Raw genomic sequence first — 57,671 nt, forward strand, 5'->3', positions numbered from 1 at the left:
TGCTTGACCCAATTGCCAAGATAGGAGTGAGGGTAGAGATAGTCCTGTGCGTTGCCCAATTCTTTGCTTCCTGCGTAGTGGCCGTCTCGTAAGTGGCGTGGGATGGGCAGATTTCCATTCTTTCTGAGGTCGGCTAAAGCCTTGTCCATAGCCACATAGGCTGAGTTGGACTTGGGCGACAGAGCCAGATCAATAACAATATTGGCAATGAGGATACGGGCTTCAGGAAAGCCGATCCGCTGGGCTGCTTCCAGGGCTGTAACGGTATGGACTTGGGCGTCAGGATTTGCTAGGCCAATATCTTCGTAAGCGATAACGGTCAAGCGTCGAGCTAGGCTAGGCAAGTCTCCTGCCTCAACGAGGCGAGCTGCGTAGTGGAGGCTGGCATTGACATCGGAGCCACGGATGGACTTCTGCAGGGCAGAGAGGACATCGTAATGGCCGTCCCCGTCCTTATCCATGGTGATATAGCTCTTTTGCAGGCTGTTTTCCATGACATCGAGCGTGATGTGACGGATGCCCTTGCTATCTTCTGGGGTAGAGAGTACGGCTAGGTCCAGCGAGTTATAGGCGGAGCGCAGGTCTCCGTTGGTAGAGATAGCGATGAAGTCCAGAGCTTCCTTGTCTAGCTCCACTGGAAAATCAAATCCTCGTTCCTTATCTGTCAAGGCTAACTGAATAGCTGTCCGAATGTCGTCGTTGCTGAGGGGCTCAAGTTCAAATATCTGAACCCGGCTGCGAATAGCGGGTGTCACTGAGAAGAAAGGATTTTCCGTCGTCGCCCCAATCATAATAACCAGCCCACTTTCTAATAGTGGCAGCAGGAAATCTTGCTTGGTCTTGTCCAGACGGTGAATCTCGTCTAGCAGGAGCACCAGTCCGCCGGAAAATTTCGCTTCTTCAGCGATCTCTTGCAGGCGTTTCTTGCTATCTACGGTGGCGTTAAAGGTCCGAAAGGCAAACTTGGTTGTGCCGGCAATAGCCGAGGCGATGGAGGTTTTGCCGATGCCGGGTGGTCCATATAGAATCATCGAGGACAGGCGGTTGGCTTCAACCATGCGGCGGATGATTTTCCCGGGTCCGACCAGATGTTGCTGGCCGATGATCTGATCAATGCTGGTTGGCCGCATGCGCAGGGCGAGGTTTTCTGGCATAAGATTTCCTTTCTGCAAGTGTTTTTCTTGGCTTTTTGTGTTACTATTATAGATAGTAATATTTTATCACAATGAAAAGAGGAAATCATGGCTAAGTACGGTTTTTTAGAGATATTGGACGAGGAAATGGGGAAGAGCTTTCCTTTTGACTATGAGATAAACTGGGACAAGAAGAATCACGCAGTGGAAGTGGCCTTCCTCCTTGAGGTGCAAAATCCCGGCGGTATTGAGACGGTTGATGCTGAGGGTAATGCCTCGGCAGAGGATATTTACTTTGAGGAAGCTGTGCTTTTCTATAATCCGGTCAAGTCTCGTTTTGAGGCCGAGGACTATCTGGCTGCCCTGCCCTATGAGCCTAAAAAGGGGCTGTCACGGGAGTTTCTGGCTTATTTCGTGGATTTTCTAACCCAAACAGCTGAGTCTGGCCTTGATGCGCTCATGGATTTCTTAGCAGATCCAGAGGCAGCAGAGTTTGAGATAGCTTGGAATGCTGAGGCTTTTGAAAATGGCAGAGCAGATGTGATTGAGACGGAGTTTTACCCTTATCCGAGGTATTAGGAGGCGCTGATGGCAAATGCAAAAGGGCTAGATTTATTGCACAAGCAGATGGAGTTTTCTGGCTGCAAGATTGCCTTGCTCTGTGATGATAAGCTACTGACTATCTTGCGAGACGATATTTCAACCATTCCTTGGCCCAATATGTGGGAGTTGCCGGGCGGTGGCCGCGAGGGTGAGGAGACTCCTTTTGAATGTGTTCAACGAGAAGTTTTCGAAGAGCTTGGTTTGAAGCTTGAAGAAGCGGATATTCTCTGGGTTAAGAAATATCAAGGAATGCTTAATCCAGACAAAATTTCTATTTTTATGGTGGGAACTGTCACTCAGGAAGAATTTGCTAGCATTGTCTTTGGCGATGAGGGACAGGCTTATCAGATGATGGATGTGAGTCAGTTCTTATCAGATAAAAAGGTTATTCCGCAGCTGCAGGACAGGTTGAGCGATTATTTGGAGGTACAAGCATGATTCATATTGAACGGGCGGGAGCTGAGGATTTAGAAACCATTATTGCCATTCAGCGGTCGAGTTTTAAGGCCGTTTATGAGAAATATCAGGATCAATACGACCCCTATCTGGAGGAGCGAGAGCGGATTCGATGGAAACTGGTCGAGCGCCCAAATAGTTTTTATTATTTTGTCAGAGACGGCGAGAAGATTCTGGGCTTTATTCGCTTGAATACAAATGATGAACAGACAGCAGGTTGGATTGGAACAGTGGCGATTTTGCCAGAGTACCAGAATAAAGGATATGGCTCTGAGGGGCTTGGCCTGATAGAGGAGACATTCTTCACCATTAGGCAATGGGATTTGTGCACGGTTTTACAAGATAAAGGCATGGTGGCTTTTTATGAGAAAAATGGCTACCATCAGACCCATACTGAGCCTGAAAAAGAGGGCATGGATATGGTTTACATGACGAAGACAATGAAATAAACAAAGAAAGGATCGTTCAGTTAAATTTCTAAACTGAACCTGCCCTAAACACTGTGGCAAAAAGATAAAGTTCTCTTAGACGCAAACGTCGTCAGAGAATTTCCTATTTTGGCTTTGTGTTTTATGGGCTTGGTATCTTAATGATGGACACTTGGCAGGAATTAACGATTGAAGTGAAGCGTGAGGCGGAGGAAGCAGCCTCTAATATTCTGATTGAGCTGGGCAGTCAGGGTGTGGCTATCGATGACAGCGCAGATTATCTAGGGCAGGTTGACCAGTATGGCGAGCTTTTTCCAGAAGTGGAGCAGAGCGAGCGGGTCAAGATTACCGGCTACTACCCAGATTCTGTGGATATAGAGGCCATTGCGGCCCAGGCCAATGAGCGCCTGGCTGAGCTGGATGGTTTTGGCTTGGAGACAGGAGATATTCAGCTGACTCGGCAGGAGCTGGCTGAGGAAGACTGGGCGGACAATTGGAAGAAGTACTTTGAGCCGGCTCGCATTACTCATGATTTGACTATTGTGCCATCATGGACGGACTATGAAGCGACATCTGGTGAGAAGATCATCAAGCTGGATCCTGGCATGGCCTTTGGGACAGGTACTCACCCGACGACCAAGATGAGCCTCTTTGCTCTGGAGCAGGTCCTGCGAGGCGGAGAAACGGTGCTGGATGTAGGCACAGGAAGTGGCGTCCTCTCCATTGCCAGCTCTCTCTTAGGCGCTAAGGACATCTACGCTTATGATTTAGACGAAGTGGCGGTGCGGGTGGCGCAGGAAAATATTGAGCTCAACCCCGGTATGGAGAACATTCATGTAGCGCCAGGTGATCTTCTCCGAGGTGTGGAAATCAAGGCGGACGTCATTGTTGCCAACATCTTGGCCGATATTCTCATCCATCTGACAGAGGATGCCTATCGTCTGGTCAAGGATGAGGGCTATCTGATTATGAGTGGGATTATTTCTGAGAAGTGGGAAATGGTGCGCGAGTCAGCAGAAACGGCAGGATTTTTCTTGGAAACGCATATGATTCAGGGCGAATGGAATGCCTGTGTCTTTAAGAAAACGCAGGACATTTCAGGCGTGATAGGTGGTTAGATGCAGCAGTATTTTATAAAAGGAAGTCCTCAGTCCCCTCTGGTGGTCACGGATAAGGACACGGCCAAACATATGTTTTCAGTCATGCGGCTCAAAGAGGACGACCAAGTCACACTGGTCTTTGATGATGGCGTGAAACGGCTGGCCCGGGTATTGGACCCCAGTCAGCAGAGCTTGGAAATCTTGGAGGAGCTGGCGGACAATACTGAGTTGCCAATTCAAGTGACTATTGCTTCAGGCTTTCCTAAGGGTGATAAGTTGGAATTTATCACTCAAAAGGTAACGGAGCTAGGAGCCTGTGCTCTCTGGGCTTTTCCAGCGGACTGGTCGGTGGCTAAGTGGGATGGCAAAAAGCTAGCTAAAAAGAGCGAAAAGCTAGAGAAAATTGCTCAGGGAGCAGCAGAGCAGAGCAAGCGCAATCTGATTCCTGAGGTTCGGCTCTTTGATAAAAAGACAGACTTTCTGGCGGCCTTGGCAGACTTTGACCGCATCATCGTGGCCTATGAAGAATCGGCCAAAGAAGGAGAAGCTGCAGCTCTAGTCCGGGCTCTGTCAGGCTTGGCAGCCGGCACAAAAGTGCTTTTTATCTTTGGACCGGAGGGTGGTCTCTCGCCAGAGGAAATAGTCGCCTTTAGCCAAGCAGGGGCTGTCTCTGCCGGTCTAGGTCCACGTATCCTGCGGGCTGAAACAGCTCCCCTTTATGCCTTGACAGCAGTCAGTGTTATGCTTGAATTAGAAAAATGAAATCAGCAGACTTCTGCTGATTTCAGATTGAAGACAAAGTCCTTAGAAGACACTTTTCTAAGGGCTTTTCTTTTTGTAAAGTCGTATAATAGAGGTGAGAAGAATTGTGAGGTATTCTCTATGTTTCACAAAGAAAAACCTGATTATCATCGCTGCCAATATGGCTTCTATACGATCGACGAATTGGTCCCAGAGGATCACTTTCTTCGCCAAGTGGATTCAAAGCTTGATTTTGATTTTATCTATGACTTGGTAGAAGACACCTATAGTCCAGATAATGGTCGTCCTAGTCTCGATCCTGTCATGTTAGTCAAAATCCCTTTGATTCAATGTTTTTATGGCATTCGCTCCATGCGCCAAACCATTAAAGATATTGAAGTAAATGTAGCTTATCGTTGGTTTCTTGGACTAAGCTTGGATGACAAGGTCCCTCATTTTACCACCTATGGAAAGAATTACAGTCGTCGTTTTCAAGATAAAGAATTAATTTCAGAGATATTTTCGCGAGTGCTCCATCAAGCTTTATGTGCTGGCTTAATTGATCCTTCGGAACTATTTGTGGATGGTACTCACATCAAAGCGGCAGCTAACAGTCACAAATATCGTAAGAAAATGGTTGCCCAACAAGCTAAATTTATGAGTGAGCAATTGGAAGTTGAGATTGATTTAGATAGGAGGAAACATGAAAAAAAGTCCTTAAAGCCCGCAAAAGAAAGCGAGGCTAAAGAAAAGAAAATCTCAAGGACAGACCCAGAGAGTGGCTGGTTCCACAAGGGTCAACACAAGGAAGTATTTGCCTATTCTGCCCAGGTAGCTTGTGACAAGCATGGTTGGGCACTAGCTTATAGTGTTGAAGCAGGAAATGTACACGATAGTCAGGCTTTCCCTGCCCTTTTTTCAAAGATAGAAGCTTTCTCCCCACGCTACATTATTGCGGACTCAGGCTATAAGACCCCAGCTATTGCTCATTATTTATTAGAGCGAAACATCATCCCTGTCTTTCCCTATACCCGCCCCAAGGGTGTAAAAGGGAACTTAAGGCCCGGTGATTTTGTTTATGATGCCTTCTATGACTGTTACCTCTGCCCAGAGAACCAAGTGTTAACCTATCGCACGACGACCCGAGCAGGCTACCGTGAGTATAAGAGTGATCCAAAAGTATGTGTCGCCTGTCCCCTATCATCAGTTTGTACCCAGAGCCAGAATCAGCAGAAAGTCATCACAAGACATGTATGGAAAGATGACCTTGAATTTTGTGAAGAGATTCGCCACAAAAGAGGGATGAAGGAGCTTTATAAGAAGCGCAAGGAAACAATTGAGCGACTCTTTGGGACTGCTAAGGAATATCATAACTTGAGATACACCAGAGAGAAAGGAAAGTCCAAAATGGAAGATAAGGTTGGGCTTACTTTGGCGTGTTTGAATCTTAAAAAACTAGTAAAAATGAGGGTGGACAAGCCTTTTTATTTTGTTCAAATGACCATTATTCTATCAAAAGATGAAATATTAGCCTGACAAACAGAAAAAGACAAACACCATTTGGAATGTTTGTCTTCAATCTGAAATCAGCAGACTTCTGCTGATTTTTTCTTGTCTGTCGCTACTATATCTCTTTTTGTGGAAAACTGTTCTTGACATAAAAAATTTTTATGGCCAGCTTTAAAAAATACTATTGGACGGCTGAGAGGTGGAATGGTAAGATATTCTATATCAAGTTAAGGAGGGATCATCTATGTGCAGAACAATTGTTGGAGTGTCGGCTAATCTTTGTCCGGTGGATCAGGCGGGCAAAAACATTCATTCATCTGTATCCTGCAAATTTGCCGAAAGCATCAAGCTAGTCGGCGGTCTGCCTATGGTGATTCCTGTCGGGGATAAGAGTCTGGTCAAGGACTATATAGAAACCATTGATAAGCTCATTCTATCAGGTGGTCAAAACGTTCATCCACAGTTTTATGGGGAGGAAAAGGCCATCGATAGCGATGATTACAATCTGGCTCGCGATGAGTTTGAGCTGGCACTCTTAAAGGAAGCTATTCGTCAGGGTAAGCCAGTCTTGGCTATCTGCCGTGGTCTGCAGCTGGTCAATGTCGCTTTTGGTGGCACGCTTAATCAGCAGATTGACAATCATTGGCAGGGACTACCATTTGGGACTTCGCACTCCATTCGTACAGAGAAAGGCAGCGTTGTAGAGCGTTTGTTTGGTCAAGCCAGCCAGATTAATTCTGTCCATCGGCAAAGCATCAAGGACTTGGCGCCTAATTTCCGAGCAACCGCCTTTGACCCAAGGGATAATACCATCGAAGCGATTGAGGCTGTGGATGGCAGTCGTATCATCGGCCTTCAGTGGCATCCAGAGTTTTTGATCAACGAAGAAAAGGGCAATTTAGAGCTATTTCAATATCTTTTGCAAGAATTATAAAATCTAAAATTATTTTTAGCTAATTTTAAGATAAGCTTTATATAATATAACCATCAAATGAAGACCTCCTAACTTTATTTGATGAAATCCTAAAACTTTTCTTTTTCATAATAATCTCCCTATAAGAACCGCCCAATCGGCGGTTTTTTTTTACTGGAAAGGCTGAGAAATCTGGATTTTCATCAATTTGATTACTTTTATGTTATAATGAGTCACAGCAGGCCGAGCGAATCGGTCGGTAGATGGAGGAGCAGAGATGTCACGAGCAGAGCGAGTTATTTTAACAAATATGTGTATGGTTTACGATGGGGACCGCATTTTAGTGCAAAATAAAGTAAATGATGATTGGACGGGCCTCTGCTTTCCAGGTGGTCATGTTGAACATCGTGAGTCCTTTGTCAAATCAGTGATACGGGAAATCAAGGAAGAAACAGGCCTGACCATCTATGAGCCTCGCTTGTGTGGTGTCAAGCAGTTTTACACTGAAAAAGATGAGCGCTATATCGTTTTTCTTTACAAGACCAATCGTTTTGAGGGAGAACTGGTTTCATCCGAAGAAGGCGAGGTATTCTGGATTGACCGCAAAGACCTTGACCGCTATTCGCTGGCCGTGAGCTTTAAGGAAATGTATCAGGTTTTCACATCAGATTTGACGGAGCAGTTTACCTATCTAGAGGATGGAGAGGTCGTCAAAGGTTTATACTAAGGAGAACCGCCCAATCGGCGGTTCTTTTGCTTGTTTTTTGCGAATTTAGTATAATAGGAACAGTAAAAATAGAAAAGAGAACTGTATGAAAATTCGCGGATTCGAGCTGGTTTCCAGCTTTCCAAATGAAGATTTATTACCCAAGAGAGAGACGGCTCACGCAGCGGGCTATGACTTGAAAGTGGCAGAGCGCACCATCATTGCGCCGGGGGAGATTAAGCTGGTTCCGACGGGTGTCAAGGCTTATATGCAGCCAAGCGAGGTACTTTATCTCTATGACCGCTCGTCTAACCCTCGTAAAAAAGGTCTGGTCTTGATTAACTCCGTTGGGGTCATCGACGGCGACTACTATGGCAATCCTGGAAATGAAGGCCATATCTTTGCTCAGATGCAGAACATCACAGACCAAGAGGTTGTACTGGAAGTGGGTGACCGCATTGTGCAGGCTGTTTTCGCACCATTTTTGATGGCGGATGGGGATGAAGCCGACGGTGTGCGGATAGGCGGATTTGGCTCTACTGGGCATTGAGATGAAAAGGGAGTCCTTTTGAAGAAAAATTTGGAGAGAAAAAATGTCAGGATTATATTTTGAAGTGAAATCTCAGTTAAGGAAAGAATTTAACTTGTGGCACGATATTGTACTTAAATTATTTGAAGTTATTCTACTTTTATTGGTGATTAGTTTTGTTTTTACTCTCGCAACCTCTAATCAATATGTTTCAGGAAGAGATCTAGTTTACATAGGAATATATTTTTTTGTGCATCGTAGTTTCATGATATTTAGGAAAAATAAAATTATAAATACAGCTCTAAACTATGGACGAAATAGCACTTTAACAAAGGCAGATGTTGAAAAACTTTTAATTGAAATTCAAAAATCAATAAATCATAGCCGAGATTTGATAAAATGGGGAATGGGAATTTTTGCAACAGTTATGATCGCTTTTTTGTCCATTACTTCAACATTATTTTCAAAGATGGTGGATTTAGCTATGAAGAGTATTTCAGAGAAGGAGATGTCAGATTTTTTGGGAGAATTCTTCACTAATTCTACAGCATTAGATTATTTGAAATTCATATTTTTAATTTTGACAATAGTAGTCATGTTTTTATTAATTATCTATATTATATTAGATTTATTTACTTATGACAGAAGGTTTACATATGGAGTTTTAATTAATTTTCAGTATGATGCTTTTCAAAGCGAGATAATAGAGGGAAAAAGCAAATGGACATCGTTGAAAGAGGTGTTTTTCATAGATTATTTTTTTAAAAGGAGGAAATCTATCATCGCTAAGAAAAAGACGACCTTTGTCTGTCAAAATTGTGAATACCATTCGCCCAAATACCTAGGTCGCTGTCCCAACTGCGGCTCTTGGTCTTCTTTTGTTGAGGAAGTGGAGGCCGCAGAAGTCAAGCATGCCCGTGTTTCCTTGACAGGTGAAAAGACTCGGCCCATGAAGCTGGCTGAGGTCACTTCGATTGATGTCAATCGGACCAAGACGGAAATGGACGAATTCAATCGTGTGCTGGGTGGTGGCGTAGTGCCGGGCAGTCTGGTCCTGATTGGCGGAGATCCCGGTATCGGGAAGTCCACCCTGCTTCTGCAAGTATCCACCCAGCTTTCCCACCAGGGCACCGTCCTATATGTCAGTGGGGAGGAATCAGCTGAGCAGATTAAGTTGCGGGCGGAGCGTCTCGGTGATATTGACAGTGAATTTTATCTCTACGCCGAGACCAATATGCAAAACATCCGCACGGAGATTGAGAAAATCAAGCCAGATTTTCTGATTATTGACTCCATTCAGACAGTGATGTCGCCGGAGATTTCCAGTGTTCAAGGCTCTGTCTCTCAGGTTCGAGAGGTGACAGCTGAGCTCATGCAGCTGGCTAAGACCAATAATATTGCGACCTTTATCGTTGGTCACATGACCAAGGAAGGAACCTTAGCTGGTCCCCGAACGCTAGAGCACATGGTGGACACCGTGCTTTATTTTGAAGGCGAACGTCAGCACACGTTCCGTATCTTGAGAGCAGTCAAGAACCGCTTTGGCTCTACCAATGAGATTGGTATTTTTGAGATGCAGTCTGGCGGGCTAGTTGAGGTGCTCAATCCAAGCCAAGTCTTTCTAGAAGAGCGACTGGATGGCGCAACAGGTTCTTCTATCGTTGTGACCATGGAAGGAACGCGGCCGATTTTGGCAGAGGTGCAAGCTTTGGTGACACCGACCATGTTCGGCAATGCCAAGCGGACCACGACCGGCCTGGACTTTAACCGAGCCAGCCTCATTATGGCGGTTCTGGAAAAGAGGGCAGGCCTTCTCTTGCAAAATCAAGATGCTTACCTCAAGTCAGCTGGAGGTGTCAAGCTAGATGAGCCAGCGATTGATTTGGCGGTGGCGGTCGCCATTGCTTCCAGTTATAAGGATCTGCCGACCAATCCTCAAGAGTGCTTTATCGGTGAAATTGGCCTGACTGGTGAAATCCGCCGGGTCAACCGTATCGAGCAGCGCATCAACGAAGCAGCAAAACTAGGCTTCACCAAGATTTATGCTCCTAAAAACTCTTTGAGTGGCCTCAAAGTTCCAGACAATATCCAAGTCATCGGTGTGACAACGATTGGGGAAGTCTTGAAAAAAGTCTTTGCTGGATGATTGTCTTTGTTTTAGATTGCAAAAATATTTTATTATTGCTATAATTTTCTTAAAAAAACAAGGAGGGAACTCTTATGCAATTTTCCATGGATAGCAACATGCAATTTCCACTCGTTGACCTCTACCTCAATCAAGGGGAGACAGTCTTTATCCAGCGTGGCAGTATGGTCTATCACACCCCTAATGTGACCTTGAACACTCAGCTCAATGCTAACGGTTCAGGTTTGGGCCGCTTTGTCAAGGCAGTCGGCCGTTCCATGGTGTCGGGTGAAAGTACCTTCATCACCCAGGCTGTCGCCCAGTCCGATAACGGTTTTCTAGCATTAGCACCAGAAGTTCCCGGTCAAGTTATCCCTCTCTATCTGGGAGAAAAGCAGTACCGGCTCAATGACGGTGCCTTTCTGGCTCTGGATGGTACAGCTTACTATACGATGGAGCGCCAGTCTGTTGGCAAGGCAATATTTGGCGGTCAAGGTGGCCTCTTCGTCATGACGACTCAAGGGCAGGGTACTCTCTTGGCCAATGCCTATGGATCGATTAGGAAAATTGAACTAAATAACCAAGAAGTAACCATTGATAATGCTCATGTCGTAGCTTGGAGTCAGTCCTTGGATTATAATATCCATCTGGAAAATGGCTTCTGGCAGTCGATTGGAACGGGAGAAGGAGTTGTCAACACTTTCCGAGGTACCGGGGAAATCTATGTTCAAAGTCTCAATCTTCAAAGCTTTGCGGGCTCACTCAGTCGCTATATCGCAAAAGGTTCATAGAAAGGTGTGGATGAATTTCCGCACCTTTTTTGCATTTTTCTTTCATTTTTTCATAAAAAACGGACATTTTTGCTTTATCTAGATCTGAAAACTGACAAAACACCCAAAAGATGATAAGATGGTAGGAAATGGTTTGATTATCAAATAAATTCTAGTAAGGGGAAAGAATGTCCTATTTTGAAAACTTTATGAAGGCCAACCAAGCCTATGTGGACCTGCATGGAACCTCCCACCTGCCGATTAAGCCCAAGACCAAGGTAGCGATTGTGACTTGTATGGACTCCAGACTCCACGTGGCTCAGGCTCTGGGGCTGGCGCTGGGAGATGCTCATATCTTGCGCAACGCTGGCGGTCGGGTGACAGATGACATGATTCGCTCGCTGGTCATCTCTCAGCAGCAGATGGGCACGCGGGAAATTGTAGTCTTGCACCATACGGATTGCGGTGCACAGACTTTCAAAAATGAAGAATTTACTGTTTTTCTCAATCAAGAGCTGGGCGTTGATGTCAGCGGGCAGAATTTCCTTCCTTTTACAGATGTTAAGGAAAGTGTGCGGGAAGACGTGGAGCTTCTCCGCCAATCACCCCTAATCCCGGATGATGTGGAGATCTCAGGAGCGGTGTATGACGTTGCTACAGGGCGGATGACCGTCGTTCAGTGACTCTTAGGAAGCCAGTTTGTTTGTCGGTATTTCGGCATTGAAATTGGCTGCTTTTTTGTGTTAAAATAGAATACGATTTTAATTTAGTTAGGACAATAAGATGATTCTTTCCATTATTTCACAAGGTCTAGTCTGGGCCATTTTGGGTCTGGGGATTTTCATGACTTTTCGGATTTTGAATTTTCCAGATATGACGACGGAAGGTTCCTTTCCTCTAGGTGGAGCGGTAGCTGTCACCTTGATTACCAAGGGGGTGAACCCTTTCTTGGCGACGGCAGCTGCGGTGTTAGCGGGCTGTCTGGCAGGTTTGGCGACAGGCCTTCTCTATACCAAGGGCAAGATTCCGACCCTGCTGTCAGGAATTTTGGTCATGACCTCTTGCCATTCCATCATGCTTATGATCATGGGGCGGGCTAATCTAGGTCTGCTGGGAACTCGGCAGATTCAGGACTTTTTGCCCTTCTCTGGGGAAATCAATAATCTCCTGACAGGCTTGATTTTTGTCAGTCTGGTCATTGTCGCTCTGCTCTTTTTCCTAGATACCAAGCTAGGGCAGGCCTATATCGCGACTGGAGACAATCCTGATATGGCGCGTAGTTTCGGTATCAATACTGGCCGCATGGAATTGATGGGCATGATCTTGTCTAATGGTGTCATTGCCTTGTCTGGTGCTCTGATTGCCCAGCAGGAAGGCTATGCAGATGTGTCCCGTGGGATTGGGGTTATCGTCGTCGGCTTGGCGAGTCTGATTATCGGGGAAGTTCTCTTTAAGAGCCTGACCTTGGCAGAACGTCTGATTACAATTGTAGTTGGTGCGATTGCCTATCAGTTTCTGATTTGGGGTGTCATCGCTCTTGGTTTCAACACCAGCTATCTCCGTCTCTACAGTGCGGTTATCTTGGCGATCTGCCTCATGATTCCAACCTTGAAAAATACATTCTTTAAAGGAGCTAAGTTAAGCAAATGACAGCGATTGTAGAATTAAAAAATGCCAGCAAGCGGGTCAATAACGGCTTTGATGAAGAAAAGGTCATCCTAAACGATGTGTCGCTGGAGATTCATGAGCACGATTTTGTCACGATTTTGGGGGGCAATGGAGCAGGGAAGTCAACTCTTTTTAATGTGATTGCCGGTACGCTCTCTCTAAGCAGCGGTAGCATTTACATCTTGGGCGAAAATGTGACCAACTTTTCTCCTGAAAAGAGAGCTAAATATCTGTCGCGAGTCTTTCAAGATCCCAAGATGGGAACGGCTCCTCGGATGACAGTGGCGGAAAACCTGCTGATTGCCAAGTTTCGTGGCGAATCCCGTGGCCTAGTCCCGCGTCGACTGAATAGCTATCGACAAGAGTTTCAGGAGACCATTGATAAGATTGGCAATGGTTTGGAGAAACACTTGGATACGCCGATTGAGTTTCTATCAGGTGGTCAGAGACAGGCTTTGAGTCTGCTCATGGCGACCCTCAAGCGTCCGGAACTGCTTCTCTTGGACGAGCATACAGCAGCGCTGGATCCCAAGACCAGTGTGGCTCTCATGGAGTTGACTGACGACTTTGTCCGCAGAGACCAGCTGACGGCCCTCATGATTACCCATCACATGGAGGATGCTCTCAAATACGGCAACCGTCTGATTGTCATGAAGGAAGGGCAAATCATCCAAGATCTCAAGCCAGAAGAAAAAGCCAAGATGACCATAGCGGACTATTATGGCTTGTTTGAGTAAAGTTGCCCATTTTTTTGGAATGCTAAAAAAATGAATAAGCAGTAAATAATTATTAAACGGATATAACTCAGTCTTCACAGGGGTGTATCCGTTTTTCAAAAATTTGCTCAGATAAATGAATAAAAACCGCTAGATTGCGGTTTTTTGTTATCAAAATAGTCTAAATCACTCATCTAAGCGAATAAACATCATCGCGTTAAGCAGGGAGATGAGCGCGACTGTATTAATATTATTGGAATAGATCAGTCTCTTGTTCTCAATGGGTGGAATAATAAAATTAGAAATGATGATATCGTAAGGTGATTCTTTTAAAGAATCGATTGATAATTCTAATTTATTCCAAACTTCAAGTTCAAAATTATTACTGCAATAATAAGAAAGTGTCTCTGCTACTGATTTTGCATGATACTGATCAAAATTACTCATGACTAAAACCTTTAATTTAGGCTGATTTTGTAAAAGATTCAGCACTAAATGTTTGCTGTGAGTGATAAAGGTATAGGATAGATGGTTGACTTTCATTGAATTATTATCGATACCAAGAGTCTCTAGATAATGTTCAATTCCTTTTTTAATATCTGAAACAAATTGAGGGAAAATATTTTGAAAGTTCTTGATGGTATTCCCTTTTTGATCAAATAGGATAAACTCTGTAGATAGTTCCTGACGGTGCAGATGTGCTGTATTATGCAAATGCCAAATAAGATTGTCATTATTGTCTATTTTTAGATTATATTTGCTTTCTATCTGATTTTAAAATTATATTGTTTTTTTATAATTTTGTTAATGTGACTGATTATACGATAGAGTGAGGAAGAGCTTATATAAAACTCTTTACAAATACTCTCGGTTTCATATCCTTCGTTAAAGAAGATGAATTCTAAAATTGAAAAATGGGTTGAGTGCTTAAAAAAATGGTGATAGACCATTTCAATATCACTATCATCGGTATTAATGATACGTATGCCATTAGTGGACGAGTGAAAAATCAATTGAGGAAAAGAGGACTTAACATGGGATAACTCATCTTTTACTGAACGTTCTGTACAATTTAATAGTTCAGCCAGTTCAGAAATATGAAACCAGCGTTTGTTTTTAAATAGTAGTTCTAATAGTTCTAATTGCCTGTGGCTCTTTTTAGACAGTAATTCTCGCATTAAAATATTATCTTTCTTTATATAGTGTTTTTATTATCAGGAAATTATACCATATTTTTATACATTTAACCTCGTTTAACAACTCTAAAATATATCTAAAAATGCTTGTAAAAGCCTATAGAACAAGGAATTCTTATCTTTTTGTATCTATAGTACAGATAAACGGTAAGAAAACCAAGCTGAATTATTATGTTTCCAAGTTGGAAAATTATATAATTATATTAATCAAAAAATAATATAAAAATATTATTAAGACATTTTGATTCAGAAAAATTAGAAAGGAGAATCACTATGTTGTGGTCAATTATTATCGGTGGGCTTATTGGTCTGGTTGCTGGATCAATAACAAAAAAAGGCGGTTCTATGGGAATTGTCGCCAACGTTGTTGCAGGTTTAGTTGGTTCAGCTGTTGGTCAGTCTCTTTTAGGAACTTGGGGACCTAGTTTGGCTGGCATGGCTTTGATTCCTTCTATCATTGGTGCGGTTATTGTAGTTGCTGTTGTATCGTTTTTTGTAGGTAAAAAGGCATAAGAATTCTTTTTATATACAATTTAAATTTAAATTTGAATTATGAAAGGATTCAATATGTCAAAATCAAGAAAAATACTTTTTCTTATTCTCTGTATTTTAATCTTGACGATTTTGATTCCTGTTTTGCTAGATTTTCATAAAGTTAGCGGTTTAGGTCTTCAGTTATTTACCTGGAAGAATATTCCTTTTGTAGGGTACTTTCTTTCTAGATACGTTTTCTGGGGAACATTGGTTTTATCAAGCTTGATCTTGCTATTGATGTTGGTTATACTTTTTTATCCTAAGAGAACATTGGAAATTAAGTTAGCTGATGCAGATGGGAAACTGATGCTGAAAAATTCAGCAATTGAAGGATTTGTTCGTAGTCTGGTGACAGACCATGATTTTATTAAAGATCCTACAGTTTCCGTAAATAGCCGGAAAAACAAATGTATGGTTTCTGTTAAAGGAGCAATTGTTCCGTCAGAAAACATCATCAAAAGAAGTCAGTTGATTCAAGAAGAAATTGCTACTGGATTAACAGAATTCTTCGGTCTCAATCATGATGTCAAGCTTGAAATCTCTGTATCAGATTTCAAACCAAAATCGCAGGCTAAAAAAAATACTAGTCGTGTAAAGTAAGGAAGTACCAAAATGGAATGGTTTAAAAAATATCAATATCTAATCCTATCTGGATTAGCGGGCGGTGTTCTAGCCTGCTTTATCCTATCCTTTGGCTTCTTTAAGACACTATTTGTCTTGATTTGCGCTGCCATAGGAGCAGGAATCGGATATTATATACAACAAAAAAATATATTAAATAAATAATAAGGAGTTTCTTATGTCAAATACAAATAAAGATTTTAAAGATGTTGCTAAAAAGGAAGTTGCGCAAGCAACTCATGAAGTAAAAGGTGAATTGACTTACGAAGATAAAGTCATTCAAAAAATCATTGGTCTCTCTTTAGAGAAAGTTTCAGGTTTGCTAGCTGTTGATGGTGGCTTCTTCTCTAATTTAGCAGATAAATTGATTAATACTGATAACGTAACGAATGGTGTTAATGTTGAAGTTGGGAAAGAACAAGTGGCTGTTGACCTGAACGTGGTCGTGGAATATCAAAAGAATGTTCCAGCAGTATACGAAGAAATCAAGAATGTTGTTGTAGAAGAAATTTCTAAAATGACTGACCTAGAAGTTGTTGAAGTTAATGTCAATGTTGTTGATATTAAAACTAAAGAACAACATGAGGCTGACTCAGTTAGCCTTCAAGATCGAGTAACAGATGTTGCTGAATCAACAGGCGAATTCGCTTCAGAGCAATTCGAAAAAGCAAAATCTGGTCTTAGCGGTGGTTTTTCAGCCGTTCAAGAAAAAGTTGGTGAAGGTGTAGAAGCTGTTAAAGATGCTGCTTCATCAAATGAAAATACTCGCGTACATTAATTAAAAACAAAAAGAAATAAAGGAGGACATAGTTATGTCAACAGAAGAAAAATTCAACCAAGCTAAAGGTGCTGTTAAAGAAGGACTAGGCAAATTAACTGGTGATAAAAAAACAGAAAAAGAAGGAGCAGCTGAAAAAGTTGTTTCTAAAGTCAAAGAAGTTGCTGAAGATGCAAAAGATGCAGTTGAAGGCGCTATTGAAGGTGTTAAAAATATGCTTCATAAAGACGACGAGAAATAAGGTTATGCTGTATTATATATAGTAGCTGGTAGAAATCAACTATAGTCTAAAGGAGACCTCATCTTAGGGTCTCCTTTACTTTTTTATGTTCATTCTTTTTAGTTAAATTTTTTCAAACTCCATAGTGTAAACGCTTGCAATCTTTTGGTAGAAGGAGTATAATATAAGTGAAGATAGGGAAAGGAAAAACTTAATTTCGCATTCGATTTGGTTTGCTGATATATTTATTTGTAACATATAAGTCGTTGCTTTACTGGACTATTGGTTAGATCATTGGGTAGGCCTGCTTAGCCTATCTGATTATGACAGTGGGATAGAAAGTAGAAGCTTTTAGATGGTTTTCAGTCTTCGAGATGTTAACCGATAGTTGCTTTGTGATTAATATTTCTAATGCTAAGATAAAAGAAAATCATTAGCGCTTAAAGGAATTAAAAATTTAATAATCAACAATCATTGTTAGTCAGTTCCGAATGGAATAAACTGATTGCTCCCATATCAGCAAGGTGAATCAGACCTCTAGCCGAGTCACGCTAGAGGTCATTTTGATGGATTCAGGCAGTTGTTGGAGGACTCCGGCTTTACTTATAGTAAGGACTAAGAAAGCAGTTTTAAAAAGCGATGAGGTAGGGATTGAGCGCTTGCTGGAGAAGAAAATGTCCCCAAAGCTCTTTTGGCTTTTTTTAGTTTATCTATCTGAAAAGTGATATAATATAGTTAGCAAACACAAGGAGAAATGCAATGAAATCAGCAGTTTATCTCAAGGCTGGTCAAGTTGGATTAGCAGAAATAGATCATCCGCAAATTCTAGATCCAGATGATGCCATTATCCGTATTGTTCGGACCTGTGTCTGTGGTTCTGATCTATGGAGTTATCGAAATGAGCAGGTGAAGCCTGGGCGCATGAACAGTGGACATGAGGCGATCGGGATTGTCGAGGAAGTCGGTGATGCAGTAACGACTGTGAAAGCAGGCGATTTTGTCATTGCTCCATTTACCCATGGATGCGGGGACTGCGACGCTTGCCGAGCAGGATATGACGGGACTTGTGACCGGCATGTTGGCAATAACTGGTCAGATGGGGTGCAAGCGGAGTATATGCGCTTTGAGTATGCCAACTGGGCTTTGGTGAAGATTCTGGGTCAGCCGTCAGATTATTCAGAGGGGATGCTTAAGTCCTTCTTGGCGTTGGCTGATGTCATGCCGACAGGCTACCATGCGGCGCGTGTGGCAGATGTCAAACCAGGCGACAAGGTAGTTGTCATCGGAGATGGCGCTGTTGGACAATGTGCTGTTATCGCGGCTAAGATGCGGGGAGCTTCCCAAATCGTCCTCATGAGCCGTCACGAAGACCGACAAAAGATGGCGCTTGAATCAGGAGCAACAGCAGTGGTCGCTGAGCGTGGAGAAGAAGGCATTGCCAAGGTGCGCGAAATCCTCGGCGGCGGTGCTGACGCTGCGCTTGAATGTGTCGGAACAGAAGCAGCTGTTGACCAAGCGCTTGGTGTCCTTCACAACGGCGGCCGATTAGGCTTTGTTGGTGTTCCCCACTATAATAATCGTGCCCTTGGTTCCACCTTTGCTCAAAACATCACAGTGGCAGGTGGTGCAGCCTCTGTCACCACCTATGACAAGCAAATTTTGCTGAAAGCAGTCCTTGATGGTGACATCAATCCAGGCCGTGTCTTTACTTCCAGCTATAAACTGGAAGAGATTGACCAAGCCTATAAAGATATGGATGAGCGGAAGACCATTAAGTCCTTGATTGTCTTTGACTAAGATTTGTCAAGAGTATCATGCTAGGGGATGTTAAAGCCACTCAAGGGAATTTGGAATTCTGATATATCAGTAAAACGATTTACAAGGATTAGGACAGGATTTTCAGTCTTCCACAAATTATAGAAGAAAGAGTGGCTTTTTAGGAAGTCGAAAAGGAGGCGTTGCTAGCGTCTTCTTTTTTTGCTATAGTGGAGCTAGAGAAGAGATTGACTAGGAAGAAATGAGGAATAGCGAGACTTATGAAAAAATTGGAAGAGATTGCGGATTTTGGTCCCTTGCCTTCGGCAGCCCAGCTGGCTTATCATCGAGATGAATTGGCAGCTTTTATCCATTTTGGCATCAATACGTTTTACGAGCAGGAATGGGGAAATGGTCAAGAAGATCCCAAGCGTTTCAATCCGACTAAACTAGATACAGACCAGTGGATCAGGGTTTTGAAAGAAACAGGCTTTAAACGGGTCATTGTCGTGGTCAAGCATCATGATGGCTTTGTTCTTTATCCGAGTCGTTATACAGACTATACGGTAGCTGCCAGTCCGTGGAGAGATGGCAAGGGTGACCTCTTGGCTGAGATTTCCCGCTCAGCCAGTCAGTATGATATGGATTTGGGGCTTTATCTGTCGCCTTGGGATGCCCACAGTCCGCTCTATCATGTAGATACTCAAAAAGCCTACAATGAGTACTATCAGCAGCAATTAGAAGAAATCTTGAGCAATCCGCTTTATGGTAATAAAGGAAAATTTATCGAAATCTGGATGGATGGGGCGCGTGGAGAAGGTGCGCAAAAGCTTTCCTATGAGTTTGACGCTTGGTTTGAAACCATTCGTCGCTATCAAAAGGACGCTGTCATTTTTTCAACCGAGGCGACTGAATTGCGTTGGATTGGCAATGAAAGTGGCCGAGCTGGCGATCCCTTGTGGCAGAAGATTCGACCGGAAAAGTTGAGTGAGCAGACACCGTCTGTCTATCTTTGCCATGGCGATCCAGAAGGGACGCACTATTCTGTTGGGGAAGCAGATGTGTCCCTGCGTTCAGGCTGGTTTTATCATGAAAATCAGCAACCCAAGTCCTTGACGGATTTGCTGGATATTTATCTGGCTTCGGTGGGGCGGGGGACACCGCTTCTGCTCAATGTGCCTCCGACCAAGGAGGGCTTGTTGGCGGAAGTTGACGTCCAGCGCCTGCAGGAATTTCATCAGGTTATCTCTAGCCTTTACGATGAAGACTTGGCTGCGGAGGCTGAAGTCACAGGTGGCAGTGAAAGGATAGGCTATCCAGCAAGTAATCTGACGGACGGTAAAAGGGATAGCTTCTGGGCTCCGAATGCGGAGGAAACTTCCTATGTCTTGGAGATTGACCTCGGCCGCAGTTGCACTTTTAATCTGTTAGAAATCAGAGAACCGATTGCCAAAGGGCAACGGGTCGCAGGTTTTATCCTAGAAGTGAAGAAAGAGGATGGCTGGACTGTATTTGCCCGTGGTCAGACGATTGGCTATAAGCGTCTGCTTTTGGGCGAAATGGTCGAGGCTCGTTACTTGCGCTTGATTCTGACGGATTTCCAAGCCTTGCCACTATTGAGTAAGCTGGCCGTGTACAGGACACCAGCGATTATGGAGGAAGAGAAGAGACCTTCTGGTTTGGAACTCTCACAAGCAGCGGACACAGTAATCGGGGGCCAATTGACTCAGATTAGTCTACGTCGTTTAGATGGACTGGAGCAAGCGGAGCAGATCCGACTAGTTACGGAGCCTGGCACAGGAACGCACGGAACGGCTTATGAGGACCAAATCTGGGATGTAAGCTTTGCTTCGGGCGAGAGCGACAAAGAGCTGACCTTATCAACCTTGGCTTTCACAGGTCAGCAAGAATTGAATTTTTACCTTTGTGCCAGCCGAGAGGATGGTCGTCAAAGCAGACTCAAGATTGAGGTCAAGGGGAGTTAGAATGAGAAAAGAGAGTGGGACAGAAATCGGTAATTGGTTAGAATTCGATTTCGTGGTCCCACCTCCGCACAGTTGAGTAGGGCTGTAAAAGCTGATGAAATCAGCGTAGTAGAGCCCGCTCAACCACTGCGTCTTGCTCGATAATCCAAAGACAATTGAGAGGCTAGGACTTTTGTCCCAGCCTCTTTTGCTGTTTTTATGATTGTGTAGAAGATGAATTTGGCAACCAAGACAGGTAGAAATCCAGCCTGTCAGAAGCCAGTAAGTCCTCATGGGAAATTCGCTGCCGGCTTCGTCCGTCTAAGTCTGCCTTTTTCACAAACTGGTAGTGGGGGTAGTTATCGTGGGCGTAAATATCAAGCCATTTTTGACTTTGAGGTAGGTAGAGGCGCAGATGGTTAAAGAGAGGAATACCTAAGTCATAGTGAGGCTTGCCAGGGCAAGTAGGGTAGAGGCCCAAGACGCTCCAGATATACCAAGCAGAAAGACTGCCATTGTCTTCGTCGCCAGGGAAAGCCTGCCAATCAGGCTGAAAAGCCTCTTCTCTCAAGCTTTTGATTAGGAGGCTAGTGTATTCTGGCTTGGCACTATAGCGGAAAAGATAAGGGATATGGAAACTGGGCTGATTGGAAATGGCTAGCTGGCCAAAGTGGGCATTCGCCATCTCGCTCATTTCGTGAATTTCGTAGCCGTAGCCTGTGACATCAAAATAGGGCTGGTCCTGACAGAGCCTAGTCAGATAATCGGTAAAGGCTGTCTCACCGCCCATGAGCTCTTTCAAGCCTTCGATATCGTGGAAGACGCTGAGCGTATTTTGAATAGCAGAGCATTCGGCATAATCTCGCCCCCAGCTGTAAGGAGAAAAGTCGGCTCGGAATTGTCCTTGTCGGTCTTTGGCTCGCATATAGCCCGTTTCTGAGTCAAAAAGGTTTTGGTAATGGCGTGCCTGCTGGCCGTATCGCTGGGCTACTTGTTTCTCTTGGAGTTTGCTGGCTAGGCTGGCAATGCAAAAGTCGCTATAGCTATAGTCCAGCGTGTGGCTGACGCTTTCATGATAATCTGTTGGCAGGTAGCCCAAGGCTTGGTAGTCGCTAGCCCCGTGTCGGCCGTAACGTTTGGAAGGATCTTCTTTCTCCGCTGTGTCTAGCATAGCTTGGAACAATTCCTGTTCTAGGTCAGGAATGAGATCTTTCGCAGCGCCATCCGCAATCACACCGTCAATCAAGGTTCCTGGCATCATGCCCCGTTCATCGGGAGCCAGCCACTTGGGTAGATAGCCCGTTTCTTTGTAGAAATTCAGAAATCCTTCTAGAAAGTCGTGATAGGTGTCGGGTGCGATAAGAGCTAGCAGCGGAAAATTGGTGCGAAAACCATCCCAAAATCCAATATTAGTAAAGAATTTACCAGGCTGGACAGTTTGATGGGTAAAGTCCCAATGAATTTCTTTTCCTTCAGGAGTGATTTCATAAAAGGTCTGAGGAAAGAGGAAAAGGCGGTAAAGAGTCTGGTCGAACATGCGGCGGTCAACTTTTCCCTGCTCCACAACATCAAATCGGTGGAGATAGCTTTCCCAGGCTTGCTTGGTCTGCTCTTTCACCGCATCAAAGTCAGCTTGGGGCAGATTTGTCACAGCTTGCTCTTCCGAGATAAAGGAAGTGGCTAGAGCGAATTGCAGTTGTCCCTGCTCAAAGTCTAGCACCAAGTCCTCACCAAGTGCATGATTGACCTGAATGGGCTGGTCAAAGCGTAGGCAGACATGCATGGTCAGAGCTTGCTTGGCTGGATTGGTTTCTTCTTTCAAACTGCCTATAAGTGTGTAGGCATCCAGCATACGGAAATGGGTCTGAGCCTCGCTGTGCAGGATAAGACTGATGTGCTGGGCCAACTGGCTTGTGAGGCGGAAGCAGGCTCCATAAGTAGTCGGAGTCAGTTCCGTCCTGACTTGATAGCGGTTGGAGTGAACTTTTAAATAATGTGGCTGAAAAATACTCTCGTCTGGTCGATACGACGACTGGCGGTGATAGATATCAGGCTTGCTGATCTTTTCGGTGACAGGCGTGAGCAAGAGCCAAGAGAAATCCCCAATCCAAGGACTGGGCTGGTGGGTCAGACGAATGCCTTGAAAAATGGGCAAGTCTGGTTGAAAGAACCAAGAGCTATCTGTATGGCTGCTCTGAGGGACGAAGTAGTTCATACCAAACGGTTCCCCTGTATAGGGCAGGGTATTGCCGTGGGAAAAGCTATGGGAATTGTCCGTTCCATAGCGGGTATCAATCGTTTCTAGTATTGTTTTCATGGAAATTCTCCTTCAATCCAGCTTGCTTTGTCTTGATTATAACATGAATCAGGAAGCAGCGGACAAGGCAAAAATATATGATCGAAAGGCCTTTAGTTTGTGTATATATTTTAAAAACTGTTTAGCCTATACTAGAGAATGTAAACGAGTATGAAAAAGGAGAATGAATATGGTTTATTCTAAAGAAATTGTTGGGAAATGGTTGGAGTCTATTGCCCAGTTAGCCCAGGATCATCCGACTTGGGTCTCTGTTTTTGAGCGTTGCTATACGGATACCTTGGACAACACGGTCGAAATATTGGAAGATGGGTCTACTTTTGTCTTGACAGGCGATATTCCAGCCATGTGGCTACGGGATTCGACTGCTCAGCTCAAGCCCTACCTCTTTGTGGCCAAGCAAGATCCAAAAATCCGTCAAACGATTGCTGGCTTGGTCAAACGTCAGATGACGCTGATTCTCAAAGATCCTTATGCTAATGCCTTTAATATCGCTGACAACTGGAAAGGTCACCATGAAACAGACCACACAGACTTGTCTGGTTGGATTTGGGAACGCAAGTACGAAGTGGATTCTCTCTGCTATCCTCTGCAACTGGCTTATCTCTTGTGGAAAGAAACTGGGGAAACGAGTCATCTAGACGCTACCTTTATTGCTGGAGTTAGAGAAATTCTACGAGTTTGGACGATCGAGCAGGAGCACAACCAGTCTTCTTATCGCTTTGTCCGTGATACGGATCGCAAGGAAGATACCTTGGTCAATGATGGGAAAGGCCCTGACTTTGCAGTGACAGGCATGACTTGGTCGGCCTTCCGTCCAAGTGATGATGCTTGTATATACAGCTATCTGGTACCGTCCAATATGTTTGCAACAGTTGTCTTGGGCTATGTGGCAGAAATTTTTGAAAAATTGAACTTAGAGGGTGCTGAGGAGATCGTTCCGCATGCGCAGCGCCTGCAAAAGGAAATCAAGGAAGGAATTGAAAACCACGCCTACACCCAAAATGCTAAAGGTGAAAAGATTTACGCTTTTGAGGTAGACGGTTTGGGAAATGCCAGCATTATGGACGATCCGAATGTACCAAGCCTTTTGGCAGCGCCTTATCTAGGCTTTTGCTCAATTGACGACGAAGTCTACCAAGCGACACGCCGCACCATTCTAGGCCCAGAAAATCCTTACTATTATGAGGGTAAATATGCTGCGGGACTTGGTAGCTCACATACCTTCTACCGCTATATCTGGCCGATTGCCCTAGCCATTCAAGGATTAACCACGCACGATAAGGAAGAAAAACGTCGGATTCTGGACTTGCTCGTAGCCTGCGATGGTGGCACAGGTGTCATGCACGAAAGCTTCCATGTGGACGACCCGACTAAGTATTCTCGTGAATGGTTCAGCTGGGCCAACATGATGTTCTGCGAACTGGTATTAGATTATTATGATTTAAAAATTGAGGTATAGAATTAACAAATAGAGGAACAAAAATGGAAAATATTACTGTACATATCATTTCTCACAGCCACTGGGATCGCGAATGGTATCTCCCCTTTGAATCCCACCGTATGCAGCTGGTCGAGCTTTTTGACAATCTCTTTGATTTGTTTGAAAATGATCCAGATTTCAAGAGCTTCCACCTAGACGGGCAAACCATTGTCTTGGATGATTATCTGGAAATCCGTCCGGAAAATCGCGATAAACTGCAGCGCTATATTGATGAAGGCAAGCTGAAAATCGGTCCTTTCTATATCTTGCAGGATGATTATTTGATTTCAAGCGAAGCCAATGTCCGCAACACCTTGATCGGTCAGCAGGAGTGCAAGAAATGGGGCAAGTCCACTCAGATTGGTTATTTCCCTGATACTTTTGGAAATATGGGACAAGCGCCTCAGCTCTTGCAGCAATCTGGCATTCATGTAGCAGCTTTCGGCCGAGGAGTGAAGCCAATCGGATTTGACAACCAAGTCTTAGAGGACGAGCAGTTCACTTCTCAGTACTCTGAAATGTACTGGCAAGGTGCTGATGGCAGTAAAGTCCTAGGCATCCTCTTTGCCAACTGGTACAGCAATGGGAATGAAATCCCAGTCGACCCTGTGGAAGCGAAGATTTTTTGGGAGCAAAAATTAGCAGATGTGAAGAGCTATGCCTCTACCAATCAATGGCTGATGATGAATGGCTGCGACCACCAGCCAGTTCAGCGTGACCTCAGCCAAGCCATCCGAGTAGCCAATGAGCTTTATCCAGAAATCAACTTTGTCCACAGTTCTTTTGATGACTATATGCAGGCTGTGGAAGCGGCCCTGCCTGAGGAAGTGTCAACAGTTCAAGGCGAATTGACCAGCCAAGAAACGGATGGTTGGTACACTTTGGCCAATACTTCTTCGGCTCGTATCTATCTGAAGCAGGCTTTCCAAGAAAACAGCAACTTGCTAGAGCAGGTGGTTGAGCCGCTGACTGTTATCACAGGCGGTCACAATCACAAAGACCAGCTGACTTATGCTTGGAAGACCCTCTTGCAAAACGCTCCGCACGATAGTATTTGCGGCTGCAGTGTCGATGAAGTTCACCGCGAAATGGAAATCCGCTTCGCCAAGGTCAATCAAGTGGGCGAATTTGTCAAAGGTAACTTGCTGGGAGAATGGAAGCAAAAGCTGGATAGCCGCCAATCTGAGAGCGACCTGCTCTTCACCGTTATCAATACTGGCCTCCATGACAAGGTAGATACCGTTTCTGTGGATGTGACCTTTGCGACCTGTGATTTCAAGGAAGCTCATCCGACAGAAGCCTATCGGAGAATGGCAGAATTGACAATTCCAGACTTGATTGTGAAGGATTTGGATGGCCGCTATGTTGAAGCTAAAATCGAAGATTTGGGAGCTAATTTCCAATATGATCTTCCAAAAGACCGCTTCCGTCAGGCTTATATCGCTCGTCAGTTGCGCGTGACATTGCCGATTCATCTAGCACCTCTGGCTTGGAAAACATTCCAATTGCTTCCTGGTGCAAAAGAAGAGCATGAAGGGCTCTACCGCAATGGCGTGATTGACACTCCATTTGTGACTATCAGCTTTGATGAAGACTTGACCGTCTACGATAAGACGACCCATGAAGCCTATGAAGACTTCCTCCGCTTTGAAGATCGGGGCGATATTGGAAATGAATATATCTATTTCCAGCCAAAAAATACAGAGCCGATCTATGCCAAACTGGCTGGCGTTAAGGTGTTGGAAAACAATGCCCGCTATGCCAAGGTGGAATTAAGCCATGAATTGACCTTGCCAGTAAGCGCAGACGAACTACTGGATCAGGAGCAAAAGGGCATCGTTGAGTTTATGACGCGCTCAGCAGGCCGTTCGTCAGAATTGACAACTATGATCTTGACAACTGAGTTGACAGTCTTTGCGGATAGTCCACAATTGCGCTTTAAGACTCGCTTTACCAATACTGCTAAGGATCACCGCATCCGTGTTCTCTTCAGAACTCACAACAGCAGTAAAACCAATGATTCAGACAGCATTTACGAAGTAGTTAGCCGTAACAACCAACCGGCTGCCTCATGGGAAAATCCAGAAAATCCACAGCACCAACAAGCCTTCGTTAGCCTTTATGATGACCAAAAAGCAGTCACAGTAGCCAATAAAGGTCTAAATGAATACGAGATTTTAGGTGATGACACGATTGCTGTAACGATTCTGCGGGCAACTGGTGAGCTGGGCGACTGGGGCTACTTCCCAACGCCAGAAGCGCAGTGTCTGCGTGACTTCCAAGTCGAGTACACGGTGGAATGCCACCAACCGCAAGAGCGATTTGCCGCTTACCGTCGGGCCAAAGCCTTCCAAACACCGTTGACAGCTCTGCAAATTTCCAAACAAGAAGGAAGTGTTGCAGCGACTGGACAAGCCTTGGACCACCCTGCTCTGAACTTAGCAGAAATCTGCCCGACAGCCCTTAAAGTGGCGGAAGACGAGTCAGGTATTGTACTTCGCTACTACAATATGACCCAAGAAGAGCAAGAAGTGACAACTGCTTCCCAAACCCTAGTCAACCTTTTGGAAGAAGTGCTTCCAGAAAAGGATGGAATCTTAGGACCACAGGAAATTCGCACAGAGCTTTTGAAAAACGATTAAAAAGAGGAGGCTAGGGCAATGGACTAAATACTTGAACATTTAGTTCCTTGCCCTATCGCCTTTCAAGAACTAGAAAACAGAGAAAGGAGAAAAAATGCTTATTGCAACAATTGACATAGGCGGTACAGGTATCAAGTTTGCGGCTATGTCCAAAGAAGGAGAGATACTGGAAAAGCAAGACATTGCTACGCCAGACAATTTAGATGACTTTATGGCTTGGCTGGATTCTTGTATTTCCAAGCGGGATTACCAAGGCATTGCCATGAGTGTGCCTGGGGCGGTTGACCGAGAGACAGGAGTCATTGATGGGATTAGCGCTGTTCCTTATATTCACGGTTTTTCCTGGTATGATAAGCTGGCTTCTTATGGTTTGCCAGTCCATCTAGAAAATGATGCCAACTGTGTTGGTTTGAGTGAACTTCTGGCTCATCCCGAGCTGGAAAATGCAGCCTGTGTGGTTATCGGTACTGGGATTGGCGGAGCTATGATTATCAATGGCAAGCTTCATCGTGGTCTCCACAGTTTGGGTGGGGAGTTTGGCTATATGACAATCCTAGCACCTGCTGAAAAACTCAACAACTGGTCGCAACTGGCCTCAACTGGCAACATGGTAGCTTACGTAGCCGAAAAATCAGGGCAGGCAGACTGGGATGGTCGCAAGATTTACCAAGAGGCTGCGGCAGGAAATGTCCTTTGCCAAGAAGCCATCGAGCGGATGAACCGTAATCTTGCACAAGGTTTACTCAATATCCAGTATCTCATAGATCCGGATGTGATAAGTCTGGGTGGCTCTATCAGCCAAAATCCTGATTTTATCCAAGGTGTCCGCTCAGCGATTGCTTATTATGTTGAACGTTATGAAGAGTATTCGGTGGCACCAGAAATTTTAGCGTGTACCTACAAGGGGGAGGCTAATCTTTATGGCGCTTTAGTAAACTGGTTACAGGAGGAAGGCCAATGGCCACATTTGTAGGATTATCAAGCAAGCAAGAAAAGGCTCTTGCTCGCTTAGAAAAATATTTGAACTTGGGGGAGATTGAAGTCAGTCTTGTTCCTAGCTCAGCCGTCTCAATCAAGGTGGAAGGCCGTCAGGGATGTTATCAAGTCAGCTATCATAAGCCTCATCAGCTCTATCGAGCTTTAGCCCTCTTATCTGCTGCCCTTAAAGAAGGGCAGGATGAGGTGGAGATTGAGGAAGAGGTGGCCTATGAGGATTTGGCCTATATGGCTGACTGTTCCCGCAATGCCGTCTTGAACCTAAGCTCAGCTAAGAAGATGATTGAGGTCTTGGCCTTGATGGGGTATTCTACCTTTGAACTCTACATGGAAGATACCTATGAGATAGAAGACCAGCCCTATTTTGGCTATTTCAGAGGCCGGTACACTGTTGCAGAATTGCAAGAGATTGAGGCTTATGCCGCAGATTTCGATATGGCCTTCGTGCCTTGCATTCAGACCTTGGCGCACCTATCAGCTTTTGTCAAATGGGGTGTCAAGGAAGTGCAGGAACTTCGAGATGTGGAGGATATCTTACTGATCGGAGAAGAAAAGGTCTACGAGCTTATCGAAGGCATGTTTAAGACAATGTCCCAGCTTCGTACACGTAAGATAAATATCGGGATGGACGAAGCCCACTTGGTTGGCCTCGGACGTTATTTGATTCAGCATGGGTTCCAAAACCGTAGCCTCCTCATGTGCCAACACCTTGAGCGTGTACTAAATATCGCAGATAAGTACGGTTTCCATTGTCAGATGTGGAGCGATATGTTCTTCAAGCTCATGTCAGCAGATGGCCAGTACGACCGTGATGTGGAAATCCCAGAGGAAACCCGCGTATATTTGGATCGACTCAAAGACCGTGTGACCTTGGTTTACTGGGATTACTATCAAGATAGCGAGGAAAAATACAACCGTAACTTCCAAAATCATCATAAAATCAGTCAGGACATTGCCTTTGCTGGCGGTGCTTGGAAGTGGATTGGCTTTACACCGCACAATCATTTCAGTCGCTTGGTAGCTCTCGAAGCCAATAAAGCCTGCCGCCAAAATCATGTCAAGGAAGTGATTGTGACTGGCTGGGGGGATAATGGAGGAGAAACCTCACAATTCTCAATCCTTCCTGCCCTGCAGATTTGGGCAGAACTAGCCTATCGAAATGATTTAGATAAATTAGCCGAGCATTTCTTGGTGAGCACAGGCCTTGCCTTTGATGATTTTATGAAGGTAGACTTGGCCAATCTATTGCCAGGCTTGCCAGAAAACCTCAGCGGTATCAATCCAAATCGTTATATTCTCTATCAGGATATTCTCTGTCCTTTGCTGGAACGCCATATCCGACCTGAAGAAGACAAGCAGCATTTTGAAGCTGCCGCTCAGTCCTTGCAAGAAGTCAGCCGCAAAGCTGGTGAATATAGCTATCTCTTTGAGACTCAGGCTCAGTTGAATGCGCTCTTGGCCTTGAAAATTGCCGTCACATCTGGCATTCAAGAAGCCTATGGCGCAGGAGACAAGGAGCGCTTGGCAGAACTAGCTGAAAAAGACTTGCCTTTGCTCTATCAAAAAGTGGAAGACTTTGCCGAGCAATTCAGTCGCCAATGGCAGCTAGAAAACAAGATTTTCGGTTTAGATACTATTGATATCCGCTTTGGAGGCTTGCTCAAGCGGATCAAACGGGCGCAGGAACGCCTACAGCAATACACGACTGGTCAGCTTGATTCTGTAGAAGAATTAGAGCAAGAAATCTTGCCTTTCAATGACTTTTATGGAGACAAGAACTTTGCAGCCACAACAGCCAACCAATGGCATACTATCGCCACAGCGTCAACGATTTACACAACGTAATTATTTTGTTTGATCATAGTTTTCATGCCTCTGTTCTATTTTTTATCTGTATATTAGATAAATAATTTGTATAGTTTTTTCTATAATTAGGAGTTTAAATGAGAATAGAAAAAGGCATATAATAGAAACATGAAAACGATATCAAAACAATAGAAAGGGAGATTTGAATGAATAAGGTTATCAAAACACTGAAAGAAAACTTTATTTTCTTGCTCATGGTCTTACCAGGAGTTGTTTGGTTTGTTTTGTTCTTCTATATACCAGTTTTAGGAAACGTCGTTGCATTTAAGAATTTTAAACTAAGTGGTGAAGGATTCATCCATAGCCTTATGAGCAGTGAATGGGTAGGATTCAATAACTTCAAGTTCTTGTTTAATTCCAAGGATGCCTATACGATTACACGAAATACCATTCTTTATAATGGTGGTTTCATCATTTTAGGATTGATTTTCTCTGTCGGAATTGCCATTATCTTTAGCGAACTTCGTTCGAAAAAGATGGTAAAGATTTATCAGACAACCATGTTGTTTCCGTATTTCCTTTCTTGGGTTATCATTAGTTTCTTCGTAGATGCTTTCTTGAACCCTGGCAAGGGCTTGCTGAACAATTTATTGCACAATCCGAATATCAACTTTTACACAGTGGTCTCCTTCTGGCCAGCCTTCATCCTTTTCATTGGTATCTGGAAGGGCTTAGGATACAGTAGTATTTTGTACTATGCAAGTATCATGGGAATTGATCCGACTTACTATGAGGCAGCAACGGTAGACGGTGCTACAAAATGGCAGCGCATCCGGAACATCACATTGCCATCTTTGGCTTCTCTTATCACAGTATTGACCATTCTAGCAGTCGGAAACATCTTCCGCGCGGACTTCGGCTTGTTCTATACTGTTCCGCATAATTCAGGATCACTCTTTAGCGTAACCAATGTCTTGGATACCTATGTCTATCGTGGATTGACCGGTACAGGTGATATCGGGATGGCTTCAGCTGCGGGTCTCTATCAATCAGTTGTGGGCTGTATCCTCGTTATCGTCAGCAATCTGATTGTCCGCAGAATTGATAAAGAATCTGCTCTCTTTTAGAAGGAGGAACTTATGAAATCCCCAAAAATTCAAAAAGAAAAAGTCGATAATGTGGGAATTCACTCCTTTAGCAAAAAAGCCGATTTTTTCTTTAACATCTTGATTGCCATCTTCTCGCTTTCCTGTGTGCTACCTTTCTTCTTTGTCATTATTATCTCTCTGACGGATGAAAGCAGTTTGGTTCATAATGGTTTTGCCTTTTGGCCGTCACAGTTTAGTCTAGCGGGCTATGAATTCTTATTTGGCTTGAAAGATCAGCTCTTGCAGTCACTCTTTGTGACAGTAGTGATTACGGTAATAGGTACTAGTTTGAATGTTTTCTTCACAACAACTTATGCCTACGCTATCTCACGTCGCAGCTTTAAATTTAAACGCTTCTTTACCTTGTTTGCAATGGCAAGTATGCTCTTCCAAGCAGGGATGATTCCAACTTACATCGTTATGACCAACTTGCTTGGTTTAGGAGATACAGTGTGGGCTTTGATTTTGCCGCTACTGCTTAGTCCTTTCAATATCATTCTGATGAGAACTTTCTTCAAGAGAACGATCCCAGAAGCGATTATTGAATCCGCTAAGATTGATGGTGCCAGCGAGACTCGGATTTTCTTCCAAATTTGCTTGCCACTATCTCTTCCAGGTATCGCTACAATCACACTCTTCACTGCCCTTGCTTATTGGAACGATTGGTTTAACGCGCTGCTCTACATTCGCAGTGACAACTTAGTTCCCCTTCAATATTTGCTGATGAAGATTCAGCAAAATATGGACTACTTGTCTAAGAGTGCGGGAGCGAGTGCTCAGCTTGCAGGCTTGACAGGATCTCTACCTAAAGAGTCTGGTCGTATGGCCATGGTCGTAATTGCAACCTTGCCAATCGCTTGCGTCTATCCATTCTTCCAACGTTACTTTGTTAAGGGATTGACTATCGGAGGCGTCAAAGAATAAGCTGCCCCTTTAGTCTCAGAGTTTTTGCTACTAAAAACTCACATCATTAAATTTGTATATAAAAAATTAAAAGGAGATTTTTCTATGAAAAATTGGAAAAAATATGCTCTAGCTTCTGCTAGCTTCTTGGCTTTCTCAGGCCTACTAGCAGGCTGCGGTAGTCTTACTGGTAACAACCAAAAGTCATCTAAAACGGATGATGGTAAGACAGTTATCAAAATGTACCAAATCGGTGACAAACCAGATAATTTGGACAAATTGCTCGAAAATGCTAACAAGATTATCGGCAAAGAAATCGATGCTAAGTTGGATATCGAATACATCGGTTGGGGTGACTACGAACAAAAAATGAACGTTATCACTTCATCAGGTGAAAACTACGATATCGCCTTTGCTCAAAACTATGTCATCAATGCCCAAAAAGGTGCTTATGCTGACTTGACTGAGCTTTACAAAAAGGAAGGTAAAAAACTTTACGATTCTCTAGACCCAGCTTACATCAAAGGAAACACTGTCAACGGTAAAATCTATGCTGTGCCAGTTAATGCCAATGTAACTTCTTCACAAAACTTTGCCTTCAACGGACCACTTCTTGAAAAATATGGTATTAGCGATATTTCAAATATCCATTCTTACCAAGATTTGGAACCAGTTTTGAAAGCTGCTAAAGAAAAAGATCCAAAAGTTGTTCCTTTCGCTATCGGTAAGAACTTCATCCCATCTGATAACTTTGATTATCCTGTAACTAACGGACTTCCTTTCGTTATTGACTTGGAAGGCGATACAACTAAGATTGTAAACCGTTATGAAGTTCCTCGTTTCTTGGATAGCCTCAGAACCATCCATAAGTACTATCAAGCTGGCTATATTCCAAAAGATGTAGCAACTAGCGATACTGCTTATCAATTGTCTGAAGATTCTTGGTTCGTTCGCGAAGAAACAGTAGGACCTGCTGACTACGGTAACAGCTTGCTTTCTCGTGTAGCAAACCGTAAGATCGAAATCAGCCAACTGACTAAGAACTACAAGAAGAGCCAAACTACTCAAGTAGCGAACTTCGTTATCTCAAACAACTCTAAGAACAAAGAAAAATCAATGGAATTGTTGACTTTGCTTAACACAAATCCTGAATTGCTGAACGGCCTTGTATATGGTCCAGAAGGCGAAAACTGGGAAAAAGTTGAAGGTAAAGAAAACCGCGTTCGTACTTTGAAAGCCTACAATGGTAATACCCACATGTCTGGCTGGAACACAGGTAACAACTGGATTCTTTACATCAATGAAAACGTAACAGATCAACAAATCGAAGATTCTAAGAAGATTCTTGCAGAAGCACAAGAGTCACCTGCTCTTGGATTTAACTTCAATGTAGACCCAGTTAAAGCAGAAGTATCTAGCATTACGAACACAATGAAAGAATACGACACTGCTATCAACACTGGTACAGTTGATCCTGATGTTGAAATTCCTAAGATGATGGACAAACTGAAATCTGAAGGAGCATACGATAAAGTATTGAAAGAAATGCAAAAACAATACGACGAATTCCTTGCTTCTAAGAAATAAGCAACATGATGAATCCTCCTCGTCTCGTTTTGGGGAGGATTTTTCTTTTTTGGAGTGATAGGAATTTTTGTAAACGGTTAAAATGTGTTATAATTTTACAATGTATGGAATTTGACCAGCAGAAAGGAAGAACGATGGGAAAATTAGTTGAGTGGATTTTTCAACGAGTTTATATGGCTATGCTTGCATCCGCAATTTTTTGGGTATTGGCTCTGTGTGGAGGTCTTGTTTTTGGACTTGCTCCAGCGGGGTGTGTGCTCATGACTTTGTTTCAGCAATATCGCTATGACTATAAAAAATATCACTGGAAAGAAGCATGGGATCTGTTTAAAGAAAATTTCCTTGCTACAAACAAAGTATTTTTCACTTTGCTTGTAGTGCAGGCTCTTTTATCTTATGGGATTTATCTCCTTATCCAGCTTCCTCACCAAACTATTTTCTACCTTTTATTGACGATAGCAAATCTGCTCTTTTTGCTTTTGGCACCAGCAGTATACGCAGTCTATCTGAAATTGCAGGTCTTTTTTGAGTTTTCTTATAAAAATAGCTTGAAATTATCTTTGATTGGCGTTTTTCTCAATATTTCAGCCATGTTGAAACTCTTATTAGGGACAATTCTGCTATTGATTGCCAGCTACTTCATGCCGGCTTTACTCTTCTTTGCTTTTATTGGGCTTTGGCACTTTTTTGTTAGTGATGTTTTAGACCCAATTTACCAAACCATTCAGTCTAAGTTGATAACAGAAAAACCATGAAGAAATTTTGGCTCCATTCGTTACTAAAAGTTTATGCTGTCATTATGGTGGCTATTGTGGGATGTTTGGGTCTCATTTTGTCTTATTCTGATTGGCACAGTCGTTATAAGGAAACTGAGCAGATTGCGCAGCAAGCAGTGACTCGATTGGCTGACGAAGTGGATTATTATAACCGCCGAGCGAATCAACTGGCTCAAAGTTTGGTTGAAAATCGAGCAAAATTGGACGGTGTTTATAACTACTTTATCATGAGTCCCTCTGAGTACGCTAGTTGGCGCCTATCTGCGGATGTACCTACTTATGTTCAAGTATCCCTCCACCAAAATATCAATGATATTTATGTTGAAAATGAATTTGTTACAGGTATTGATATTGCTTTAAATGATTACAAAACTGTTTTTGTTTCCACAAGGCAAGCGAGAGGTGGCAAACAGCTTCCTGCTGAGGAATTTAGACCTGCGCGCGATGCCTTTCCCATCGCGATTTATGATAAGGCAGTCGATCAAGTCATCGGAACGATTTACATTCGGATTGATGGGGAAGTCTTCAACAAGGTTGTCGATAATACGCGGGGCGATGTCCCACTCGCTCTCAGTGTCATTTCGCCTTACAAAAAAGAAATTCTTGCATTTGGTGATACAAAAGGAATTGGCCAAAATGATTGGATCAAAAAAGAAACTATCTACAATTACACTGTCCAGACAGCAGTTCCTGCGCATTATGTGATAGAGAAGACGATTTTCAGCACAGGTTTGATCATTTTTTCTGGTTTGATTTTGGTTGGAGTTTTATATGCTGCTTTGCAGAGGATTTTTCTCAATTACCAAAGGCAGGTTGTTGATATTGTGGATACGCTCCATCTCATCACAGATGGTGATAATCAGAAACGTATTGCGACAGAGACCAAGGAGCAGGAGTTGCTTCTGATTGCGACAACGACCAATACCATGTTGGACAGTCTGGACAAGAGTATTCGGGATATTTATCGTTTGGAGATTAGCCAAAAAGATGCCAATATGAGAGCCTTGCAGGCGCAAATCAATCCTCATTTTATGTATAATACCTTGGAATTTATCAGGATGTATGCGGTCATGCAGCATCAGGAAGAATTGGCAGATATTATCTACGAATTTAGCAGTCTTCTGAGAAATAATATCTCAGATGAATCCAGAAGTAGTTTGAAAAATGAATTGGAATTCTGCCGGAAATATAGCTATCTTTGCATGGTTCGGCATCCCAAATCAGTGGCCTATGGTTTCAAAATTGAAGAAGGCTTAGAAGGAATGATGATTCCCAAGTTCAGTATTCAGCCACTGATTGAAAATTACTTTGCCCATGGTATCGACTATCGCAGGCAGGACAATGTCATCAGTGTCAAGGCTCAAAAGATAGACGGTGCTGTAAGGCTGATGATCCAAGACAATGGTCGAGGCATCCCTGCTGAACGTCTGACTGAGATTCAAGAGATTCTAGCTAGTCGAGAGCTTATGGATGCCCAGAACCGAGAGCAGCGGACATCCATTGGTATTCGGAATATTCATGAACGCTTCTTGCTCTTTTTTGGTGACCGCTACAGTATCCAACTGAAATCTCAAACGGATCAGGGAGTAACCTATATTATAGAAATTAAGGATGAATAGAAAAAAGATGTACAGAGTATTACTAGTCGATGATGAATACATGATCACAGAAGGCTTGAAAGTGCTGATTCCTTTTGAAAAGTGGAAGATGCAGGTCGTAGCTACGGCAAATGATGCAGAGACGGCCCTCGCCTATATTAAGAACAATCCTGTTGATTTGGTCATCACCGATGTCAATATGCCAGGGATGAATGGCTTGCAGATGATTGAGCAGATGAAAAATTCCCTGCCTAATGCAGCTTTTATCATCCTTTCAGGTTACCAAGAATTCGAATATGTCAAAACGGCCCTCAATTTGCAGGTGGCAGATTATCTGGTGAAGCCAGTCGATAAGGTCGAACTGGCAGCAATCCTAGAAAAATTGGAAAAGGAATTTGACCGTTCTTCCAATAATCAACTAGAGCTGATTTTTAAAGAAGAGACAAGTGAAGATGAGATAGCTACTTATCTCAAATCCTTCGATAATGTCTGGCTGGGAGCAGCTGCTCAAGAAAAAGGGCTAGTTTCGGTTCCTTATAGTATTTTAGGACAGACTGGCTATTTGTTTTTGTCTTCGCAAAAGGAAGAAGCGCTCTATCTGGAAGAATTCACAGTTCCTTATAAACAAGGCCTGCAGGCTTTCAAGCTCAATCTAGAAAAAACTCTTTTTTATGGAACGGTTAGCTTGCAAGAAACCAATCCGCTCTTTAGCTACTATGAGCCTATGTATCGCGTGATTATCCAAGGAAATATTAGTCAGATTTTGGACGAATTGGACTTGCTCAAGGATATCGTGCTGCAAAATACGCCTGAAGTTTCAATTACCAAGCAGTTGTTCATTCAGTTTATCATGGATGTTTACCATCTGTTTCAGCATTTGAAACCAGACGATATGACAAGCATTATCAAAAAGATTGAAAGCACGAATACCTTTGAAGATTTGTTGGATTATCTGAAGGCTCAGCTCTCAGATTTGTTCGCCCAGTATCGAATGAATGAGAATGTTGCTAACGTCTTGGAAGTGATTGGTCGTGATTATCAAAAAGATTTATCCCTAAAAGATATCAGCAAGGAACTCTATATCAATCCAGTTTATTTGGGCCAGCTGATCAAGCGTGAGACGAATTCTACTTTTGCAGAGTTGCTAAATAAGCAGCGCATCAAGGCAGCCCAGCAGCTCCTGCTCGCAAAAAATGACAGTATAGAAGATGTTTGTTATGCAGTTGGATATAGCAATGTTGGTTATTTCTATAAAGTCTTTCGAAAGTTATGTGGCAAATCTCCTAAGGCCTATCGGAAGCAAGTCGACTGATGAAATCAATGAAGCGACCACCTCTCCATTTCTTTTTTATCGAATGCTAAAAAAAGTAGAAAAAAAGATATAGAAGAGTCAGTGTGAGGGCCTGCTATTCGTGATATAATCAAGCAGAAAGAACTTACAATATGGTAAAGGAGTTAGGAGAAGCTTATGGTTGAATTAAATCTGAAAAATATTTATAAGAAGTATCCCAATAGTGAGCACTATTCTGTTGAAGACTTTAATTTGGACATTAAGGACAAGGAATTTATCGTTTTCGTTGGTCCGTCAGGATGTGGGAAATCCACAACGCTACGTATGATTGCGGGTCTTGAGGATATCACAGAAGGAACAGCGTCGATTGACGGTAAAGTTGTCAATGACGTGGCGCCGAAAGACCGTGATATTGCTATGGTCTTCCAGAACTATGCCCTCTACCCACACATGACAGTCTACGACAACATGGCTTTCGGGCTTAAACTGCGCAAGTACAGCAAGGAAGATATCGACAAACGGGTGAAAGAAGCAGCTGAAATCCTTGGTTTGAAAGAATTCTTGGATCGCAAGCCAGCGGACTTGTCAGGTGGTCAACGTCAGCGTGTTGCTATGGGCCGGGCTATCGTGCGTGATGCAAAGGTTTTCCTAATGGACGAGCCTCTGTCAAACTTGGATGCGAAGCTGCGGGTGTCCATGCGTGCTGAGATTGCCAAAATCCACCGCCGTATCGGAGCAACAACCATTTACGTTACCCACGACCAGACAGAAGCGATGACACTTGCAGACCGGATTGTTATCATGTCAGCAACCAAGAACCCTGCTGGAACTGGAACCATTGGTCGAGTGGAACAAATCGGTAGTCCACAGGAAGTTTACAGAAATCCAGTCAACAAGTTTGTGGCAGGCTTCATTGGCAGCCCAGCGATGAACTTTATCACTGTGACACTTGAGGGGAATGAAATCGTTGCCGATGGCTTGCGTTTGACAGTGCCAGAAGGAACGCTGAAAGTTCTGCGTGAGAAGGGTTATGACGGCAAGAAATTGATCTTCGGTATTCGTCCAGAAGACATCAATACAGAACCTGCCTTCTTAGAGACCTTCCCAGATTCTGTGGTTCATGCGACCATCTCTGTCTCTGAGCTTTTGGGGTCTGAGTCTCACCTTTACTGTCAAGTTGGTGACAGCGAGTTTATCGCGCGGGTAGATGCTCGTGACTATTCAGAAACAGGTGCTGGAATTGACCTTGGCTTTGATCTAAACAAGGCGCATTTCTTTGATTTCGAAACAGAGAAAACTGTTTATTAATCAGTAAAAATGATGAAGAGGCTGGGACAAGAGTCCTAGCCTCTCAATTGTCTTTGGATTGTCGAGCAAGACGCAGTGGTTGAGTGGGCTCTACTACGCTGATTTCATCAGCTTTTACAGCCCTACTCAACTGTGCGGAGGTGGGACGACGAAATCGAATTCTAACGAATTACCGATTTCTGTCCCACTCTCTTTTTGAATGAACCTTTAGTCTTCCAAATCAAAAATGTCTTTAATCAGTGGAGAAATTTGAATAGACTGTTGCTTTCTTTTTGAAGAAGGTCTTTATATAATGAAATGTAAAGATAAATCGAGAGGTAAATAAAATATGATTCAATTTCCAAAAGGTTTCGTCTGGGGATCTTCTACATCGGGTCCGCAAACAGAAGGTCGGATTTCAGGAGATGGAAAGGGAGACAACCTTTGGGACTATTGGTTTAGTCAAGAACCCCATCGTTTCTATAACGAAATTGGTCCTGACAAGGCATCTACTTTTTATGAAAATTGGGAGCAAGATATCGACCTTTTAGTCGAAACAGGCCACACGGCCTTTCGGACCTCTATCCAATGGTCACGGATTTTTCCAGATGGTCGTGGTCCGGTCAATCAAGTCGGTGTTGACTTCTACCGCAAGGTCTTTGAAAGAATCAAGTCCAAGGGCATTCGCTTGATTGTCAATCTGTATCATTTTGACCTGCCCTTTGCCTTGCAGGAAGCGCAAGAAGGCTGGGAGAGCTTAGATACAGTCGATGCTTATGTAGACTATGCCCGTTTCTGCTTTGAAAGCTACGGTGACTTGGTGGATCAGTGGGTGACTTTTAACGAGCCTATCGTACCAGTTGAGTTTGGCTATTTCTACGATGGACATTATCCTAATAAAGTGGACGCTAAGGCTGCGGTCAAGGTGGCTTATCATACCCAGCTAGCTAGTTCTTTAGCAGTGAAAGCCTGCCATGAGGTTGGAGCAGACTACAAAATCGGCATTATCCTAAATCTGACACCTGCATATCCGCGCAGCCAGCATCCGGCGGACTTGAAGGCAGCTCGCATTGCCGAGCTTTTCCAGGCCAAGTCTTTCTTGGATCCATCTGTTTTGGGGCATTATCCAGCAGAGCTGGTCGATCTTTTGCGTGAGCACGATCTTTTACCAGCTACGACTGAGGAGCAGTTGCAAGTGATTCGGGAAAATACGGTCGACTTTTTGGGTGTCAATTACTATCAGCCTCTGCGGGTTGCAGCGCCTAAGTATTTGAAGCATCCAGAGTCACCGCTTCTGCCAGATCATTTCTATGAGCCTTATGTTATGCTTGGCCGCAAGATTAATCCTCACCGTGGCTGGGAAATTTATGAACAAGGAATCTACGATATTGCACAAAACATCAAGGAAAACTATGGCAATATTGAGTGGATGTTGACGGAAAATGGCATGGGCGTCGAGGGTGAGGAGAAATTCCGTGAAAATGGCATGATCCAAGACGATTACCGGATAGACTTTGTTAAAGGCCATCTGCGCCAGCTCCATCGTGCCATCCAGGACGGGGCCAGCTGTACAGGCTACCTCATGTGGACCTTTATCGACTGTTGGTCTTGGCTCAATAGCTATAAGAACCGTTATGGCTTGATTGAGCTCAATCTAGAAACCCAAGAACGGACTATCAAAAAATCAGGGCACTGGTTCAAAGAATTAAGCCAGAACAATGGCTTTGAATAAGTCTCTTTATCCATTCAGCCTATAGAAGATAGGGCGGCTTCCCAACTAAGCTTCTGATCGATTTCAGAAGATCAGCTTAGGGTATCCCGCTCGGATAATAGAATTTAGTCTCAGACTAGGTTCTATTATTTTTTATCTTGTGAGTAGATCTAGCTCCTAAAAGCTGTTTTCTAAAATGAAACTGGGAGGATGCCTTTCTTCGCATGTTACATCAGGAAGAAAGAAGTGACCAGAGACTTGCTGTATCAAACTACTATTCTTGATTTGCCGTTCATTCTATAGGTTTCCTTTGTTTTGAAAAAAGCGTGAAAAAATGCTATAATGACTAAGATGTGCAAACTTTGTTTGCAAAACTGTAATTCGACTTGGCTTGCCAAGGACCGTTAGTATTAAAATCAAGGAATCTTTGATAAATGAGATTCTAAATCGATAGGAGTAAAAATGAGTAAAAGCACGATTAAGCTGATTACTTTGGGTGGCGTTCGTGAGAATGGGAAAAATCTCTACGTCGCCGAAGTGGATGATTCCATTTTTGTATTGGATGCTGGGCTCAAATACCCAGAAAATGAGCAGCTGGGAGTAGATGTCGTCATTCCCAACATGGATTATTTGTTTGAAAACAAAGACCGAATTGCAGGTGTCTTTCTGACCCACGGTCATGCGGATGCCATCGGTGCACTGCCTTATCTTTTGACAGAAGCCCAGGTACCGGTTTTTGGTTCGGAGTTGACGATTGAGCTAGCCAAGCTCTTTGTCAAAAACAATGACGCTGTGAAGAAATTCAATGATTTTCATGTTATCGATGAAAATACCGAGATTGAATTTGGCGAAACGGTTGTCTCTTTCTTCCGGACGACTCACTCGATTCCAGAGAGTCTGGGAATCGTTGTCAAGACGCGTGAAGGCAATATTGTTTATACGGGAGATTTCAAGTTTGACCAATCTGCCAGCGAATCTTATGCGACAGATTTCGGCCGTTTGGCTGAGATCGGCCGTGAGGGCGTTTTAGCTTTGCTGAGTGATTCAGCCAACGCTGACAGCACTGTGCAAGTGGCTAGTGAGAGCGAGGTTGGCCGTGAGATTACGGACACGATTTCTGATTGGGATGGGCGTGTCATCGTGGCAGCGGTTGCCAGCAACCTGTCTCGGATCCAGCAGGTCTTTGAAGCTGCGGCAGAAACAGGTCGTCGTGTTGTTTTGACAGGCTTTGATATTGAAAATATCGTCCGTACGGCTATCCGCCTCAAGAAATTATCCTTGGCGGATGAGCGCCTGTTGATCAAGCCTAAGGAAATGTCTAAGTTTGAAGACCATGAGCTGATTATCCTGGAGACGGGTCGGATGGGCGAGCCCATTAACGGTCTGCGCAAGATGTCCATCGGTCGTCACCGTTATGTAGAAATCAAGGACGGAGATTTGGTTTATATCGTTACAACGCCATCTATTGCCAAGGAAGCAGTTGTAGCGCGTGTGGAAAACATGATTTACCAAGCTGGTGGCGTGGTTAAGCTGATTACTCAAAACTTGCGTGTATCTGGCCATGCCAATGCGCGTGACTTGCAGCTCATGCTCAATTTATTGCAACCCAAGTACCTCTTCCCGATTCAGGGAGAATACCGCGGACTGGATGCCCATGCTAAGGCAGCCATGGAAGTCGGGATTTTACCAGAAAATATCTTGATACCGAAGCGTGGTAGCGTCATGTCCTACGAAAATGGCGACTTTGTGCCAGCTGGAGCAGTGTCAGCAGGCGATGTCATGATTGATGGAAATGCCATCGGCGATGTGGGCAATATCGTCCTACGTGACCGTAAGGTTCTGTCTGAAGACGGTATCTTTATCGTGGCGCTCACGGTCAATCGTAAGGAGAAGAAAATCATTTCCAAAGCCAAGGTTCATACTCGTGGATTTGTCTATGTCAAGAAGAGTCGTGACATCCTGCGGGAGAGCACTGACCTGATCAATAAGACAGTGGAAGACTATCTGGCTCAGGATAACTTTGACTGGGGTGAGCTCAAGGGAGCGGTTCGTGATAGTTTGGCCAAGTTCCTCTTTGAGCAAACCAAACGCCGGCCGGCTATTCTTCCGGTTGTCATGGAGGTTCGCTAGATTATTCGTGGGAACAGCTTTCCTAGTATTTTGCAGAGAGAAAGTCGAATATCGGCTTTTTCTTATCTTTTAGCGGTAGCAGAACAGGCTTTGCTTTCGGAGTGTGGCTGGCTGTGCTGCATGGTCAAGAACAGTAGTTTTTACAAGAGGAGAAAAAAGATGGCAGTGATGCAGATAGAGTATTATTCAGAAGCCTTGGAGATGGAGTGGGGAGTCAATGTCCTCTATCCAGATGCGTCGCGCGTGGACAAGCCAGATGATAAGGATATTCCTGTTTTGTATCTGCTTCATGGTATGAACGGTAATCACAATAGCTGGCTCAAGCGCTCAAATATCGAACGTCTGGTTCGCTCGACTAACTTGATTGTTGTCATGCCGAATACCAGCAATGGCTGGTACACCGATACTCAATACGGATTTAACTATTACGAGGCTATCGCTGAAGAGCTGCCACGGGTACTCAAGCGCTTTTTCCCCAATATGTCTGACAAGCGGGAGAAGAATTTTATCGCTGGTCTTTCCATGGGCGGATACGGAGCCTTTAAGCTGGCTCTCAAGTCTAACCGTTTTTCATACGCGGCTAGTCTTTCAGGGGCTTTGAGCTTTCTTGATAGTCATCCAGACGATGTTGAAATAGCAACACCAGCCTATTGGCGAGGAGTTTTTGGAGACTATAAAGACTGGACCAGCAGCCCCCATTCGCTGGAGAGCATAGCCAAGCAATCTGATAAAAAGACTAAGCTTTGGGCATGGTGCGGTGAAGAGGATTTTCTCTACGAGGCCAATCAGGTGGCTGTAAAAAATCTGCAAGACTTGGGCTTGGATATTACTTACAGTCACAGTCCTGGTAAGCACGAATGGTACTACTGGGAAAAGCAATTGGAGAAGGTTTTAGCTTGGCTGCCGATTGATTTTGCCCTCGAAGAAAGACTGTCTTAAAAAATCATACGATTCAGCAGATTCTGGGTCGAGAATGTGATATAATAATAACGTTTGAATACGAAAGCAGGAGCGAGATATCCCTGCTATTCCCAAATAGGAGATCGAAAATTGACAAAAGATATTCGAGTGCGTTATGCACCAAGTCCAACTGGGCTTTTACACATTGGAAATGCGCGTACGGCGCTCTTTAACTACCTTTATGCTCGTCATCATGGCGGAACATTTATCATCCGTATCGAAGATACTGACCGCAAGCGCCATGTCGAAGATGGGGAGCGTTCACAGCTTGAAAACCTTCGTTGGTTGGGCATGGACTGGGATGAAAGTCCAGAAACTCATGAAAACTACCGCCAATCAGAGCGTTTGGAATTGTATCAGAAATACATCGACCAATTGCTAGCTGAAGGCAAGGCCTACAAATCTTACGTTACAGAAGAAGAGTTGGCTGCTGAGCGCGAGCGCCAAGAAGCAGCTGGCGAAACACCTCGCTACATCAATGAATACCTTGGCATGAGCGAAGAAGAAAAAGAAAAATACATCGCAGAACGCGAAGCAGCGGGCATCATTCCAACGGTTCGTCTGGCGGTCAATGAAGCGGGCATCTACAAGTGGACTGATATGGTCAAGGGCGATATCGAGTTTGAAGGTGGCAATATCGGTGGCGATTGGGTTATCCAAAAGAAAGACGGCTACCCAACTTACAACTTTGCCGTTGTCATCGATGACCACGACATGCAAATTTCCCATGTTATCCGTGGTGACGACCATATTGCCAATACACCAAAACAGCTTATGGTTTATGAAGCGCTTGGTTGGGAAGCACCAGAGTTTGGTCACATGACCCTGATTATCAACTCTGAGACTGGTAAAAAGTTGTCAAAACGCGATACCAACACTCTCCAGTTTATCGAAGACTACCGCAAAAAGGGCTACCTACCAGAAGCAGTCTTTAACTTTATCGCACTTCTTGGTTGGAATCCTGGTGGGGAAGACGAAATCTTCTCTCGTGAAGAACTCATCAAACTCTTCGATGAAAACCGCCTCAGCAAGTCTCCAGCTGCCTTTGACCAGAAAAAGATGGACTGGATGAGCAATGAGTATATCAAGAATGCGGATTTTGAGACAATTTTTGCTATGGCCAAACCATTCTTGGAAGAAGCAGGACGCTTGACCGACAAGGCTGAAAAAATGGTTGAACTCTACAAGCCACAAATGAAGTCAGCGGATGAAATCGTTCCATTGACAGACCTTTTCTTCTCAGATTTCCCAGAATTGACGGAAGCAGAGAAAGAAGTGATGGCCGGCGAAACAGTTCCAGTCGTTTTGGAAGCTTTCAAAGCAAAACTGGAAGCAATGACAGATGAAGAATTTGTGACAGAAAACATCTTCCCACAAATCAAAGCAGTCCAAAAAGAGACAGGTATCAAGGGCAAGAACCTCTTCATGCCAATTCGTATCGCTGTTTCTGGTGAAATGCACGGTCCAGAATTGCCAGATACCATCTATCTATTAGGCCGTGAAAAATCCATCCAGCATATCGACAATATGTTGAAAAAAATTCAATAAGATAAGCCAGCTTTCGAGCTGGTTTTTGCTTTCTAAAAAGCTGTATTTATGTTACAATAATGTTACAAGAACAGGAAAATATTGCGAGGTGCTAAAGATGAAAAAATGGATGATTCTCTTGGCTGGAACTCTGGTGGCATCGTCTGTGTTAGTGGCCTGCGGTCAAAAGAAAGAAAAACCGACTTCGCCTTCTAGCAGTTCCAAAGTTAGCTTGACCTCGACCAGCTCAGCTTCTTCCAAAAAGTCTGAGACGAGCAAAAGTTCGACAGAGCTGTCTACCGAAACAAGTAGTTCGGACACTTCTATTTCTGGCAGTCAGGAAAACAGTCAAGAGCCTTCGGAGCCAGCAACTAAGGAGTCTTCTGCTAAGTCAGAAAGCAAGGGGGAAAAAGAGCCTGCCGCAACCTCTAATTTAGACATGCAGGCCATTGCTTCTGGGGATTTTTCTAGCATGGCTGGTACTTGGAAAGATGCCAATGGTGTCACTTATACATTTGATGCCAAGGGACTGGTGTCAGATGTTGCCAAGTTGGAGCTGGTTTACGCTGGTCTGGATGAAAATGGAATTTATCGCACAAATATTCGTTGGCATAATCTTACAGGTGCTGCCCTGTCTATTATTCCAGCAGGGAAAAAGTTGCCAGCTGGAGAGACTGTTAGCGGGCAGGATCCGACTGATAGCAGTCGAGATCGCTTCATTATTGCCCAAGGTATCTCAGAGCACCCAGACGTTTTTTACCGTGTAAAATGAGAGTGGGACAGAAATCGGTAATTCGTTAGAATTCGATTTCGTCGTCCCACCTCCGCACAGTTGAGTAGGGCTATAAAAGCTGATGTAATCAGCGTAATAGAGTCCACTCAACCACTGCGTCTTGCTCGACAATCCAAATACAATTGAGAGGCTAGGACTTTTGTCCCAGACTCTTTTTTGGAGCTGTACTGCCGATCTCTTCTTTCCGAACAGCTTCTTTCATTCGGTAAAACTATTCAAAAAGAGGGTTCGTCTCGCACCTAGCCCTTATTGGCTTTTTGGGAAAATATGGTATAATAGAGTTAATTTTGGTGGATGGAGTTGAGTTTTGAGAAAAAACTATCGCGTCAAGAGCGAAAAAGATTTCAAGGCGATTTTTAAAGCTGGGCAGAATTTTGCCAATCGAAAGTTTGTCGTTTATAAATTAGAAAAAGAACAGCGCCATTTTCGAGTGGGGATTTCAGTCAGTAAAAAGCTGGGCAATGCAGTTGTCCGCAATAGTATCAAAAGAAAGATTCGTCATGTCTTGATTCAGCATCGGGCAGATTTGACCAAGGATGACTTTGTTGTTATTGCTCGCAAGGGAGTTGAAACTCTAGACTACCATCAAGTGGAACAAAATTTATTGCATGTCTTAAAAGTTGCAAAAATTTATCAGGAAGGATTTGTTTGTGAAAAAGAAGAGTAAGATAGGATTTCTTTTAGTGGCTTCGCTGCTCATTCTGACAGCTTGTGGCACCAGCGAAGTGACCGCTAATTCAAGTGATTTTTGGGAGAAATTAGTTTATTTCTTTGCGGAGATGATTCAATTCTTGTCCTTTAATGGAAGTACAGGGATCGGGATCATTCTCTTCACGTTGATTATTCGGACAGTCTTGTTGCCAGTCTTTCAATTTCAGACGACCTCATCTAGAAAGATGCAGGAAGTTCAGCCTCATATCAAGAAGCTTCAGGAAAAATATCCGGGCAAAGATATGGATAGCAGAGCAGCTTTGGCAGAGGAAACCAGCAAGCTTTATAAAGAAATGGGAGTCAATCCCTATGCTGCATTCCTTCCGCTCTTTATCCAAATGCCGGTGCTTGTGGCACTTTTCCAAGCTCTGACACGAGTTGAATTTCTAAAAACAGGTCACTTCCTCTGGCTCAATCTAGGTGCGACGGATCCGACCTTTATCCTACCTATTCTCGCTGCTCTCTTTACTTTCTTTAGCACTTGGCTATCCAATAAAGCCTTGCCAGAAAAAAATGGTGGAACAGCAGTGATGACCTACCTGATGCCAGTATTGATTTTCTTCTTTGCGGTGTATGCAGCCAGCGGGGTTGCTCTTTACTGGACAGTCTCCAACGCCTATCAAGTTGGTCAGACCTTGCTTTTGAGCAATCCTTTTAAGATCATTGCTGAACGTGAAGCGAAGGCAAAGGCGGAGCGCCAATTGGAAATGAAGAAAAAACGTGCCCTTCAAAAAGCACAGAAAAAGAAAAAGTAAAAAGGAGGACTCTTGCAGATGGTTATTTTTACAGGAGCAAGTGTTGAAGAAGCGATTCAAAATGGACTAAAAACGCTGGATATCCCACGAATGAGAGCACATATTACTGTTGTTTCGCGTGAAAAGAAAGGTTTTCTCGGTTTATTTGGCAAGAAACCTGCGCAGGTAGATGTGGAGCCGATTGCTGAAACGACTGTGGCCAAGGCCAACCAACAGGCGGTAAAAGGAGTTCCTGAGGAAATCAATGCACAAAACGAGCCGGTACAGAGTGTTAGTGAAGCAACAGTCGACTTAGGGCGAGTGGTGACAGCTATCAAAAAGGCCGAAGGCGAAGGTGAAGCTGTTTCAGAAAAAATCAAGGCTGAAATTCTTAAAAACGATAAAGACGCCAGTACCATTCTGGAAGAAACAGGTGCAATTGATTTCTTAAAGACCAGTCAAGCGGTTGATGAAGCACAGACTCAGAAAGACTCAGAGGAAGATAGCTCTTTAGCAGAAGTGGCACCTAGTCAGCAAGAGCCAGCTGAGTCGTCCTTCTTTGACTTGGGTATCCAGGTTGAGGATGATTGTGATATTGAAGAAGTTGTCGCAAGTGTGACCACATATGTGCAAAAGATTGTGGATGAAATGGATGTTGAAGCGACTCTTTCTAGTAGCCACAATCGCCGGACAATCAATATGCAAATCGATACGAATGAGCCAGGGCGCGTGATTGGTTACCACGGTAAAGTCTTGAAAGCCTTGCAGCTGTTGGCTCAGAATTATCTTTACAATCAATATTCTAAGAGTTTCTACATTTCTATCAATGTAAATGACTATGTGGAGCATCGGGCAGAAGTTTTGCAAAGCTATGCGCAAAAATTGGCTCAGCGTGCTCTGGAAGACCGTCGCAGCCAGCATACGGATCCTATGTCTAATAGTGAGCGTAAAATCATCCACCGGATTATCTCAAGAATTGATGGTGTGACAAGCTATTCAGAAGGCGATGAGCCTAACCGCTACGTTGTTGTAGATATTGATTCGGAATAAATCTTAACCAGCTGCTCAGCTGGTTTTTAGATACAGAAAGGAGAAAATTCTATGTCACTTTTTCCAGCTATTGAGTCATTTTTGACTGTTCAAGGAAGTAAATACATTTCACCAGATAAGGCAGGGGAACTGCGAGAGACAATGTTGGATTTGAAAGCTAGAGGTCAGGCTGCTCGGCAAGAGTTTGCGAACTTGGTCCGAGACTTTCAGGCAATCTATCCTAAGCTGAGTCTGGAGCGGACCAGCAATTGGCTGAATCAGGCTCAGATTTTACGCCCACATTTTTGGAATTATCTAAGAGGCTATGGGGAAATCACAGAGCCCATGTTCGCTCTACGCTTGTATGGAACTGCAGAAGATTTTGGAGTGTCGCTGGAGGTAAGCTTTATGGAGCGTAAGAAAGACGAGCACAGTCTCAGCAAGCAAAATCGGGTACTGAATCTGCCCATTCAACCGCCGGCTTACTATTTTCCCCAGATAGATGGTGTGAGTCAACGCTTCGAGGCTACTGAGGAAAATAGGCAGCATCTAAGCTAGCAGGTGGCTGCTGGGCTAGTCCGCAAGGTTTTGATCAAATATGATGTCAATCTTTCCGAGGCTAGAAGCAAGCAGCAAGTTTTATCGGAGCTTGAGCAGGCTATGACTGCCTTGATTCCCTTCTATGAAGCGACACGATTTGAATGATTTCGTTTCCAAAATGAAACAATTCGTCCAATACTATTGACAAACAAGAGAGAATCCGATAGAATAGTAAAGTATGTTTAGTAACTGATCACTTTATAGCCGGCTAAACGAATACAAAATCTATGAGGAGGTATTCATCATGAAACGTACTTATCAACCAAGTAAACTTCGTCGTGCGCGCAAACACGGATTCCGTAACCGTATGTCAACTAAAAACGGTCGTCGCGTATTGGCAGCTCGTCGTCGTAAAGGACGCAAAGTTTTGGCTGCATAATCCAAACGATTACCATAAAGAAACCAGTGGAGACTCGAGACCGCTGGTTTTTCTATTGTTCTTGATAAAATAGGCTTTTATGGTTTAAGGGTGGCTAGTAGAGTCCGTGCAGAATAGGAACTTTACATGAAATGGAAGGTAAACGGGCTAGTCTAGGTGGTTTCTAGGTGTATCTTATCTAGTTTGAATAAAAGAAAAGAGAGTGGGACAGAAATCGGTAATTCGTTAGAATTCGATTTCGTCGTCCCACCTCCGCACAGTTGAGTAGGGCTGTAAAAGCTGATGAAATCAGCGTAGTAGGGCCCACTCAACCACTGCGTCTTGCTCGACATTCCAAAGACAATTGAGAGGCTAGGACTTTTGTCCCAGCCTCTTTTTGAAAATTATATTGGCATGTAAGTATGCTCTCTATCAAGCGGCTAAGAGCAGAGGATAGAGATAGCAGAGCAGCGTGAAACTAATAAGGGCGTAGAAGATACCGATTCGGATCGCTTGGATGGGCTTGTAGAAGCGAATCAGGGTCAGAATACACCAGACCAGTAGAACGAGGATAAACCAAGCGGAGATCAGGCGCAATGGTGTTGGACCATAAAGATAGATATAGATGCCGAAGAGTTTCCAGCCAGCAAGCAAGGCCAGTAAAAAGGCGAAAATAAAGAGGATAGTGCTGGCTAAACGAGTGCCTTTTTGGTCCCAGAGAGGCTTTTGGGCCAGCAAATAAAAGGCGGCTAGGACAGCGAAATTTAGAAGTGATACACGAACAAGCTGCCAGAAGCCAGCAACAGCTACGGTTGAAGCGTTTTGTGGAGAAATGGTTTGGAGGCTAGTACCAGCATTAAGGAGTTCGCTTAATTCTCCTAAACCAACGAGGAAAAAGAGAGCGTAGGTCAAGCAGAGGCTGCCGATGATGATATAGGCTGTAAAAGCAGGGAACATTCGCAGTGGCTGAATTTTATTTTGGAAGCTTTGATAGGTAACTTTGATATCTTTTTGATTCAGTAAGCTGCCAACAATCAGACTGTAGAGATAGAGGCCAATAGGTAGGGCCAAGAAGAGGCGAAGAGCGATGGCATCTGTATCAAGATTTGAAAAGATCAAGTCAAAGAAAAGATGCAAGGCATCAGCTGTATCACTAAAGAAAAGAGCAAATCGATCAGAGACTTGACTGAGTTGTGACCAAACGAAGAAGACAAGCATACCAGCAATAAGAAGGCTACTTGCTATCATCGTACTTTGGAGTGCTTTTCTAGAAGAATCGCTGTCTTCAGTAGTTGTATCTGAAGCCTTATCACTCAGAGCAAAGACCTGAAGACCAGCGAAAAAGTTTCTAAAAGGTAGAATCACAAAGGCCTGAATGCTATCGTACCAAACCATGATCCCCAAGCGACCTTGATTGAGCCAACCCGTCCGCGATAGGATATAAAAAGAAAAGGAGATGTGGAGAGCCAAAGTTTGAAAAATTTCTAATTGTGGGTGAAAGCCCCAGATACTGAGTGCCAGTGCCTGAGTCAGACTGAGAATCAGGAAAAGCTTGGACTCGAGTCCAGTAGAGGCATCTTTTTCGATTTGAGGCAAGCTTTTCGGCGTTTTTCTTACTAACCACTCGGTCAAGCTAATCAGACCAATCGCAATAGGAAAAAAGTAAATGCTTTTGTTTCCGTCAATAGCAACTGTATAAAAGTAGGCTAAAAAATAGAGAATGAGAGAGCTGATTCTAAAATTCTTCAGTTCCTTTATGTTTAAAGCTGTGAAGATGCTTTTTCGTTCTTGGTCTTTTTCAAAAGGCAGGTAGGGTTGCCCCGTCATCTGTTCTTGTGATGGTGTTTCCATGTTTATTCCTCCTCGGTTTCATCTGTGATATATTCAAGAATATCGCCGGGTTGGCAGTCCAATTCCCGACAAAGGGCATTAAGTGTTGAAAAGCGTATTGCCTTGGCTCGGTTATTTTTCAAGATGGACAAGTTGGCAGGGGTGAGGTCAATCAATTCTGCTAAGCGTCCAGCACTAATCCGTTTTTGAGCCATGACAAGGTCTAAATTTATCTGAATCATAGTCCCTCCTAAATCGTGTAGTCTACTTCTTCTTGCAGCTCAATTGCCTTGCCAAAAGCGTTGCGGATAACCCGAATAATCAAGGTTAAAATGCAGCAAGAAACGGCTACGAGGAGCATGGGCATATAGACTGTCAAGCCCATAAAGAAAGAAATGAGGGCGACCATTCCAACTTCCCAGCCCAGATAGCGCATATACTGTACATTCTGTCTGATAAAGACCTGATTTTTCCCGATGCGGCTAAGGAGCCGATAGAGATGCACGATACAGGTCAGAGCTAGACAGCCTAAGACATAGCCTAGGAGCAACAATATCCAATAGCGACTTTCTCCCTGAAAGAAAGGTGAGGGAAATTCGATGACCAAGCTGACCACCCAAGGTCCGATGGCTATCAGGACAATGGAAGCAATAAATAAAATGCTGAGGCTGATTTTTGTAAGCACAATGCTTATATCTTCAGCTGTTTTTTGTCTTGTCTTTGACATGGATTCCTCCAAATAATTTCTATTTTTATTTACTATATCACAAAATATATCGATAATCAATAACAAAATATCGAAAAATAATAAAAAATTATCAAAAAACGGCAAAAATATTTTTAGTAGGTACTGAAAAATTGACAAATACCCGCTGGAATAGATGGAGAGAAAGTAAAGCTCCTGCCCCTTTAACTGACTTTTTTGGTATAATGAAAGGCAGGAAATACAAGGAAGTAAAGCATGAAAATTTTTGATACACACACGCATTTAAATGTGGAAGAATTTGCTGGGCGAGGGGCAGAGGAGCTCCAGATAGCTGCAGAAATGGGCGTTAGCAATATGAATGTTGTCGGTTTTGATCGGCCGACCATTGAGCGCGCCTTGGAGTTGGCTGACAGTTATGAGCAGATTTACGCTACGATTGGCTGGCATCCGACTGAGGCTGGGACTTATGATGAGGCGGTGGAAGCCTATCTGCTGGACAAGCTTGCTCATCCAAAAGTGGTGGCTCTGGGCGAGATTGGTCTGGATTATCACTGGATGACAGCCCCCAAGGAAGTGCAAGAGCGAGTATTTCGCCGACAAATCCAGCTGTCGAAAGAGTTAGACCTGCCCTTTGTCGTCCACACGCGCGATGCTTTAGAAGACACCTATGAGATTATCAAGAGTGAGGGAGTTGGTCCTCGGGGTGGCATCATGCACTCTTATTCAGGTTCTTTGGAAATGGCTGAGCGCTTTATCGAGCTGGGGATGATGATTTCCTTTTCTGGAGTCGTCACCTTTAAGAAAGCGACGGATATTCAGGAGGCTGCGCAGAACCTGCCTTTGGACAAAATCCTCGTCGAGACGGATGCGCCTTACTTGGCACCTGTTCCCAAGCGTGGTCGAGAAAACAAAACAGCCTATACCCGCTATGTGGTGGAGAAAATTGCTGAACTGCGTGGGCTGCCTGTCGAAGAAGTAGCGCAGGCGACCTATGAAAATGCAAAGAAGGTGTTTGGGCTTGACTGAGAAGATAAAAATCCCGCAAGTGGTCGTTGTGGAAGGACGTGATGACACAGCCAATCTCAAGCGCTATTTTGATCTTGAAACCTATGAAACTAGAGGTTCTGCCCTCAGCGATGCGGATATCGAGCGGATTCGTCGCCTGCAGGACTTGCATGGAGTCATTGTTTTTACTGATCCTGATTTCAATGGCGAGCGGATTCGCCGTCTGATTATGACGGAAATTCCCGCTGTCCAACATGCCTTTCTCAAGCGTGACGAAGCAACCCCCAAGTCCAAGACCAAAGGACGCTCACTAGGTATTGAGCACGCTAGTTTTGAAGACTTAAAGACAGCCCTCGCTGGGGTAACCAGCCATTTTGAGTTAAGCAGTGATTTTGATGTAACAAAGAATGACCTCGTGCGGCTGGGGTTACTCATGGGAAGCGACAGTCGTCAGCGTCGAGAGTATCTGGGTGAGCAACTCCGCATCGGCTATTCCAACGGCAAGCAGTTGCTCAAACGTTTAGAGTTATTTGGAGTGACCTTGACAGAAGTGGAAGAAGTGATGGAGAGGTATTAAAGATGGACCAAAAAGAATATGATTTAGAACAAAGTAGAGAAGAGCTAGATAAACTCGTTAGTTTATCAGCAAACCAAACGGATGAAGCATCTTGTAAATCTATAGCAGATAAAGCGGAATCTGTTTATGAAAAATACTCTGGCTCAGAAGAGCTTTCTCTAGCGTATGCTAAGATTTTGTTCAATTTATCAACCCAGCAGACTGAGTTGAAAGAACGGGAGGCTACTGCTGAGAAATTACAGGTTTTGCATCAACAATTCCCTGACTCGCCTGATATAGCTTTGCGGTATGCTAATATTTTGGTTAATTTATCAGCCAAGCAGCCTGAGTTGAAAGAGCGGGAGGCTACTGTTGAGAAATTACAGGTCTTGCATCAACAATTCCCTGACTCGCCTGATATAGATTTGGGGTATGCTATGACTTTGGTTAATTTATCAATCAAGCAGCCCGAGTTAAAAGAACTGGCGGCTACTGTTGAGAAATTACAGGTCTTGCATCAACAATTCCCTGATTCGCCTGTTATAGCTTTGAGGTATGCTAAGATTTTGGTTAATTTATCAGCCAAGCAGCCCGAGTTAAAAGAACTGGTGGCTACTGTTGAGAAATTACAGGTCTTGCATCAACAATTCCCTGACTCGCCTGATATAGCTTTGCATTATGCTATGACTTTGGTTAATTTATCAGCCAAGCAGCCCGAGTTAAAAGAACTGGCGGCTACTGTTGAGAAATTACAGGTCTTGCATCAACAATTCCCTGACTCGCCTGATATAGCTTTACAGTATGCTAATATTTTGGTTAATTTATCAGCCAAGCAGCCTGAGTTAAAAGAACTGGCGGCTACTGTTGAGAAATTACAGGTCTTGCATCAACAATTCCCTGATTCGCCTGATATAGCTTTGGGGTATGCTAAGATTTTGTTCAATTTATCAATCAAGCAGCCCGAGTTAAAAGAACTGGCGGCTACTATTGAGAAATTACGGGTCTTGCATCAACAATTCCCTGACTCGCCTGATATAGCTTTGCATTATGCTATGACTTTGGTTAATTTATCAGCCAAGCAGCCTGAGTTGAAAGAGCGGGAGGCTACTGCTGAGAAATCACAGGTCTTGCATCAACAATTCCCTGATTCGCCTGATATAGCAGAAATGTATGCTATGACTTTGTTCAATTTATCAATCGAGCAGACTGAATTGAAAGAGCGGGAGGCTACTGTTGAAAAAATACAGGTCTTGCATCAACAATTCCCTGACTCGCCTGATGTAGCAGAAATGTATGCTATGACTTTGTTCAATTTATCAACCAAGCAGACTGAATTGGATGAATTAGAGACTACTGCTGAGAAATTACAAGTCTTGCATCAACAATTCCAAGAAACTGAAGAAATTGCTTTTATATATAGCACGGTCTTAGCAAGCTTATTTGAACACCAAACAGAGTTAAGTGAACGTCTTCAAGCTACAAAAATAATTAAAAAACTCTATGAAAAATTTTCAAAATTTATGATACAAAATTTTGATGATTTATTTTTTAGTAATGAAAATGTTTGTGACAGTGAAGAGTACATGCTATTCAACTTTATCCTAAGGGAAGGTCTTTTAAAGAATACTAAATATGCTATTTTACAAACATGGGCACAGCGTTATAAAGAAGACTCGAGTGAACTAAGGAACTTGCTATCAATTTATCAACTTGTGCAAAAAATTAAGTATCAATTGGGACTAAAAGACGAAGATAAAAATAAAGTACTTAAATTCGGCCATTATACCAAGGGAAGCACTCTCCAAATTATGTTAGCTCAAGAGGAGAATGAAAAGAAGAAAAGTACTTTTTCGGTATCTGGGAAAACTCGTTTGTATAATGCTAATTATATGAATGATCCTGAAGAAGGAATCGTCATAGAACAGATATTGGGCTTAGATAGGCGGGACATCTTGGAACCAAGCTCATGGTTCTTAATGAGTTTTACAAACAAGACGGATGATTTGGCCATGTGGTCCCAGTATGGTGATGATGCCAAAGGTGTTTGTCTGGTACTTAAGGAAGATGATTTCTCAAGATTTACTTCCTTCAATGATGTTTCTTGGCGTCAAGAAAAAAACTTTTTAGAATTCTCTGATAAGATGTATTTACTGAAATCTGAATTAAATAGTGGTTTTGAAAAATCTATCTTTCGGAGTGAAAGTGAAAATTCAGTCTATACTGTTAATGATGAAGGAACTGAACCGAATTCTGTAGAAAAAGATAGTGATTCAAAAGGGAATAGTGATTATCTCTACCGAATTGCCTATGTTAAGCATATAGAGGAAAATTTAAAACTAGAACGAACTGAACTATTTGAGAAGTCGGAAATAGAAGAATTAGAAAAATTGTTGAATAGTTTAAAAGAAAAATTAGATATCGGTTCAAAAGTCACGGAGAAGAATTATCAAGATGCCATCTCTGAATGTATCGAAGAAATTCGCTACTTATTTAAATCTGTCGATTATAAATATGAGAATGAACTGCGTATTTTACGCTATGCTAATCTAGACCCAAGTAATGATAAAATCAAAATTGATAAAACCTCTGGGATAGGCAAACTTTATGTAGAACGTGAAAATTCAATTCAAATCGATGAAGTCATTTTCGGCCCTAAGTTTCCAAATCCTGAATACGTAACTCCCCTGTTGAAGCTTTTAGATAAAGATATTGCGTTTAAAAAATCTACGATAAAATTTAGATAGAGGATTCTATAAGTCATATATAAGGATTCAATAGGCAAACTGGAGCTAGAGCATTTCCAAGCTTTCTGAAATATGCTAGAATAGAAGCAGATGAGAGAAAGGAAGAATACAGCTTGACTGTATTCGTAATAAAATGAGAATAGCAGATTATAGTGTGACCCGTGCCATTCTGGAGCGTCACGGTTTCACCTTTAAAAAATCGTTCGGTCAGAATTTCCTGACGGATACCAATATCCTCCAGAAGATTGTGGATACAGCCGAGATTGACAAGCAAGTCAATGTCATTGAAATTGGTCCTGGTATTGGGGCCTTGACAGAATTTTTGGCGGAAAGTGCCGCCGAGGTCATGGCTTTTGAGATTGATGATCGGCTGGTGCCGATTTTGGCAGATACTCTGCGTGATTTTGACAATGTGACCGTGGTCAATCAGGATATTCTCAAGGTTGATTTGGCCCAGTACATAGCAGAGTTTAAGAATCCTGACCTGCCTATCAAGGTAGTGGCCAACTTGCCCTACTACATCACGACGCCGATTCTCATGCATTTGATTGAGAGTGGGATTCCTTTTAGTGAGTTTATCGTTATGATGCAAAAAGAAGTGGCGGATCGGATTTCGGCTCAGCCTAATACCAAGGCCTACGGCAGTTTGTCGATTGCCGTGCAGTATTACATGACGGCTAAGGTTGCCTTTATCGTGCCACGGACAGTCTTTGTGCCAGCTCCCAATGTGGATTCGGCCATTCTCAAGATGGTACGCAGAGACCAGCCAGCAGTTGCGGTTCAGGACGAGAAATTCTTTTTCAAGGTTTCCAAGGCCAGCTTTGTCCATCGTCGCAAGACGCTCTGGAACAATCTGACCAGTCATTTTGGGAAGTCAGAGGAAAACAAGGCCAAGCTAACAGCCGCTTTAGAGCAAGCTGAGCTATCTCCAAGTGTTCGGGGGGAAGCCTTGACTTTGGCAGATTTTGCCCGTCTGGCGGATGCCCTGAAGGAACAAGGATTATAAGATTTGAAAACCAGCCCTGTTGAAAAAGGCTGGTTTTTCTGAAAGAAATCGCAAGATGCTTTCAAAATTTTCCAAAAGAAAAACTCTTGCCAACTTGGACAAGAGTTCCTGTTCGATGCGGAGGAAGGGATTTGAACCCTCACACCCGTACGGGCACATGCGCCTGAAGCATGCGTGTCTGCCGTTCCACCACCTCCGCTTGCTTTTTATTATAACATATTTTTTGAAAATGCCAATAGTAAAAGCCAAATATATGTTTTTTTGATATAATAATTGTATTAACTTTAAAGGAGCAGTCTTGCAAGGAATAATTATCAAAGCCTTGGCTGGCTTTTATTATGTAGAGTCAGATGGGCAGGTGTATCAGACGAGAGCGCGTGGAAATTTCCGCAAAAAAGGTCAGACGCCTTATGTTGGTGACCATGTCGAATTTTCAGCGGACAAGGATTCTGAAGGCTACATTTTAAAAATAGCCGAGCGTAAAAATAGTTTGGTGCGGCCACCCATTGTCAACATTGATCAGGCAGTTGTCATTATGAGTGCCAAGGAGCCAGATTTCAATGCCAATCTCTTGGATCGTTTTCTGGTGCTTTTAGAGCATAAGCGGATCCATCCTATTATCTACATCAGCAAGTTAGACCTGCTTGAAGATGAGCAGAGCTTGGATGTCTATGTACAGGCCTATCAGGCCATCGGCTATGAGGTCGTTAAAACCACTGAGGAGTTGCTGCCACTTCTGACAGGGAAAGTCACTGTTTTTATGGGTCAGACTGGTGTTGGGAAATCCACCCTGCTCAATAAAATAGCACCAGACTTGCAATTAGAAACAGGAGAAATTTCTGAAAGTCTGGGTCGTGGTCGCCATACGACACGGGCGGTCAGCTTTTATAACCTGAATGGCGGGAAAATTGCGGACACTCCGGGCTTTTCTTCCCTAGACTATGAAGTAGACAAGGCAGAAGACCTGAATGCAGC

At 43.5% G+C, this 57,671-nt stretch carries 51 protein-coding genes, 1 tRNA gene and 2 pseudogenes (2 of these 54 only partly in view); 47 read left to right on the forward strand and 7 right to left on the reverse strand.

What is annotated here, in order from left to right; genetic code table 11:
• A protein-coding gene (locus tag HBA50_RS01180) for a replication-associated recombination protein A (RefSeq protein WP_045500409.1) crosses the window boundary here: on the reverse strand, positions 1-1,154 show its 5' portion. It extends 115 nt beyond the left edge of the window; only the first 1,154 of its 1,269 coding nucleotides appear in the window; it begins with the start codon at positions 1,152-1,154; the stop codon falls past the left edge of the window.
• 87 nt (positions 1,155-1,241) lie between these two features.
• Here HBA50_RS01180 and HBA50_RS01185 point away from each other — a divergent pair, with 87 nt between their 5' ends.
• The 14 genes from HBA50_RS01185 (at position 1,242) to HBA50_RS01250 (ending at position 13,418) form a co-directional block, all read left to right on the forward strand.
• A complete protein-coding gene (locus tag HBA50_RS01185; RefSeq protein ID WP_045500412.1) occupies positions 1,242-1,712 on the forward strand; it encodes a DUF3013 family protein in 471 nt (156 codons plus the stop codon).
• A gap of 9 nt (positions 1,713-1,721) precedes the next feature.
• The gene (locus HBA50_RS01190) at positions 1,722-2,174 is read left to right on the forward strand and encodes an NUDIX hydrolase (RefSeq protein WP_045500414.1); all 453 of its coding nucleotides are present in this window, start codon (positions 1,722-1,724) and stop codon (positions 2,172-2,174) included.
• The gene (locus tag HBA50_RS01195) at positions 2,171-2,641 is read left to right on the forward strand and encodes a GNAT family N-acetyltransferase (protein WP_045500419.1); all 471 of its coding nucleotides are present in this window, start codon (positions 2,171-2,173) and stop codon (positions 2,639-2,641) included. The genes HBA50_RS01190 and HBA50_RS01195 overlap by 4 nt, the downstream gene beginning before the upstream one ends.
• Positions 2,642-2,784: 143 nt before the next feature.
• Positions 2,785-3,738, forward strand: a complete 954-nt coding sequence (prmA, locus tag HBA50_RS01200; protein WP_045500941.1) for a 50S ribosomal protein L11 methyltransferase — start codon at positions 2,785-2,787, stop codon at positions 3,736-3,738.
• On the forward strand, positions 3,739-4,482 hold the full coding sequence (locus HBA50_RS01205; protein ID WP_045500421.1) for a 16S rRNA (uracil(1498)-N(3))-methyltransferase: 744 nt from the start codon (positions 3,739-3,741) through the stop codon (positions 4,480-4,482). It begins immediately after the preceding gene.
• Positions 4,483-4,602: 120 nt separating this feature from the next.
• Positions 4,603-5,997, forward strand: a complete 1,395-nt coding sequence (locus HBA50_RS01210) for an IS1182 family transposase (protein WP_045496874.1) — start codon at positions 4,603-4,605, stop codon at positions 5,995-5,997.
• 217 nt (positions 5,998-6,214) lie between these two features.
• Entirely contained in the window at positions 6,215-6,904 is a 690-nt protein-coding gene (locus tag HBA50_RS01215) for a gamma-glutamyl-gamma-aminobutyrate hydrolase family protein (RefSeq protein ID WP_045500422.1), read from the forward strand.
• A 256-nt stretch (positions 6,905-7,160) separates the two neighbouring features.
• Entirely contained in the window at positions 7,161-7,610 is a 450-nt protein-coding gene (locus tag HBA50_RS01220) for an 8-oxo-dGTP diphosphatase (protein WP_045500423.1), read from the forward strand.
• A gap of 85 nt (positions 7,611-7,695) precedes the next feature.
• Complete coding sequence (locus tag HBA50_RS01225; RefSeq protein ID WP_045500426.1) at positions 7,696-8,139, forward strand: dUTP diphosphatase; 444 nt, start codon at positions 7,696-7,698, stop codon at positions 8,137-8,139.
• A 727-nt stretch (positions 8,140-8,866) separates the two neighbouring features.
• Positions 8,867-10,264, forward strand: a complete 1,398-nt coding sequence (radA, locus tag HBA50_RS01230; RefSeq protein WP_166492643.1) for a DNA repair protein RadA — start codon at positions 8,867-8,869, stop codon at positions 10,262-10,264.
• A gap of 74 nt (positions 10,265-10,338) precedes the next feature.
• Entirely contained in the window at positions 10,339-11,034 is a 696-nt protein-coding gene (locus tag HBA50_RS01235) for a TIGR00266 family protein (protein ID WP_005591607.1), read from the forward strand.
• A 167-nt stretch (positions 11,035-11,201) separates the two neighbouring features.
• On the forward strand, positions 11,202-11,696 hold the full coding sequence (locus HBA50_RS01240) for a beta-class carbonic anhydrase (RefSeq protein WP_045500428.1): 495 nt from the start codon (positions 11,202-11,204) through the stop codon (positions 11,694-11,696).
• Positions 11,697-11,796: 100 nt separating this feature from the next.
• Positions 11,797-12,663, forward strand: coding sequence for an ABC transporter permease (locus HBA50_RS01245; protein ID WP_045500429.1), 867 nt, complete (start codon positions 11,797-11,799; stop codon positions 12,661-12,663).
• The gene (locus tag HBA50_RS01250) at positions 12,660-13,418 is read left to right on the forward strand and encodes an ABC transporter ATP-binding protein (protein WP_045500431.1); all 759 of its coding nucleotides are present in this window, start codon (positions 12,660-12,662) and stop codon (positions 13,416-13,418) included. Before HBA50_RS01245 ends, HBA50_RS01250 begins: the two co-directional genes overlap by 4 nt.
• 165 nt (positions 13,419-13,583) lie before the next feature.
• Here the strand turns inward: HBA50_RS01250 and HBA50_RS01255 are convergent.
• A pseudogene (locus HBA50_RS01255) lies at positions 13,584-14,575 on the reverse strand (M protein trans-acting positive regulator PRD domain-containing protein).
• Positions 14,576-14,866: 291 nt separating this feature from the next.
• Between HBA50_RS01255 and HBA50_RS01260 the strand changes: the two are divergent.
• From HBA50_RS01260 to HBA50_RS01290, 7 genes are all read left to right on the forward strand, one after another.
• Complete coding sequence (locus tag HBA50_RS01260) at positions 14,867-15,106, forward strand: GlsB/YeaQ/YmgE family stress response membrane protein (RefSeq protein WP_015605856.1); 240 nt, start codon at positions 14,867-14,869, stop codon at positions 15,104-15,106.
• A 54-nt stretch (positions 15,107-15,160) separates the two neighbouring features.
• Entirely contained in the window at positions 15,161-15,727 is a 567-nt protein-coding gene (gene amaP, locus HBA50_RS01265) for an alkaline shock response membrane anchor protein AmaP (RefSeq protein WP_045500434.1), read from the forward strand.
• A 12-nt stretch (positions 15,728-15,739) separates the two neighbouring features.
• A complete protein-coding gene (locus tag HBA50_RS01270) occupies positions 15,740-15,913 on the forward strand; it encodes a DUF2273 domain-containing protein (RefSeq protein ID WP_005591614.1) in 174 nt (57 codons plus the stop codon).
• Between the two features lie 13 nt (positions 15,914-15,926).
• On the forward strand, positions 15,927-16,526 hold the full coding sequence (locus HBA50_RS01275; protein WP_045500436.1) for an Asp23/Gls24 family envelope stress response protein: 600 nt from the start codon (positions 15,927-15,929) through the stop codon (positions 16,524-16,526).
• A 34-nt stretch (positions 16,527-16,560) separates the two neighbouring features.
• Positions 16,561-16,767, forward strand: a complete 207-nt coding sequence (locus HBA50_RS01280; RefSeq protein WP_045500439.1) for a CsbD family protein — start codon at positions 16,561-16,563, stop codon at positions 16,765-16,767.
• A gap of 738 nt (positions 16,768-17,505) precedes the next feature.
• The gene (locus HBA50_RS01285) at positions 17,506-18,543 is read left to right on the forward strand and encodes an alcohol dehydrogenase catalytic domain-containing protein (protein ID WP_045500442.1); all 1,038 of its coding nucleotides are present in this window, start codon (positions 17,506-17,508) and stop codon (positions 18,541-18,543) included.
• A 239-nt stretch (positions 18,544-18,782) separates the two neighbouring features.
• Positions 18,783-20,486 carry an alpha-L-fucosidase gene (locus HBA50_RS01290; RefSeq protein ID WP_045500444.1) on the forward strand — a complete coding sequence of 568 codons (1,704 nt, stop codon included), beginning with the start codon at positions 18,783-18,785 and terminating at the stop codon, positions 20,484-20,486.
• 196 nt (positions 20,487-20,682) lie between these two features.
• Here HBA50_RS01290 and HBA50_RS01300 read toward each other — a convergent pair whose 3' ends face one another.
• The gene (locus HBA50_RS01300) at positions 20,683-22,782 is read right to left on the reverse strand and encodes a GH92 family glycosyl hydrolase (protein WP_045500446.1); all 2,100 of its coding nucleotides are present in this window, start codon (positions 22,780-22,782) and stop codon (positions 20,683-20,685) included.
• Between the two features lie 169 nt (positions 22,783-22,951).
• Between HBA50_RS01300 and HBA50_RS01305 the strand changes: the two genes are divergently transcribed.
• The 21 genes and pseudogenes from HBA50_RS01305 (at position 22,952) to rpmH (ending at position 48,870) form a co-directional block, all read left to right on the forward strand.
• Entirely contained in the window at positions 22,952-24,241 is a 1,290-nt protein-coding gene (locus HBA50_RS01305; protein ID WP_045500448.1) for a glycoside hydrolase family 125 protein, read from the forward strand.
• Positions 24,242-24,264: 23 nt separating this feature from the next.
• The gene (locus HBA50_RS01310; protein ID WP_045500451.1) at positions 24,265-26,904 is read left to right on the forward strand and encodes an alpha-mannosidase; all 2,640 of its coding nucleotides are present in this window, start codon (positions 24,265-24,267) and stop codon (positions 26,902-26,904) included.
• A 94-nt stretch (positions 26,905-26,998) separates the two neighbouring features.
• Positions 26,999-27,877, forward strand: coding sequence for an ROK family protein (locus HBA50_RS01315; RefSeq protein ID WP_045500453.1), 879 nt, complete (start codon positions 26,999-27,001; stop codon positions 27,875-27,877).
• Positions 27,862-29,745 carry a beta-N-acetylhexosaminidase gene (locus HBA50_RS01320; protein ID WP_045500455.1) on the forward strand — a complete coding sequence of 628 codons (1,884 nt, stop codon included), beginning with the start codon at positions 27,862-27,864 and terminating at the stop codon, positions 29,743-29,745. Before HBA50_RS01315 ends, HBA50_RS01320 begins: the two co-directional genes overlap by 16 nt.
• 167 nt (positions 29,746-29,912) lie before the next feature.
• Positions 29,913-30,833 (forward strand): ABC transporter permease, encoded by a 921-nt coding sequence (locus tag HBA50_RS01325; protein ID WP_045500458.1) that lies wholly within the window; start codon positions 29,913-29,915, stop codon positions 30,831-30,833.
• Positions 30,834-30,845: 12 nt separating this feature from the next.
• On the forward strand, positions 30,846-31,778 hold the full coding sequence (locus tag HBA50_RS01330; protein ID WP_045500460.1) for a carbohydrate ABC transporter permease: 933 nt from the start codon (positions 30,846-30,848) through the stop codon (positions 31,776-31,778).
• Between the two features lie 84 nt (positions 31,779-31,862).
• Positions 31,863-33,344 carry an ABC transporter substrate-binding protein gene (locus HBA50_RS01335; protein WP_005591629.1) on the forward strand — a complete coding sequence of 494 codons (1,482 nt, stop codon included), beginning with the start codon at positions 31,863-31,865 and terminating at the stop codon, positions 33,342-33,344.
• Between the two features lie 134 nt (positions 33,345-33,478).
• Positions 33,479-34,099 carry a DUF624 domain-containing protein gene (locus tag HBA50_RS01340; protein WP_005592124.1) on the forward strand — a complete coding sequence of 207 codons (621 nt, stop codon included), beginning with the start codon at positions 33,479-33,481 and terminating at the stop codon, positions 34,097-34,099.
• Positions 34,096-35,739: a sensor histidine kinase gene (locus HBA50_RS01345; protein ID WP_045500463.1), complete on the forward strand. Its 1,644-nt coding sequence runs from the start codon at positions 34,096-34,098 to the stop codon at positions 35,737-35,739. The genes HBA50_RS01340 and HBA50_RS01345 overlap by 4 nt, the downstream gene beginning before the upstream one ends.
• A 7-nt stretch (positions 35,740-35,746) precedes the next feature.
• On the forward strand, positions 35,747-37,030 hold the full coding sequence (locus HBA50_RS01350; protein WP_045500945.1) for a response regulator transcription factor: 1,284 nt from the start codon (positions 35,747-35,749) through the stop codon (positions 37,028-37,030).
• Between the two features lie 156 nt (positions 37,031-37,186).
• A complete protein-coding gene (locus HBA50_RS01355; protein ID WP_045500465.1) occupies positions 37,187-38,317 on the forward strand; it encodes an ABC transporter ATP-binding protein in 1,131 nt (376 codons plus the stop codon).
• A 328-nt stretch (positions 38,318-38,645) separates the two neighbouring features.
• A complete protein-coding gene (locus tag HBA50_RS01365) occupies positions 38,646-40,028 on the forward strand; it encodes a glycoside hydrolase family 1 protein (RefSeq protein WP_045500468.1) in 1,383 nt (460 codons plus the stop codon).
• A gap of 441 nt (positions 40,029-40,469) precedes the next feature.
• A complete protein-coding gene (locus tag HBA50_RS01370; protein ID WP_045500470.1) occupies positions 40,470-42,137 on the forward strand; it encodes a ribonuclease J in 1,668 nt (555 codons plus the stop codon).
• Between the two features lie 159 nt (positions 42,138-42,296).
• Entirely contained in the window at positions 42,297-43,076 is a 780-nt protein-coding gene (locus tag HBA50_RS01375) for an alpha/beta hydrolase (RefSeq protein WP_045500473.1), read from the forward strand.
• Positions 43,077-43,187: 111 nt separating this feature from the next.
• Positions 43,188-44,645, forward strand: coding sequence for a glutamate--tRNA ligase (gene gltX / locus HBA50_RS01380; RefSeq protein ID WP_045500475.1), 1,458 nt, complete (start codon positions 43,188-43,190; stop codon positions 44,643-44,645).
• 97 nt (positions 44,646-44,742) lie between these two features.
• Positions 44,743-45,396: a DUF6287 domain-containing protein gene (locus HBA50_RS01385; protein ID WP_045500478.1), complete on the forward strand. Its 654-nt coding sequence runs from the start codon at positions 44,743-44,745 to the stop codon at positions 45,394-45,396.
• Between the two features lie 328 nt (positions 45,397-45,724).
• Positions 45,725-46,084 carry a ribonuclease P protein component gene (gene rnpA, locus HBA50_RS01395; protein WP_045500481.1) on the forward strand — a complete coding sequence of 120 codons (360 nt, stop codon included), beginning with the start codon at positions 45,725-45,727 and terminating at the stop codon, positions 46,082-46,084.
• The gene (locus tag HBA50_RS01400; protein ID WP_045500483.1) at positions 46,068-46,883 is read left to right on the forward strand and encodes a YidC/Oxa1 family membrane protein insertase; all 816 of its coding nucleotides are present in this window, start codon (positions 46,068-46,070) and stop codon (positions 46,881-46,883) included. The genes rnpA and HBA50_RS01400 overlap by 17 nt, the downstream gene beginning before the upstream one ends.
• An 18-nt stretch (positions 46,884-46,901) precedes the next feature.
• Positions 46,902-47,912, forward strand: coding sequence for an RNA-binding cell elongation regulator Jag/EloR (gene jag, locus HBA50_RS01405; RefSeq protein WP_045500485.1), 1,011 nt, complete (start codon positions 46,902-46,904; stop codon positions 47,910-47,912).
• 51 nt (positions 47,913-47,963) lie between these two features.
• A pseudogene (locus tag HBA50_RS01410) lies at positions 47,964-48,596 on the forward strand (HI_0552 family protein).
• A 139-nt stretch (positions 48,597-48,735) separates the two neighbouring features.
• Positions 48,736-48,870, forward strand: coding sequence for a 50S ribosomal protein L34 (gene rpmH / locus HBA50_RS01415; RefSeq protein WP_000831905.1), 135 nt, complete (start codon positions 48,736-48,738; stop codon positions 48,868-48,870).
• Positions 48,871-49,281: 411 nt separating this feature from the next.
• Here the strand turns inward: rpmH and HBA50_RS01425 are convergent, their stop codons facing one another.
• The 3 genes from HBA50_RS01425 to HBA50_RS01435 are packed head-to-tail and all read right to left on the reverse strand — an operon-like array spanning position 49,282 to position 51,406.
• Complete coding sequence (locus tag HBA50_RS01425; protein WP_045500487.1) at positions 49,282-50,700, reverse strand: DUF4153 domain-containing protein; 1,419 nt, start codon at positions 50,698-50,700, stop codon at positions 49,282-49,284.
• A gap of 2 nt (positions 50,701-50,702) precedes the next feature.
• On the reverse strand, positions 50,703-50,921 hold the full coding sequence (locus HBA50_RS01430; RefSeq protein WP_005591644.1) for a helix-turn-helix domain-containing protein: 219 nt from the start codon (positions 50,919-50,921) through the stop codon (positions 50,703-50,705).
• A gap of 8 nt (positions 50,922-50,929) precedes the next feature.
• The gene (locus HBA50_RS01435; protein ID WP_041826919.1) at positions 50,930-51,406 is read right to left on the reverse strand and encodes a DUF2975 domain-containing protein; all 477 of its coding nucleotides are present in this window, start codon (positions 51,404-51,406) and stop codon (positions 50,930-50,932) included.
• A gap of 234 nt (positions 51,407-51,640) precedes the next feature.
• On the opposite strand from HBA50_RS01435, the gene HBA50_RS01440 reads away from it, so the two are divergent.
• The 4 genes from HBA50_RS01440 (at position 51,641) to rsmA (ending at position 56,696) form a co-directional block, all read left to right on the forward strand.
• Positions 51,641-52,411, forward strand: coding sequence for a TatD family hydrolase (locus tag HBA50_RS01440; RefSeq protein ID WP_045500490.1), 771 nt, complete (start codon positions 51,641-51,643; stop codon positions 52,409-52,411).
• Positions 52,377-52,967: a ribonuclease M5 gene (gene rnmV / locus HBA50_RS01445; protein WP_045500493.1), complete on the forward strand. Its 591-nt coding sequence runs from the start codon at positions 52,377-52,379 to the stop codon at positions 52,965-52,967. The genes HBA50_RS01440 and rnmV overlap by 35 nt, the downstream gene beginning before the upstream one ends.
• A gap of 2 nt (positions 52,968-52,969) precedes the next feature.
• Positions 52,970-55,690: a tetratricopeptide repeat protein gene (locus HBA50_RS01450; protein WP_166492627.1), complete on the forward strand. Its 2,721-nt coding sequence runs from the start codon at positions 52,970-52,972 to the stop codon at positions 55,688-55,690.
• Between the two features lie 133 nt (positions 55,691-55,823).
• A complete protein-coding gene (gene rsmA / locus HBA50_RS01455; protein WP_045500496.1) occupies positions 55,824-56,696 on the forward strand; it encodes a 16S rRNA (adenine(1518)-N(6)/adenine(1519)-N(6))-dimethyltransferase RsmA in 873 nt (290 codons plus the stop codon).
• Positions 56,697-56,812: 116 nt separating this feature from the next.
• On the opposite strand, the gene HBA50_RS01460 is transcribed toward rsmA, so the two are convergent.
• A tRNA-Leu gene (locus HBA50_RS01460) sits at positions 56,813-56,895 on the reverse strand.
• Between the two features lie 99 nt (positions 56,896-56,994).
• Here HBA50_RS01460 and rsgA point away from each other — a divergent pair.
• Positions 56,995-57,671, forward strand: the 5' portion of a protein-coding gene (gene rsgA, locus HBA50_RS01465; protein WP_045500499.1) for a ribosome small subunit-dependent GTPase A. The gene runs 202 nt beyond the window's last position; 677 of the gene's 879 nt are visible here — the first part of the coding sequence; its start codon is at positions 56,995-56,997; its stop codon lies beyond the right edge, outside the window.

This window comes from Streptococcus cristatus ATCC 51100, from assembly GCF_011612585.1.
Taxonomy (GTDB): domain Bacteria; phylum Bacillota; class Bacilli; order Lactobacillales; family Streptococcaceae; genus Streptococcus; species Streptococcus cristatus_H.

What these genes read in the sequence shown, in the direction of transcription:
- HBA50_RS01185 (WP_045500412.1), top strand. Translation starts at nt 1,242, where the DNA reads ATGGCTAAGTACGGTTTTTTAGAGATATTGGACGAGGAAATGGGGAAG.
- HBA50_RS01190 (WP_045500414.1), top strand. Translation starts at nt 1,722, where the DNA reads ATGGCAAATGCAAAAGGGCTAGATTTATTGCACAAGCAGATGGAGTTT.
- HBA50_RS01195 (WP_045500419.1), top strand. Translation starts at nt 2,171, where the DNA reads ATGATTCATATTGAACGGGCGGGAGCTGAGGATTTAGAAACCATTATT.
- prmA (WP_045500941.1), top strand. Translation starts at nt 2,785, where the DNA reads ATGGACACTTGGCAGGAATTAACGATTGAAGTGAAGCGTGAGGCGGAG.
- HBA50_RS01205 (WP_045500421.1), top strand. Translation starts at nt 3,739, where the DNA reads ATGCAGCAGTATTTTATAAAAGGAAGTCCTCAGTCCCCTCTGGTGGTC.
- HBA50_RS01210 (WP_045496874.1), top strand. Translation starts at nt 4,603, where the DNA reads ATGTTTCACAAAGAAAAACCTGATTATCATCGCTGCCAATATGGCTTC.
- HBA50_RS01215 (WP_045500422.1), top strand. Translation starts at nt 6,215, where the DNA reads ATGTGCAGAACAATTGTTGGAGTGTCGGCTAATCTTTGTCCGGTGGAT.
- HBA50_RS01220 (WP_045500423.1), top strand. Translation starts at nt 7,161, where the DNA reads ATGTCACGAGCAGAGCGAGTTATTTTAACAAATATGTGTATGGTTTAC.
- HBA50_RS01225 (WP_045500426.1), top strand. Translation starts at nt 7,696, where the DNA reads ATGAAAATTCGCGGATTCGAGCTGGTTTCCAGCTTTCCAAATGAAGAT.
- HBA50_RS01235 (WP_005591607.1), top strand. Translation starts at nt 10,339, where the DNA reads ATGCAATTTTCCATGGATAGCAACATGCAATTTCCACTCGTTGACCTC.
- HBA50_RS01240 (WP_045500428.1), top strand. Translation starts at nt 11,202, where the DNA reads ATGTCCTATTTTGAAAACTTTATGAAGGCCAACCAAGCCTATGTGGAC.
- HBA50_RS01245 (WP_045500429.1), top strand. Translation starts at nt 11,797, where the DNA reads ATGATTCTTTCCATTATTTCACAAGGTCTAGTCTGGGCCATTTTGGGT.
- HBA50_RS01250 (WP_045500431.1), top strand. Translation starts at nt 12,660, where the DNA reads ATGACAGCGATTGTAGAATTAAAAAATGCCAGCAAGCGGGTCAATAAC.
- HBA50_RS01260 (WP_015605856.1), top strand. Translation starts at nt 14,867, where the DNA reads ATGTTGTGGTCAATTATTATCGGTGGGCTTATTGGTCTGGTTGCTGGA.
- amaP (WP_045500434.1), top strand. Translation starts at nt 15,161, where the DNA reads ATGTCAAAATCAAGAAAAATACTTTTTCTTATTCTCTGTATTTTAATC.
- HBA50_RS01270 (WP_005591614.1), top strand. Translation starts at nt 15,740, where the DNA reads ATGGAATGGTTTAAAAAATATCAATATCTAATCCTATCTGGATTAGCG.
- HBA50_RS01275 (WP_045500436.1), top strand. Translation starts at nt 15,927, where the DNA reads ATGTCAAATACAAATAAAGATTTTAAAGATGTTGCTAAAAAGGAAGTT.
- HBA50_RS01280 (WP_045500439.1), top strand. Translation starts at nt 16,561, where the DNA reads ATGTCAACAGAAGAAAAATTCAACCAAGCTAAAGGTGCTGTTAAAGAA.
- HBA50_RS01285 (WP_045500442.1), top strand. Translation starts at nt 17,506, where the DNA reads ATGAAATCAGCAGTTTATCTCAAGGCTGGTCAAGTTGGATTAGCAGAA.
- HBA50_RS01290 (WP_045500444.1), top strand. Translation starts at nt 18,783, where the DNA reads ATGAAAAAATTGGAAGAGATTGCGGATTTTGGTCCCTTGCCTTCGGCA.
- HBA50_RS01300 (WP_045500446.1), bottom strand. Translation starts at nt 22,782, where the DNA reads ATGAAAACAATACTAGAAACGATTGATACCCGCTATGGAACGGACAAT.
- HBA50_RS01305 (WP_045500448.1), top strand. Translation starts at nt 22,952, where the DNA reads ATGGTTTATTCTAAAGAAATTGTTGGGAAATGGTTGGAGTCTATTGCC.
- HBA50_RS01310 (WP_045500451.1), top strand. Translation starts at nt 24,265, where the DNA reads ATGGAAAATATTACTGTACATATCATTTCTCACAGCCACTGGGATCGC.
- HBA50_RS01315 (WP_045500453.1), top strand. Translation starts at nt 26,999, where the DNA reads ATGCTTATTGCAACAATTGACATAGGCGGTACAGGTATCAAGTTTGCG.
- HBA50_RS01320 (WP_045500455.1), top strand. Translation starts at nt 27,862, where the DNA reads ATGGCCACATTTGTAGGATTATCAAGCAAGCAAGAAAAGGCTCTTGCT.
- HBA50_RS01325 (WP_045500458.1), top strand. Translation starts at nt 29,913, where the DNA reads ATGAATAAGGTTATCAAAACACTGAAAGAAAACTTTATTTTCTTGCTC.
- HBA50_RS01330 (WP_045500460.1), top strand. Translation starts at nt 30,846, where the DNA reads ATGAAATCCCCAAAAATTCAAAAAGAAAAAGTCGATAATGTGGGAATT.
- HBA50_RS01335 (WP_005591629.1), top strand. Translation starts at nt 31,863, where the DNA reads ATGAAAAATTGGAAAAAATATGCTCTAGCTTCTGCTAGCTTCTTGGCT.
- HBA50_RS01340 (WP_005592124.1), top strand. Translation starts at nt 33,479, where the DNA reads ATGGGAAAATTAGTTGAGTGGATTTTTCAACGAGTTTATATGGCTATG.
- HBA50_RS01345 (WP_045500463.1), top strand. Translation starts at nt 34,096, where the DNA reads ATGAAGAAATTTTGGCTCCATTCGTTACTAAAAGTTTATGCTGTCATT.
- HBA50_RS01350 (WP_045500945.1), top strand. Translation starts at nt 35,747, where the DNA reads ATGTACAGAGTATTACTAGTCGATGATGAATACATGATCACAGAAGGC.
- HBA50_RS01355 (WP_045500465.1), top strand. Translation starts at nt 37,187, where the DNA reads ATGGTTGAATTAAATCTGAAAAATATTTATAAGAAGTATCCCAATAGT.
- HBA50_RS01365 (WP_045500468.1), top strand. Translation starts at nt 38,646, where the DNA reads ATGATTCAATTTCCAAAAGGTTTCGTCTGGGGATCTTCTACATCGGGT.
- HBA50_RS01370 (WP_045500470.1), top strand. Translation starts at nt 40,470, where the DNA reads ATGAGTAAAAGCACGATTAAGCTGATTACTTTGGGTGGCGTTCGTGAG.
- HBA50_RS01375 (WP_045500473.1), top strand. Translation starts at nt 42,297, where the DNA reads ATGGCAGTGATGCAGATAGAGTATTATTCAGAAGCCTTGGAGATGGAG.
- HBA50_RS01385 (WP_045500478.1), top strand. Translation starts at nt 44,743, where the DNA reads ATGAAAAAATGGATGATTCTCTTGGCTGGAACTCTGGTGGCATCGTCT.
- jag (WP_045500485.1), top strand. Translation starts at nt 46,902, where the DNA reads ATGGTTATTTTTACAGGAGCAAGTGTTGAAGAAGCGATTCAAAATGGA.
- rpmH (WP_000831905.1), top strand. Translation starts at nt 48,736, where the DNA reads ATGAAACGTACTTATCAACCAAGTAAACTTCGTCGTGCGCGCAAACAC.
- HBA50_RS01425 (WP_045500487.1), bottom strand. Translation starts at nt 50,700, where the DNA reads ATGGAAACACCATCACAAGAACAGATGACGGGGCAACCCTACCTGCCT.
- HBA50_RS01430 (WP_005591644.1), bottom strand. Translation starts at nt 50,921, where the DNA reads ATGATTCAGATAAATTTAGACCTTGTCATGGCTCAAAAACGGATTAGT.
- HBA50_RS01435 (WP_041826919.1), bottom strand. Translation starts at nt 51,406, where the DNA reads ATGTCAAAGACAAGACAAAAAACAGCTGAAGATATAAGCATTGTGCTT.
- HBA50_RS01440 (WP_045500490.1), top strand. Translation starts at nt 51,641, where the DNA reads ATGAAAATTTTTGATACACACACGCATTTAAATGTGGAAGAATTTGCT.
- rnmV (WP_045500493.1), top strand. Translation starts at nt 52,377, where the DNA reads ATGAAAATGCAAAGAAGGTGTTTGGGCTTGACTGAGAAGATAAAAATC.
- HBA50_RS01450 (WP_166492627.1), top strand. Translation starts at nt 52,970, where the DNA reads ATGGACCAAAAAGAATATGATTTAGAACAAAGTAGAGAAGAGCTAGAT.
- rsmA (WP_045500496.1), top strand. Translation starts at nt 55,824, where the DNA reads ATGAGAATAGCAGATTATAGTGTGACCCGTGCCATTCTGGAGCGTCAC.